Genomic DNA, 55,675 nt, shown 5'->3' with positions numbered 1-55,675 from the left:
GCCACCCCGACCGCACTGCGGGCATGGATGCCGGCGTCGCCGAAGGCCGTGCCCAGCAGCTCGCTCGCGCCGTTGACCACGCCCGGCTGGCCGGTGAAGTCGGGGGCGCTGGCCACGAAGCCGACCACCTTGACGATCCGCTTGACGGCGGACAGGTCGCCGGCGACCGAGGCCACGGCGGCCAGTGCGTTCAGCGCACACTGCCGGGCGAGCTCCTGGGCCTGCCCGGCCGAGACCTCGGCGCCGACCTTGCCGGTCAGCTTCAGGGCTCCGTCGACCATCGGGAGCTGCCCGGAGGTGTAGACGTGGTTCCCGCTGCGTACGGCGGGCACGTACACGGCGACGGGCTCGGGGGTCGGCGGCAGGGTGAAGCCGGCCGCGGCGAGCCGGTCCTCGGGGGTGGTGGTCATGACCTCTTCCTCTCAGTCGGGTCCGCCGGGCGGCCGGCTTCAGGGGCGGGTGATGCGCACCCGGTAGCTGCCGTCGGGCAGCTCGCCGACCACCGAGACGCTGATGCCCGCATCCTCGTCGGTGAAGGTCTCGCCGGGGCCGAACGGCGCGTCCGAGAGTTCCGCGTGCACGTTGGCGCGCCGGGTGCAGCCGCCGCTGGTCCGTGCGCTGTCCGAGACGGTGACCGGGCCCTGCCCGGTGTCCACGGCGGAGTCCACCTTGTAGACGAGTACGCCCGGTTTGCAGACGGCCTCGTCGTTCCCCGCCCGGGTGCGGACCTCGACGGCGTAGCCGGAGTTCTCCGAGAGCGGTACGAAGGCCAGCTTGGTGCCGCCCTCCAGGGCGAGCGGGGACAGGACGTGGTTGCTGGTTCCGGACCGGGAGGCGCAGCTGATCTGTGTGCTGTCCAGCCAGCCGAGCTTCCACTTGTGCCAGCCGAGGAGGTCGTTGTTGGCGCCCCAGTCCTCGCTCATGATGTCCCAGTGGCCGACGGCGCCGCCCCCGTCGGCGGTGTAGAGGTCGGGCAGCCCGAAGACGTGGCCGTTCTCGTGCGGCAGCACCCGGTAGCCGGTCTCCGGGTAGGAGCCGGAGCCGTCGTCCTGGCGGCTGTAGACGAACGAGGTGTTCGCCAGCGGCACGCCGTCGGCGACCGGGGCCTCACCGTTGCCGGAGAAGGTCACCGACAGCACGGTGTCCAGTGCGGAGGGGCCGGCGTTCGGGGTGACCAGGATGTTGACCAGGTCGTACCGGCTGAAGTCGACCTCCTGGTCGGCGGCCTTGGCGATGTGCTCGACGAGCTGCCGGTAGCCCGGCTCGTAGGCCGAGCCGCGTTCGATGCCGTACGCCGCGAACGGCATCGGCATCCGCAGCCAGGTCCGGACCGGGGCCTCCGGCTTGTAGCTGAGCCGCCCGTAGGAGCTGGTGCGGAACCAGTCGGAGGTCTGCGGGAAGAACTCCGCGAGCCGGTCGGCCGCGGTGCCCTCGCCCTTGGCGTCCGGGAAGTCGATCATCAGGTTCAGGGCCCGGACCTCGCCGGTGCTGCGCGAGTACCCGGGCGGGGTGGGGAGCCCTTCGGACATCTGGACGCCCATCGCCCCCGCGATCCTGCAGGGGGCGAGGGCGCTCTCGCCGGCGGCCGCCACCGGGCCCGCCGCGGCGGGCGTCCGGCTGGATATTCCGGTGCTCGCGGTGGCCGTGATGCCGATGGCCAGCGCGGTGATGCCGATGCATGCGCTGGTGCGGCGGGGTCTGCGTATCCGCTGGCGGGTCTGCGGCATGAGAGACGCCTTCGGGTCCGCGGCAGCCGGCCGGGCCCGGTCTGCGCTCTGTGCGATTCACCCTCCGCCGGGCGTGGCGCGCCCGCCCGCCGGGAGCGTCCGAACGTGGAAGGGGCTGTGACCCGGCTCACACTCAAGGGTGAAATAAGCGGGGATCGAGTCCCCGTTTAACCCGATGTCCTCGAAAGCGGGGACCGAGTCCCCGTTTGGGGGCGCGGGGTGCAGTCGCGGGACGCGGCGGAGCGAGCGAGGGAGCGGTCGTGCAGGGTGTGCGGGAAAGCCGGGCGGGAGCCGGGACCTCCAAGGTCCCGCGGCCGCGCGCGGACGCGCTGCGCAACCGGGAGCGGATCCTCGCCGCCGCCCGGGAGACCTTCGTCGAGCACGGCGCGGACACGCCCTTCGACGAGATCGCCCGCCGGGCCGGAGTCGGCAACGCCACCCTCTACCGGCACTTCCCGGACCGCGCCACCCTCGTGCACCACGTCGTCCTGTACGTCATGGGCCGGGTGGCCGTCCACGCCGAGCAGGCCCTCGCCGAGGAACCCGACGCCTTCGCCGCACTCGTACGGTTCACGCACGCCGCGGCCGACGAGCGCATCGGCGCCCTGTGCCCCATGCTCTCCGGCGACTTCGACCGCGAACACCCCGAACTCCTCGCCGCCCGCACCGCCCTGGAGGAGGCCGTCGAGGTGCTGGTGACCGCCGGCCAGGAGGCCGGACTGCTGCGCACCGACGTGGCCGTCGGCGACCTGATGGTCGCCCTGGCCCAGCTCAGCCGCCCCCTCCCCGGCACCGACTGCTTCGACGCCGACCGCTTCGTCCACCGCCATCTCCAGGTGTTCCTCGACGGGCTGCGCGCACCGGCCCGTTCCGAACTGCCGGGTGCCGCGGCCACCCTCGACGATCTGAGGCGAAGAGCCATGTGACGCTCCCGGGCCGCGCCCTTCGGCGTCGAGCAGCCCTCAAGCTCTCAATCCCTTTTGCACCCTTTTGTTTTCATCCGCACCGTGAAGTGGGTACCCCCATGTCCAAAACAGCCGCGCCCGCCCTCGCGCAGCAGGCTGACCCCAGCCGCTGGAAAGCGCTGGTCTTCATAGCCCTGGCCCAGCTGATGGTCGTCCTCGACGCGACCATCGTGAACATCGCCCTGCCGTCCGCCCAGCTGGACCTCGGCATCTCCGACGGCAACCGCCAATGGGTCATCACCGCCTACGCCCTCGCCTTCGGCGGCCTGCTCCTCTTCGGCGGCCGCATCGCCGACAAATGGGGCCGCAAGCGCGCCTTCGTGATCGGCCTGGCCGGTTTCGCCGTGGCCTCCGCGCTCGGCGGCGCCGCCACCGGCGAGGCCGCCATGCTCGGCGCCCGCGCCCTGCAGGGCGCCTTCGGAGCCCTGCTCGCCCCCGCCGCCCTGTCCCTCCTCGCGGTGATGTTCACCGACGCCAAGGAGCGGGCCAAGGCCTTCGGCATCTACGGCGCCATCGCCGGCGGCGGCGGCGCGGTCGGCCTGATCCTCGGCGGATTCCTCACCGAGTACCTCGACTGGCGCTGGACCTTCTTCGTCAACATCCCGTTCGCGGTGGTCGCCGCCGTCGGCGCGTACTTCGTCATCCACGAGCCGTCCGGCACCCGCAACCGCGCCCCGCTGGACATCCCCGGCGTGGTCCTCTCCACCCTCGGCCTGGTCGCCCTGGTGTACGGCTTCACCCGCGCCGAGTCCGAGGGCTGGTCGGACCTGCTGACCGTGAGCCTGTTCATCGGCTCGGCGGTCCTGCTGGCGGCCTTCGTCCTCACCGAGGCCCTGGTCCGCTCCCCGCTCCTCCCGCTCCGCGTCCTGCTGGACCGCAACCGCGGCGGGGTCTACCTCTCCCTCGGCCTGGCCGTCATCGCCATGTTCGGCCTGTTCCTCTTCCTCACCTACTACCTGCAGGTCGTGAAGGGCTACTCGCCGGTCAAGACCGGCTTCGCCTTCCTCCCGATGATCGCGGGCATGATCACGGGCTCCACCCAGATCGGCGCCCGCCTGATGACCCGGGTCCCGCCGCGCCTGCTGATGGGCCCCGGCTTCCTGATCGCGGCGACCGGCATGCTGCTGCTCACCCAGCTGGAGGTCGGCTCCTCCTACCCGGCCCTGATCCTGCCCGCCCAGCTCCTCCTGGGCCTCGGCATGGGCACCGCCTTCATGCCGGCCATGTCCCTGTCCACCCACGGGGTGAACCCGGCCGACGCCGGAGTCGCGTCCGCCATGGTCAACACCTCGCAGCAGGTCGGCGGCGCCATCGGCACCGCCCTGCTGAACACGATCGCCGCATCGGCGACCACCGCGTACCTGGCCTCGCACGCCGCCGACGCCGCGGCGGGCGGCCCGGCCGCGCAGCTGGTCCAGGCGCAGGCCATGGTGCACGGCTACGCCTCGGCGATCTGGTGGGCGGTCGGCATCCTGACGGCCAGCGCGCTCATCGCCTTCACCCTGATCAACACCGGCCGCCCGGGCGGCCCGGCGGCCGCCTCCGGCCCGGCCTCCGGCGCCGGCTCCGACGAGGTCAAACCGAAGATCCCGGTGGTCGCCCACTGACCCGGCCCCCAGGACCCGCTTCACACGCCGGACGGGCCGGCCCCCTCACCGGGGGCCGGCCCGTCCGGCGTTCGTCCGGCGTTCGTCCGACGTTTCCGCCCGGCCGCCGAGGCAACCAGAATCCGGTGCGGGCCGTCTTCAGAGGTGAAGAACGGCTGTGCCGCATGTGAGGGCCGTCTCACGGACGCCGCGGTCTGCGGGGTCCGCGAGAGCCTCCGGACCGGCCTCCGCGCCCGGCCTGACCTGCAGGTCCACGGGATCCGACGGCATCCTGCCACCTTCGGTGGCGGGGCAGGATACTGCAAGATCTCGGAACTTGCGGAGACGTGTGGGAATTCTGTCCCGATTCCAGTCGTTGTTTCCTTCGGATGCGGGCACTCGGGAGAGTGTTCCGGCACCCACAACGCCACACCGCGACCGAACTCATCGCAAGGGAGCACGCATGGCAACCCGCGCCGTCGCCCGTCGTCAGTCCGCCGGCAGCACACGCGCCGTCGGTGGCGAGATCGCCGACCGCGACCTGGTCGGGATGTACCTGGACGAGATCGCGCGCACCCCGCTGCTCGATGCCGCCAGGGAAGTGGAGCTGTCCCAGATCATCGAGGCGGGGGTGTACGCCCGGCAGATCCTCGACGGCGAGGTCGAGGCAGAGGGGGGCACCGCCACGCGCGAGGAGCTGGAGGCGCTCGCCGCCGAAGGCGAGCGCGCCAAGGAGATCTTCATCCGCTCCAACCTCCGCCTGGTCGTCGCCGTCGCCCGCCGCTACCCGCGCAGCGGCCTGCCCCTGCTGGACCTGATCCAGGAGGGCAACGCCGGCCTGGTGCGCGCGGTCGAGAAGTTCGACTACGCCAAGGGCTTCAAGTTCTCCACGTACGCGACCTGGTGGATCCGCCAGGCCGTCACCCGCTCCATCGCCGACCAGTCCCGCACCATCCGTCTCCCCGTCCACCTGGTCGAGGAGCTCGGCCGGATCCGCCGGGTGCAGCGCGAGTTCAACCGGGAGAACGGCCGCGACCCGGAGCACGCCGAGATCGCCGCGGAGCTCGGCTCCACCGAGCAGCGCGTGGGCGACGTCCTGGACTGGGCCCGCGACCCGGTCAGCCTCAACATGCACGTGGACGACGAGGGCGAGACCCAGTTCGGCGACCTGCTGGAGGACACCTCGGCGGTCTCCCCCGAGCAGTCGGTGCTCTCGCTGCTCCGCAGCGAGGAGCTCGAAGACCTCATCGGCAAGCTCGACCAGCGCACGGCCTCGATCATCAAGATGCGGTACGGCATCGAGGACGGCCGCGAGCGGACCCTGACGGAGGTCGGCAAGCAGCACGGCCTGACCCGCGAGCGGATCCGGCAGATCGAGAAGCACGCGCTGCTGGAACTGAAGCGGATGGCCCGCGACACTGGGTTCGACGCAGTCGCCTAGAGCGGCGCGCCGCCTGTCCCGTCCGCCGGGACCCGGCGGCCCCCAGACCGCCCCGGTACCTACCCCCCCAGGTGCCGGGGCTCTCCGCTACCCCGACGCCGCGCCCGCGCCCGCGGCAGCGGCAGCGCCTGCACCCGCGGCCGCGGTCAGCCGAGCGCCCAGAGCGGCCGCGCAGGCGGCAAGCTCCGGCGGGGACACCACGGTGAACGGCAGGCCCGTCAGGGCGAGCCGGGCCGCCAGCCACTCCGGCGCGTCCGTCGACTCGAACCGCGCCCGGCACCCCCCGGACGCATCCGCCTCCAGCGCCCCCAGCCAGTCCGGCAGCGCCTCGGCCGGCGCCGAGAACACCACCTCCGCCGCGTACTCGCCACCACCCCGCAGCCCCCGCGCCACGAACTCCACCGCATCCATCGGCAGCTCCCGGCGCGCGTACCGGGCCCCCGTCGGGAACGGCTCCGTCACCCGGTCCACCCGGAAGATCCGCCAGTCCTCGCGCTCCAGGTCGTACGCCACCAGGTACCAGCGCCGCCCGGTGCTCACCAGCCGGTACGGCTCCACCAGCCGCCGGCTCCGCGTCCCGTCGCCCGCCCGGTACGCGAACCGCAGCCGTTCCTGGCCGGCCACCGCCCCGGCCATCGCGGTCAGCGTGCGCGGGTCGATGCTCGCCCCGTCCCCCCGGGTCAGCGCGACGGTCGCCGACTGAAGTGCGCCCACCCGGTGCCGCAGCCGGGCCGGCAGGACCTGCTCCAGCTTGGCCAGGGCCCGTACGGACGCCTCCTCGACCCCTTCGATGGCGTGCCCGGCGCCCGCCCGCAGCCCCACCGCGATGGCGACCGCCTCCTCGTCGTCGAGCAGCAGCGGCGGCATCGCCGCGCCCGCGACCAGCCGGTATCCGCCCTCCGCGCCGTGCGAGGCCTCCACGGGGTAGCCGAGCTCCCGCAGCCGGTCGATGTCGCGCCGGATGGTGCGGGCGCTGACCCCCAGCCGTTCCGCGAGTTCACTGCCCGGCCACTCGCGCGGGGTCTGGAGCAGGGACAGCAGAGTCAAGAGCCGCGCCGGGGTGTCGTTCATGACACCAGGCTGCCAGTTAAATAGGACACCAACTGACCTACATGCCGTCTAGGTTTCTCTTCATGAGCACCGAGACGTCCAAGACATCGCCCGAGAACGAGACCGGGCCCGCACCAGAAGAAGGGCCGACCACCCCCGCCGACCGCCGCCGCTGGCTGGCCCTCGCCATCGTGATGACCGCCGCCTTCATGGACCTGGTCGACGTCACGATCGTCAACATAGCCATCCCCAGCATGAAGAGCGATCTCGGCGCCTCCACCAGCGCCATCCAGTGGATCTCCGCCGGATATGCCCTCGCCTTCGCCGCAGGCCTGATCACGGGCGGCCGCCTCGGTGACATCTACGGCCGCAAGCGCCTCTTCCTGATCGGCATGACCGGCTTCACCGCCGCCTCCCTGCTCTGCGGCATCGCCGCGGACCCGGGCATGCTCGTCGCCTCCCGCCTGCTCCAGGGGTCGATGGCGGCGTTGATGGTGCCGCAGGTGCTGGCGATCATCCACGTCACCTTCCCGCCGCAGGAGCGCGGCAAGGTCTTCGGCCTCTTCGGTGCCATCATCGGCCTCGGTGCCGTGATGGGCCCGCTGCTCGGCGCCCTGCTGACCGAGTGGAACCTGTTCGGTCTCGAATGGCGCCCGATCTTCCTGATCAACCTGCCCGTCGGCATCGCCGGTGTGATCCTGGGCCGCAAGTTCATCGCCGAGTCCAAGGCGCCGAAGGCCCTCCGCCTCGACCTGGCCGGCGTGGTCCTGGCCACCCTCGCCATGGTGATGCTGATCTACCCGCTCACCCAGGGCCGGGAGAACGACTGGCCGCTGTGGGGCTTCCTCTGCATGGGCGCGGTGCCGTTCGTGATCGCCGGGTTCATCGCCTTCGAGAAGTACAAGACACGGAAGGACGGCTCCCCTCTGGTCGAGCTGTCCCTGTTCAAGATCAAGAGCTTCGCCGGCGGAATCGCCGTCCAGGTCACCTTCGGCATCGCCAGCGGCATCTTCTTCATGGTCTGGACGCTGATGATGCAGATGGGCCTCGGCTGGGGCGCGCTGAAGTCCGGCCTCACCGGTATCCCGTTCTCCCTGGCGGTCTCCGTCTCCGCCGGCATGTCCGTGCAGAAGCTGGTGCCCCGGTTCGGCCGCAAGGTGCTCCAGGCGGGCGCGTTGATCATGGCCGCGGGCCTGCTGTTCTACATCTGGGAGTCGCAGCACTACGGCATGGCGATCACCCCCTGGCAGATGATCGCCCCGCTGGTCCTGCTCGGTATCGGCATGGGCCTGATCGTGGCTCCGCTGACGGATGCCGTCCTTTCCGAGGTGCCCCGCGAGGACGCCGGCTCCGCCTCCGGCCTGATCAACACCACCCAGCAGATGGGCAACGCGCTCGGGCTCGGTCTGACCTCGGTGGTCTACTTCGGCGTGATCGACGACGAGATGGTCCTCGGTGAGCAGTACGTCGAGGCCTTCCGCTTCGCGATGTGGTGGGTGATCGCGGTCATGGTGGTCATCTTCGCCGTGATGTACGCGCTGCCCCGCCGGCAGATCGTCACCGGCGTCGGCCACGAGGCGGAGGCCGGCGCGGCCGCCGAACCCGGTGCCGCCGGTCCGGCCCTGGAGAAGACTCCGGTGGCCTGACCCCGCCCCACGCCTACGGGCATGTCCGCCTCCGTCGGCGGGCATGCCCGTTTTGTTTGTTTTGCGGCGCAATCGGGCGTACTCTCGAAGCGAACCCACAGAACCGGGCATCCAACGGAAGCAAACCCACATGTACGCACCGGAGCGCCAGCAGGAGATCCTCCGCCTCGCCCGCGAGGCCGGCCGGGTCGACGTGCTCTCCCTCGCCGGACAGTTCCAGGTCACCGCGGAGACCGTCCGGCGCGACCTCAAGGCCCTGGACCGGGCCGGCCTGGTCCGCCGGGTGCACGGCGGAGCCATACCGGCCGGCCGCCTCGACTTCGAGCCCGACCTCACGGAGCGCGAGGCCACCGCCGCCGACGAGAAGGACCGCATCGCCCGCGCCGCCCTCGCCGAACTCCCCGACGGCGGCACCGCCATCCTCGACGCCGGAACCACCGTCGCCCGGCTGGCCGCCGACCTCCCCCTCGATGCGGCCCTCACCGTGGTCACCCATGCCCTGCCCGTCGCCGCCCGGCTCGCCGGCCACACCGGCATCGAACTGCACCTGGTCGGCGGCCGGGTCCGGCACCGCACCCGGGCCGCCGTGGACGCCTGGGCGCTCCGCGCGTACGCGGAGATCCGCGCGGACGTCGCCTTCATCGCCACCAACGGCTTCTCCGCCGACGGCGGGCTCACCACCCCCGACCTCGCCGAGGGGGCCGTCAAACGGGCCGTGGTCGCGGCCGCCCGCCGGGTGGTGCTGCTCGCCGACTCCGCGAAGGCGGGCGAGGAGCACTTCGCCCGGTTCGCCTCCTTCGCCGACGTCGACCTCCTCATCACCGACACCGGCCTCGCCGGCCACCACAAGGCGGCGATCGAGGCCGCCGGTACGGAAGTTGTGCTCGTATGATCCTCACCGTCACCCCCAACCCCTCCCTCGACCGCACCTACGAGGTCCCCTCCCTGGACCGCGGCGAGGTGCTCCGGGCCACCGGCGACCGGGTCGACCCCGGGGGCAAGGGCGTCAACGTCTCGCGAGCCGTCGCCGCGGCCGGCGTCCGCACCACCGCCGTCCTCCCGCTGGGCGGCGCCCCGGGCATCCTGATCGCCGAACTCCTCACCGCCCAGGGCGTGGACGTGACCGCGGTGTCCATCTCCGGCCAGACCCGCTCCAACATCTCCCTGGCCGAACCGGACGGTACCCTCACGAAGATCAATGCGCCCGGCCCGGAGCTCACCCCGGAGGAGTCCCTGCTCCTCCTCGACACCGTCCGCACCCACTCCGGCGCGGCCGACTGGATCGCCTGCTGCGGCAGCCTGCCGCGCGGACTGCCGCCCGAGTGGTACGCGGACCTGGTCGCCCGCGCCCACGACGCGGGCGCCCGGATCGCGCTGGACACCTCCGGCCCCGCCCTGCTGTCCGCCCTGCCGGCCCGCCCCGACGTGATCAAGCCCAACGCGGAGGAACTCGCCGAGGCGGTCGGGCGGCCGCTTGCCACCCTGGGCGACGTGGTCAAGGCCGCCGAGGAACTCCGGGCGCTGGGCGCCGGAGCGGTGCTGGCCAGCCTGGGCGCGGACGGCCAGCTGCTGGTCGAGGAGTCCGGCACCTACTACGGCACGGCCGAGGCGGGCGCGGTCCGCAGCAACGTGGGTGCGGGCGACGCCTCGCTGGCCGGCTTCCTGATCGCGGGCGGTGCCGGCCCGGCCGCCCTGGCATCGGCCCTGGCGCACGGCGCGGCAGCGGTCCGGCTGCCGGGCAGCGCCATGCCCACCCCCGCCGACCTGAACCCCTCCGCTGTCACGGTGACCCAGGACGTCCCCCTGGACCTCCCGCTCTCCGAACCGGCGCAAAGGAGCAACCGGCAGCGGCAGGCCCGGCGGGCCTGATCCTCCTGCCCCGGAGGGTGCGGTCTCAGCGGACCCGCGCGCGGAGCTCCATCGCTTCGCGTGCGGCCGCCTCGCTCTCGTACACCTCGCACATGTGCCGCCCGTCGGGGGTCGCCGTGTGCTCGACCTCCCACAGGCTGAGCTCGGCCCCGTCCAGCAGCACGAACGCGTGCTCGTAGAGGCTGAATCCGGCGTCCCGGCCGTCCGCCAGGGACTGCCGGGTGCCGAACGCCTGGGTGATCCGGTGCGCGTACGCCGACCTCAGCAGCCGGGCCGTCTCCTCGCCCGGCCGGTCCGTGTTCTCCGCCCGGCGCAGCACCCGGCGGGCGTGGTCGGGGGAGTCGTCCACCGCGTACTCCCGGTGCCGCTGCAACGGCGTGGAGGCGGCGGCCGCGAACAGCGCGGTCAGCACCGCCACATCGTCCACCATGCCGTCCGGGTCGTCCGGCAGCAGCGTGAACTCCGCGTGTGCGGCCGGTTCCGCATCGCCGAACAGCCGGTTCACGGCCAGCGCGAGCTCCGACCGGCTCGCGAACACCTCGTGCCGGACGGCCCGGTCCGCACCCTTCCGGTAGGTCAGCTCCCACACCGCGGCCGAGGTGCCGTCGGCCAGCAGGTAGGTGTGCCGGTGGGTCTCCCGCCACAGGCCGGAGGCCGGGCTGTGGTGCGTGGTGTGCAGCGAAGAGCTGTGGGCGAGCGCCGTGCCGATGCGCTCGACCAGACGGTCCGGCAGGTCGAAGGAGTTGAGGGCGCGGCCCAGGAGTCGTTCGAGGTGGGCCTCGGTTGTCTCGTACGGATCGCTCAAGGTGGGTCTCCAGGCCGTCGCAGCTTGTCACTTCGCGGGAGCTCAACGTAGCCCCTGGGCCTGACATCACGTCCGGGGTTCGGTAAAACGTCCGGGAAGCATCAGGGGTTCCCGCCACCCCTTCAGGTCAACTTGCCTATGAATAAGCATGGTTCACCGCGGTCTGGGATGGATCGGTGGAGTATGGGCCGTATGGCAACGAATGCAGCGAACACCGTGGGCGTCCCCCGCCAGCAGGGGGCGGCCCAGAGCCGGCGGGACGGTGAACCGCCCGCCCCGCCCAGGGCATTGGCCTGGCTCCTGGTCCTCACCGGAGCCGCCGGACTGCTGGCCTCCTGGGTGATCACCCTGGACAAGTTCCACCTGCTGGAGGACCCGTCCTTCAAGCCGGCCTGCAGCCTGAACCCGGTCGTCTCCTGCGGCAGCGTGATGAAGAGCGAGCAGGCGGCCGCGTTCGGCTTCCCCAACCCGATGCTGGGACTGGCCGCCTACGCGGTGGTCGTCTGCGTCGGCGCGGGTCTGCTGGCCGGCGCCCGCTACCGGGGCTGGTTCTGGCTGGGACTGAACGCCGGCACCCTCTTCGGAACCGGCTTCTGCGGCTGGCTGATGGTCCAGTCGCTCTACGAGATCAACGCGCTCTGCCTGTGGTGCTGCCTGGCCTGGGTGGCGACGCTGCTCATGTTCTGGGCCGTGACCGCGCACACCGTACGGACCGGGATCCTGCCCGCGCCCGCACCGCTCAAGGCCTTCTTCGCGGACTTCGGCTGGGCGCCGCCGGCCCTGCACCTCGGGGTGATCGGGATGCTGGTCCTCACCCGGTGGTGGGAGTTCTGGACGGGCTAGACGGCGGCGGACGCCGCGCGAGGGCCCCGGCAGCTGGTGGCTGCCGGGGCCCTCGTCAGGTCACCGCATCGCTCCACGGGCGTCAGGGGCCCGGACCGGAAGGGGGAGCGGGATTCAGCTGCCGATCGAGCCGTTGCCCGAGAGCACCGGGATGTTGCTGAGGATGTGCGACAGCGGCTCGTCACCCTTGGCCTGGGTGGAGTTCTCCGTGCACTGCTGGTTCTGCGGGTTGGACAGGACGTTGATGTCCTGGACACCGACGTTCACAAAGGCGAGCAGCGACTGGACGTTGAGCTTGGCGGGCAGGCCGATGCAGGGCTTGTTGAGCGTGCCCTGGACCAGGCTGAGCTGCGGGCTCTGCTCGCCTTCGGTCTTCTGGTTGCCGTAGATCTGCTGGGCACCGTTGCCGTTGACGGTGTTGACGCCGTTGTCGTTGCCGATGGCCATCGCGGGGGCGGCCACAGCGGCGCCCGCGCCGACCACAGCAGCGGTGACTGCGGCGGTGGCCATAATCTTCTTGAGCATTTTGGTCCTTTTGTCGCACGAGTGCCCGCTAATGGAGCGCCCTGATCAACTGCCCGGTCCGCGGGTTGGTTCCGCTGCTTCACTCAAACGGCGCGTTCGGGCGGGCCATTTCGTCAGGCCGGGTGAGGCGGCCCCGGACGGCTGCGCGAAGCCCGTACGCACCCCGCAAGGCATCAAGATCCTGTTGCGCTCCGTGAAAGGTGTTCGCACGGTGGGTGAGGAAGCGGACTGCTGTGGTCCGCCCCCGCACGTCCACGAGAAGGAACGCCCATGGACCCCAAGAAGGCGACTCGCGCACTCGTCCCCTCGGCCCTTGCCGCCGTCATACTCTTCGGCGCGGCCGCCCCCGCGAGCGCCATCGACGGAGAGCGCGCCGCGACCAGCCGGGCAGCGGCCGCGGGTCCGATCGACGACCTGGTGAACGGCATCCTCGAGTCGATCAGGAGGCTCCTGCCGCCCGGTGTCACACTGCCCACGATCACCATCCCGGAGATCAAGCTCCCCGAGATCAAGCTGCCGGAGATCCCGGGCGTGCAGCTGCCGCAGATCCCCGGGGTGCAGATCCCGGAGATCCCCGGGCTGACCCCGCCGCAGCTGCCCGCCCCGGGCACGCCGGTGGAGATCGTGCCCGAGCTTCCGGAGATCGTGCCGGAAGTCCCGGAGACCGTGCCGGACGCGGCGACCCCGTTCAGGGGCCGGTCGTAACGGCTCCGGCCGGTCGTGGTTACGACTATTGGGCTGAACAGGTCGTATTGCGGCGTGGGCCGTGTCGTCATCGGGAGTGGGACGTTTCGCTCGGTGTGAGCCCCGGACCGGGGCAGAACATCGAACAGAAGGTGCACTTCCCATGAACACTGCCAAGAAGGCCGCCGTAGCCCTGGCCGGTGCCGGTCTCGCCGTCGCGGGTGCCGCGGGTGCTTCGGTCGCCGACTCCAAGGCCGAGGGCGTTGCCGCCGGCTCCCCCGGCGTCATCTCGGGCAACCTGGTCCAGGTCCCGGTGCACATTCCGATCAACATCTGCGGCAACTCGGTGAGCGTCATCGGCGCCCTGAACCCGGCGTTCGGCAACGTCTGCTTCAACGACTGATCTTCGGATCCGTCGACTCGGAACAATGTGGGCGCCACCGGCATCGCCGGTGGCGCCCACAGTCGTACGGGGTCTCGGGCGGGGGTCAGCCCTGGCCGCCGTTCACGTGCAGACCGCCGAGCATGGGCGCGACCTGGCCGGCCAGGTTGGCGGTCTCCAGCACCTGGCCGGGGGCGTTGTTGCGGGCCTTGTTCACGTCCTGCACGGTGCCGACCACGTGGTTGACGGTGTCGCCCTGCTCGGCCAGGCCGTTGCCGACGTGCTGGGGGAGGTCCTGGGCCAGCGGAGCGGCGGCGTTCAGGGTCTCGGTCACCCCTCCGGTCAGGCTCATGGGGGGCATCGCGGGCGCCTCGGCCGCGAGGGCGGGCGCGGCGGCGGATGCCGCGAGCGCGGCGACGGAACCAGCGACGACGGCGGCGGCCTTCGAATACTTCATTTTCGGAATCCTTTTCCAGTGACGACCTTCGCGTCACTATCGCCCTGGCTAACGATCCCGTGCCGCTGCGGAAACTCATGCGGCCGGAGAATCCCGACGGGGGATTATCCGGCCGCATGTTTTTTCCCATGTTTTCCGATGAATCAGTTGATACGGGACCTCCGGTACAGGATGGACCCGCCGAGCAGCAGCGCGGTGGCGAGGGCGGCCAGCGCCTCCGGCGAACCGGCACCGGTTTCCGCGAGCACCGGAGCAACGACGGGTGCCGGGGCGGGGGCCGGTGCGGGGGCGATCTCCGGGGCTGCCCCGGGAGCGGGCGCAGGCGCGGGCTCCAGGTCGACCGGCCGGTCACCGGCCGGTGCGGCCGGCGGCTGATCGGCGGGCGGGGCGACCGGAGCCGCCGGGCGCTCGATGACCTGGCTGCCGCGCGGCGGGGCGGGCGCGGGGGCCTCCTCGGGCGCCGGCGGGTGATCGTCGCACTCTTCTTCTTCGCGGCCGGGGCCGTCGTGTCCGCCCTGGTGGGGCTCGTCCCGCGGCTCATGCCGGGGCTCGTGCCTCGGCTCGTCCCGGGGCTCGTGCCTCGGCTCGTCCCGGGGCTCGTGCCTCGGCTCGTCCCGAGGTTCGTGACGGGGTTCGTCGCGGGGCTCGTGCCTCGGCTCGTCGCGCGGTTCGTGCCTCGGCTCGTCGCGCGGCTCGTGACGCGATTCGTCGCGGGGTTCGTGCCTCGGCTCGTCCCGGGGTTCGGGCCGGGGCTGGGGCCGAGGCGGCTCGTACGCGGGCTCGTGTGCCTGCTCGTCGAGGTACCGCTCGACGGCCGCGGCGTGCTCCGGGCTCAGGTAGCGGGAGTGGTCGTGGTCTGCGTCCCCGCCGGTCGTGTTCGCGCACTCGTTGCCGAACGCCGGGTTCAGTGCGCCGCCCGGGTTCACGGTGTTGCCGCACACGTTCGGGGCGAAGGTGATCGGTACCGCGACACTGTTGCCCGCCAGCACGCCCGGTGAATGCGAGGCCTCGGCTGTCGTCCCGGCGTGCGCGAACGCGGCGCCGCCCGCGATCGACAGCAGACCGGAGGCGGCCGCGGCCGTGAGCACCCCCTTGCTCAGTACCTGTCGGCTCAGTACCTGTCGCATGGGTCCTTCCCTGTTTCTACCGGCGCTGCGCCGGTGCGGAATCGAAGGTGGCCTCGGAGTGCACCGCCGTGCACTCCGAGGCCACCCCGAGGAGGTCTGCCCTTGCGGGCAACAGGCGCTGGACGCGCCCGGGTCAGTTGTTGACGCAGGTGTTGCCGAACGCGGGGTTCAGCAGGCCGACCACGCTGATGGTGTTGCCGCAGACGTTGATCGGGATGTGCACCGGGACCTGGACCAGGTTGCCCGAGAGGACGCCGGGGGAGTGGGCGGCGTAGCCTTCGGCGCGGGCGTCGGCCATCGCGGGGGCGGCGGCACCGGTGGCCATCAGAACACCGGCGGCGAGCACGACTGCCTTCTTGTACGTCATTTGATTTTCGATCCTTTCCCGCAGCGACCTTTTGTCGCTGCATAAATAACAACGAGCCGCGCCGGGAAAAGAAACCGAGCATTTCTCGGAGCTCGGGAGCAATTCACTCTGTTGCCGTCCGGGCTGTTCGGAAGCCGTGCGGAACTCAATGGTGCGGCGGTATTCGGATATGCGGGCCCGCACGCGGCGAGGCCGCCGCGCCCGAAGACGCGGCGGCCTCGCCGGTGGGGGTGCGATCAGCTGCCGGAGGAGATGTTGCCGGAGAGGATCGGGATGTTGCTGAGGATGTGCGAGAGAGCCTCGTCGCCCTTGGCCTGGGTGGAGTTCTCGGTGCACTGCTGGGTCTGCGGGCTCGACAGGACCGGGATGTCCTGGACGCCGACGTTGACGAGCGCCAGGATGGACTGCACGTTGCCCTTGACGGGCAGGGCGACACAGGGCTTGTTGAGCGAGCCCTGGATCAGCGCCATCTGGGGGCTCATGTTCCCGTACGTGGCCTGGTTGCCGTAGATCTGCGACGCGCCGTTGCCGTTCACGGTGTTGATGCCGTTGTCGTTGCCGATAGCCATCGCCTGGGCCGAGCCCATGCCCACGACGCCGGCTGCGACCGCCGCGGTGGCCATCATCTTCTTGATCACTGTCGTCCCTTTTCTGCAGGATGCCCGGTACAGGAGCACCCGGATCAACTGCCCGGCGGTGGTTTGGGTTGCGTGCCTTCACCCGGATGCCGCTACCCGGGGTCCGCGTTGACGGCCGGGTGTTCCCGGGCTTCGAACGGCGGCGCACCCTCGTAACGACCTGCCCTCCGCGAGGGTGCGCGCGATCGCCCAAAAGGCCGTACAAGCGAGTCCGACGTGATTTCGAGCGCGATTTCTGACAAAGTGCGGAACCAGTTTCGTCCCAATGATCGAAAATGGTGACAGGGTCATGGGTTCCTCCCGCAGAATCCTCGGCGCACTCGGTCTTGTGTCCTCCTTCGCTCTTTCGCTCAACGCGCCCGTGACGGGCGCCGCGGCCGCTCCGGCACCTAAAGAATTGCCCAAGATTCCGTTCACCCAGCGTTATCAGGCCGTGCAGCACGGCGGCCTGGTCCGGGCCTCCAACTCGGGGATCAGCTGCCGCAAGGAGGAGGCCGAGGGGGCCGCTCCGTGTGCCGAGGTGAAGCGCGGTGCGGCGGGGATCAACAGCGAGTTCGAGATGTTCTACAGCGAGGTCGACAAGGACCCGGACACCTACAACTCCACCCGGGCCGAGCTGAAGGTCCCGGCCGGCGCCAAGGTCTCGTACGCGCGGCTCTACTGGGGTGGCAACCTCCGGGTCGGCGAGCAGAAGCCGCCCGAGGACAACGGCCGGGTGCTGGTCGCCGAGCCGGGCGGCTCGTACAAGGACGTGCTGGCGGACACCGTGATCGGGCACCGGACCGACGCGGGCAGCGACGCCTACCAGGCCTCCGCCGACGTCACCCCGCTGGTCCGCAAGGGCGGTGCCGGGATGTGGACGGTGGCCCAGCTCAACATCGCCATGGGCCACTCGCAGGTGGGCGCCTGGGGTGGCTGGACGCTGGTGGTCGCCTACGAGCACCCGGAGGAGCCACTGCGCCGGATCTCGCTCTGGGACGGCTTCGAGGCGCCGACCGCCCCCGCACCGGGCAAGGCGGAGGCCGTGCCGACCGTGGAGCTCGACGGGCTCGACGTGCCCGCGCGGGGGACCGGGAAGGCCGGGGTGGTCGGCTACGACGGGGATCGCGGCACCCTCGGGGACTCACTCACCGTGACCGCCGACAGCGGGCGGAGGGTGGGTCTCAGTGATCCGGAAAACCCGTTCAATGATGTGATGAATTCTACTATCACAGAATTCGGACATCCCTCGTTCAGGCGACAACCCGAACATGTGAATAACTTGGGATATGACGCGGACGTGTTCGATTTGAGCCCCGCACTGACCAGTGGCGCCCGCAGCCTCAGGTTCGCGTTCGCGGGCGAAAGCCAGGGTCATTTCCTCGGCGTGCTCTTCGTGCAGACAGACGCGCGCAGCTGAAACGTACGAAGAGCACGGAAGGCCATTCGACGTGTCGTCAGATCCTGTGCCCGGCCAGCTCACCGTCCTCCACCTCGTCCAGCCCGTGGAGGGCGGCGTCGCCCGGGTCGTCACCGACCTCGTCCGCGCCCAGACCGCCGCAGGCCTGCGCACCGTCGTGGCCTGCCCGAGCCACGGCAGGCTCGCCGAGGACGCCCGGGCCGCCGGAGCCGAAGTGCTCCGCTGGCGGGCCGGCCGCGCACCCGGGCCGGGCCTGGCCGTCGAGGCACTCACCGCCGCCCGGGTGATCCGCCGGATCGGCCCCGACGTCCTGCACGCCCACAGCGCCAAGGCCGGACTGGCCGGGCGGCTCGCCGTCCGCGGCGCCCTGCCCACCCTCTTCCAGCCGCACGCCTGGTCCTTCGACGCGGTCGGCGGAACCACCGCCGCACTCGCCCTCAGATGGGAGCGGTTCGGGGCCCGTTGGGCCGACCGGGTGCTCTGCGTCAGCGAGGCCGAACGGCGGGCCGGCGAGTCCGCCGGGATCACCGCGCACTGGGCCGTCGTACGCAACGGTGTGGACCTGGACCACTTCCGCCCCGGCGGCCCCGACCCCGCCCAGGACAAGGCCGCCGCCCGCGCCGCACTCCCGCTGCCCGAGGCCTTCCGGGGCGACGGGCCGCTCGCCGTCTGCGTGGGCCGGCTCTGCCAGCAGAAGGGCCAGGACGTGCTGCTGCGTGCCTGGCCCGAGGTCCTCGACACGGTTCCCGGCGCCCGCCTCGTCCTCGTCGGCGACGGCCCCGACACCGAACGGCTCCGCCGAACGGCCCCGCCCGGTGTGCTCTTCGCGGGTGCCGCCGCCGACATCCGACCGTGGCTTCGAGCCGCCGATCTCGTTGTACTGCCGTCGCGCTGGGAAGGCATGGCGCTCGCCCCACTCGAAGCCATGGCCTGTGGCCGGCCGGTCCTGGTCTCCGACGTCAGCGGGGCCCGGGAGAGCCTGCCGCCCGGCCAGGGACGGCTCTGCCTGGTACCGCCGGAGCAGCCGACCGCCCTGGCCAAGGCCCTGGGCGGACTGCTCACCGATCCGCGCCTGCTCGACGAGCTGGGACGGCAGGCGCAGCAGCACGCCCGGACCGACCTCGACGTGCGGCGGACCACGGACGCGGTCACCGGCCTGTACCACGAACTGCTGGGCAGGCCCCGGCCCTTGAACCAGGAGCGCAACAGCCGATGACGATGGACAGCGCACACGCACCGCACTCGGGGCGTGGCGGCACACAGCCCGCCACCGCCGTCCGCCGGTCGGTGACCTCCATCCACCCGCCGCGGGGCCCCCAAGCCGACCAGGCCCGCCCGGCCGTGCGGTCGCAGCGGGTCCGCCGGCACGACGGGGTCGCCCCCCTGCTCACCGCCGACGCGCTGGCCACCGTACTCACCGCCGCCGTGGTCCCCGGACCGGTCCTGCCGGGCGAGGCCGCCGGCTCGCTCGCCCTCCTCGCGGCCCTGCCGGTCGTCGCCGCCCTGCACGCGCAGGCCGGGCTGTACCGGCCCCGGCTCGCGCCCTCCGCCCTGCTCGAACTGCCCGCGCTGGCCGGGCGGGCGGCCGTCCTCTGGTGCACCGCCGCAGCCGTAGTCGCCGCCCTCGAACCGGGTGCCGCCCTCGGCTGGAGCCTGCTCCTCACCGCCGTCGCCCTCCAGACCGTCCTGGCCTGTGCCGGGCGCGGGCTGGTCCACCAGCTGCGCCGCCGGACCGCCGTACGCCGCCCCTCCTCCGCCCTGGTCGTCGGGCCCGGAGCCGGGGCGGGCGCGGTGGCCGCCGCGCTGCACGGGCACCCGCAGTACGGCCTGCGCCCGGTCGGCCTCGCCGACACCGCGCCGGCGGCCGCCGACGGCGAAGGCGGCGCGGCCGGGGCGCTGCCCCGGCTCTCCGACCACGAGGACATCCGCCGCGCGGTCATCCAGAACTCCGTCCGGCACGCCGTGTTCACCCGCCCGCCCGAGGCCGACGAGCGCACCGCCTCCCTGGTCAGGCTCTTCCACGACCACGGCTGCCGGCTCTGGCTCGCCGACCCGGCCGGCACCGCCAAGGTCACCGGCATGCGGGTGGCCCAGCCCGCCGACCAGCTGTGGGGCTTCGCCGTGCAGCCGCTGCTGCCGCGCCCGGCGCGCCCGGTGGAGCGCTGGGTCAAGCGGGCCATCGACAGCACCCTGGCGGCCGTCGCACTGGTCGCGGCCGCGCCCGTACTGGGTGTCTGCGCGCTGGCCGTACGACTCTCCGACGGCCCCGGGGTGATCTTCCGTCAGGAGCGGGTCGGCCTCTACGGGCGCCCCTTCACCCTGCTGAAGTTCCGCACCCTGCGCGCCGACGAGCACGAGTCCGCCACCCGCTGGACGGTCGCGGGCGACAACCGGATGAGCCCGGTCGGCTCCTTCCTGCGCAAGTCCTCGCTGGACGAGCTGCCGCAGCTGTGGAACGTGGTCAGGGGTGACATGAGCCTGGTCGGTCCGCGTCCCGAACGGCCGTTCTTCGTCGCGAAGTTCTCCTCCGTGCACCCGGGGTACGAGGCCCGGCACCGGATGCCGGTCGGCATCACCGGGCTGGCCCAGATCAACGGTCTGCGCGGGGACACCTCCATCGAGGACCGGGCCCGGTTCGACAACCACTACATCGACACCTGGTCGCTCTGGCAGGACCTGTGGATCCTGGCCCGCACCGCGGCCTCGTTCTTCCGTTTCCGGCTGGGGGGCAGTTGAGCATGAGTCTTGCCGTACACACGGGCCCGGGCCGGGCCCTGCTGCCCGGTTCGCCCGCTCCACGCGGTTCGCACGGTCCACGCCGTCCGCGCGATCTGCGGGGCCTGCTGCGCCGCCACTGGCCGCTGCTGCCGCTGGCCGCGACGGTCCTCCTGCTGGTCGCGCCGCTGCCGGCCGGTGACGCCACAGCCTCCGGCAAGGTCACCCCGGCCGATGCCGCCTCGCTGCTGCTCGTAGCGGTCTGCGCGGTACGGGCGCTGCGCGGCGAGGTCAACCGGCTGAGCCCCCTGGGTGCGCTGGTGCTGGCGCTGCCCGCGGTCGGGCTGGCGGTGGCCACGGTCACCGCCGGCGACCCGTACGCCGCCCTGCCCGGCTTCGTCCGCTACCTGCAGGTCTTCGTGCTGGTGCCGGCGGCGGTGGTGCTGCTGGTGCGGGACGCGCGGGAGTTCCGGCTGGCCGCCGGCTGCTTCGTGGTGCTGGCGCTGGTGCAGGGCGCGGTGGGCGTGGTGCAGTACGCGACCCACACCGGGGCCTCGTACCAGGGTGAGGACATCCGGGCCGTGGGGACCTTCGGGCCCGGCGACGTGATGGGCATGGCCACCGTGGTGGCCTACGGGCTGGTCATCGCCACCGCCCTCGCCCTCGCCCCGGGCGCCCGGCAGCGGACCCGCCGGCTCGCCGGCGCGGCCGCCCTGCTGCTGATCGTCCCGCTGGTGCTGTCCTTCAGCCGGGGCGCCTGGATCGCGACCTTCGGCGCCGCCCTGCTGGTGATGGTGCTCGCCGGGATCCGGCGGGCGCTGAAGCTGCTGCTCGCCCTGACGGCCGCCGGTGTGGTGCTGGTCGGCGGATTCGGGGTCGGCTCGGACATGATGGCCGAGCGGCTCACCTCCATCACCCAGGTGTCCAGCGCCCCCGACCAGTCGGTCACCGACCGGTACACGATGTGGGCGGCCGCCTCCTCGATGTGGCAGGAGCGGCCCGCCGCCGGGGTCGGCCTGAAGGGCTTCCCGGCCCACCGGGACGGACACTCCTCGCTGGGCCTGTCCTCCGGAAGCGACACCGCGGGCGCCGGCCAGGCGTACGTCCGGCAGCCGCTGCTCTCCCCGCACAACATGTACCTGCTGATCCTCAGCGAGCAGGGCCTGATCGGGCTGACCGCGCTGGCGGGCGGCTGGGCGGTCCTGCTGGTGGCCGGTATCCGCCGGATCGCCGCCCCCGATCCGGCGGCCCGTCCCATCCGGGACTGCGGTCTGGTCGCCATCGGCCTGTTCTTCTGGCAGGTCACCGACTTCCTGTACGCCGACATCGGAGGCCCGTCCACGGTGCTGACCGGAGTGATCATCGGCCTGGCCGCGTGGTGGGCCCTGGGCACGGCCGGTGGAGCCGCCCGTGAGGGTGCGGCCGGCCGGTGACGGATACCACGCCCTGGCGGCCCGCAGCCGCGGCGACCGAACTCGCCGCGGCTGCGGGCCGTCCGCCGCACCCCCCCGAACCGGGCGAGGTCCTGCGCGGGCCCGCCGCCGTCCCGCCGCTCCCGGAGCCCGGGGGCGAGCCGGGCCGCGCCGCCACGGCCCCCGACGCCGCCGGGCCCACGGCCCGGCTCCGGGCGCCCGTCTTCGCCGCACGGACCCGGGAGGACCTCCTGCGCCCCGACCCGTCCGGCTACGGCGACCACCGGCGGCGGGCGGCCGGCGGACCTCCCGGCTCCGGCCCGGGCAGGCCGGCCGGGCAGGGCGACGGCGAGGAGCAGCGGGCCGCGCCCCTGGGCCGGTTCCTCGCCAAGGCCGCCGCGATCACCGCCGGACTGACCGCCGCCGGGGCCGTGTTCGGGCTGGTCCGGGACCAGACCATCGCGCACCTCTTCGGCGCCGGGCCCGACAGCGACGCCTTCCTGATCGCCTGGACCGTGCCCGAGATGGCCTCGACGCTGCTCATCGAGGACGCCATGGCGCTGCTGATGGTGCCCGCCTTCAGCCACGCTCTGGCCCGGCGGTCCGCCAGCCGGGCCGGGCTCACCCGCAGGGAAGCCCGCGCCCAGGACCCGGTACGGCTGCTCGTCGGGGCCACCCTGCCCCGGCTCGTCGTGTTCCTCGCCGCCGTCGCCTCCGTGATGATCGTCGCCGCCCCGCTGGTGGTGGCGATGCTCGCCCCCGGCCTGCCGGACCCCGGGCTGGCCGTGCAGTGCACCCGGCTGACCGCCCTGACCGTCCTCACCTTCGGCATCGCCGGGTACTTCAGCGCCGCCCTGCGCGCCCACCGCTCCTTCCTGCCACCGGCCGCGATCTACGTCTCGTACAACGTCGGGATCATCGGGACGATGGTCGCCCTGCACCAGCTGTGGGGAGTGCGGGCCGCCGCCCTCGGGGTGGCCTGCGGCGGCCTGCTGATGGTCCTCATCCAACTCCCCGCCTTCATCCGGAACGTGGGCTTCGGCCCCTCCCGCACCAAAGGCGCCAGCCGCGCCCAGCGGGACCGGGACCGGCCCACCCTGATCGCCTTCGGGATGATCGCCCCGGTCATCTTCTTCGCCGTCTTCCGGCAGTCGCAGGTCCTCGTCGAACGGTTCCTCGCCGCCTCCCTGCCGCCCGGAGCGATCTCGCACCTGAACTACGCGCAGAAGGTCGCGCAGATGCCGATGGTGCTGTCCCTGATGATCTGCACCGTCACCTTCCCCGTCGTCGCCCAGGCCATGGCCGGCGGGGAACGGGAGAAGGCCCGCCGGCGCGTCGAACAGGACCTCGCACTGGCCTCCCTCGCCGTGCTCATGGGCACCGCCCTCGTCATCGGCTACGCCCCGCAGATCATCCAAGTCCTCTTCGAACGCGGCGCCTTCACCCGCGAGGACACCCTCGCCACCGCCTCCGTCATGCGCGTCTACGGCATCGGACTGCTCGGCCACTGCCTGGTCGGCGCCCTGTCCCGACCCTTCTTCTCCACCACCCGGCCCACCTGGTTCCCGGCCCTCGCCATGGGCGCCGGACTCCTCGTCAACATCCTCGCCGGCGCCTTCACCGCACGCTGGTGGGGCACCTACGGCATCGCCGCCGCCAACGCCGCCGGCATCTCCACCACCGCCGCGCTGCTCCTCACCGGACTCGGCTCCCGGATCATCTCGATCCAGGTCCGCCGGGTCGCCATCAGCCTCGGCCGGCTCTCCGTCGCCGCCGCGGCGGCCTGCGGCACCGGCTGGCTGGCCGGGCCGATGATCCCCGACCCGCTGGTCAGCGCCGCGCTCGGCTGCCTGCTGATCCCCGCCATGTTCGCCGCCACCGGCATGGCCATACGGGCGCTCGAAGTGACCGCCCTGCCCGCCCAGATCGCCCAGCTCACCCAGAGGTTCCGTCATGTCCGCTGACACCGACGCCGCCGCCCTCGCCGCGCCGGACCGGCCCGGCCGCCGCACGGTGGCGCCCTGGGTCCTCATGTACCACTCGGTCGCCGAGTTCACCGACCCGGCCGAAGACCCGTACGGCATCACCGTCACCCCGGCCGCCCTGGAGTCCCAACTGCTGTGGCTGCGCGCCCGCGGCCTGCGCGGGGTGTCGGTCGGCGAACTCCGCCGCGCCCGCGCCGCCGGCCGCGGCGCCGGACTGGTCGGGCTCACCTTCGACGACGGCTACACCGACTTCCTCACCCACGCCCTGCCGCTGCTCCAGCGGCACGACTGCACCGCCACCCTGTTCGTGCTGCCCGGCCGGCTCGGCGTGGACAACGTGTGGGACCCGCTGGGCCCCCGCAAGTCCCTGCTGACCGCCGAAGGCATCCGCGCCGTCGCCGAAGCCGGCCAGGAGATCGGCTCGCACGGGCTCCTGCACCAGCACCTGGGCGCCTGCTCCGACAACGTCCTCCAGCAGGAGCTCCGCGGCAGCCGCGAACTGCTCCGCGAACTCACCGGCAGGCTCCCCGAAGGCTTCTGCTACCCGTACGGCACCATCGACCGCCGGGTCGTCGCCGCCACCCGGGCGGCCGGCTACGCCTACGCCTGCGCCATCGCCCCCGGCCGGCTGGCCGGCCCGCACGCCATGCCGCGCACCCACATCAGCCAGGCCGACGGCCCGTCCCGGCTGCGCGTCAAGCGGCTCCGGCACCAGCTGCGGGAACTGCGCCGGGTGGTGTTCCGGTGAAGGCCCTGCACATCATCACCGGGCTCGGCATCGGCGGCGCCGAGCAGCAACTGCGGCTGCTGCTCCGCCACCTGCCGATGCACTGCGACGTCCTCACCCTCACCAACCCCGGCCCGGTCGCCGAAGGACTGCGCGCCGACGGAGTCCGGGTCGTCCACCTGGGCATGCGCGGCAACCGGGACCTGAAGGCGCTGCCCAGGCTGGTGCGGTTCATCCGGCGCGGCGAGTACGACCTGGTGCACACCCACCTCTACCGGGCCTGCGTGTACGGCCGCCTCGCCGCCCGCCTCGCCGGCGTCGGTGCCACCGTGGCCACCGAGCACTCCCTCGGCGACGGCGAGATCGAGGGCCGCCCGCTGTCCGGCGGGGTCCGCGCCCTGTACCTGGCCAGCGAGCGGCTCGGCGCCGCCACCGTCGCCGTCTCCGACACGGTGGCCGCCCGGCTGCAGGGCTGGGGGGTGCCGGCCGCCCGGGTCCACGTCGTGCCCAACGGCATCGAGGCCGTCCGCTTCCGCTTCGATCCCGCCGTACGCCGGGCCACCCGGGCCCGCACCGGCCTGCCCGAACGGGCCTTCGTTGTCGGCGGGGTGGGCCGGCTGGTGCCCGGCAAACGCTTCGACGCCCTGATCCGGGCGGTGGCCGCACTCCCGGGCGCCCACCTGCTGCTGGTCGGCGACGGACCCGAACGCTCCGCGCTGCGCCGGCTGGCCGCCGAGCTCGGCGCGCAGAGCCGCATCCACCTCCTGGGGGAGCGCGACCCGCTGGGCGACAGCGCCGACGGCCGCACCCCTGGCATCCCGGCCCTGCTCGCGGCCATGGACGTGTTCGTCTCCCCGTCGCGGGAGGAGGCCTTCGGACTGGCGGTCGTCGAGGCGCTCGCCGCCGGGCTGCCCGTCCTGCACGTCACCTGCCCGGCGATCGACGACCTGCCCGCCTCCCAGGCCCCCGGGGCCCGCCGGATCGGCACCGGAACCGAGGAACTCGTCGCCGCCCTCCGCGGCCACATGGAGGCCGGCGCCACCCGGCTGCCGCCGCCCCCGGTGGTCCGCCGCTACGACATCGCGCGCAGCGCCGAGCAACTCCTCGGCGTCTACGCCCAGGCCCTGGGCCCCGGCCGGCTCCCCGCCCACCGCCCGGCCCCGCCGGCCCCGCCGGCCACCGCGGCCGGCACCGGCCCGGCAGGCGGCCCGGCAGGCGGGCCGGCCGAGCGGACCTGACCCGAACACGACCCGACCCGACCGGTCGGACCCGCCCGGACGACCTGACCGCGCGGGCCCGCCCCGAACCACCTACGCCCGAACCCTCCATGAGGAAGTGAGCACGCAGATGGCCAGCACCTCCGACAACAAGAAGGCCGAGCCGCACGCCGAGGCCGGGCCCGGGACCCGGGCGGAACGGCGCGCCGCACGCGGCGACGGAAAGCCCAAGGCCGCCCCGCGCAGACTGCGCGGCCGGCTGCTCCCGCCGCCCGCCTGGTGGCCGCTGCCCGTCTGCGCCCTGCTCGGGCTCGCGGCCGGCGGCGCGTACGGGGTCCTCAAGGCACCCGAGTACGCCGCCACCAGCTATGTGGTGGCAGTCCCCGACGAGACCACCGAACCGGCCACCGCCCTCGGCTTCGCCCAGGCCTACGCGCGCATCGCCACCAGCAGCGCCACCCTCGCCTACGCCCAGCCGCGGGCCGGTCTCACCGCGCAGGAGCTGCGCACCCAGGTGCTGGCCGAGACCTCCCCCGAGTCGCCGATGATCGCCATCACCGGCACCTCGAAGAGCCCCGCCCAGGCCGCCGACATCGCCAACGCGGTCGCCGACGCCCTCTCCCTCAGCAGCAACCAGGCCGCCAAGAACACCGGCGTGCAGCTGCTGCTGTTCAACCAGGCCGTCGCCCCCACCGACCCCGCCTCCCCGTCCGCCCCGATCAGCGGCGCCGTCGGGCTCTGCGCGGGCGGGCTGGCCGGCGGGCTGTGGCTGCTGGCCCGGCCCGCCCGGCGCCGCACCGACGAAACGGGGACCGCCGAAACCCGGACCGGTGAATCCCGGACGGGCGACGAGGCCGGCGAGGTGTACGTGACCTCGCTGCCCGCCCAGGGCGATGGCGCCGACGCCGCCACCGGCCCGGTGAAGGAGAAGGAGCCCGCGCGATGAGCGGGGGCTCCACCGAGGCCCTGACGGTGACGCTCTGCCGCGACCCCCGCCAGTTCGCGGCACTGGAGCAGCCCTGGAACCGGCTCGTGCGCAGCTGCCCCACCGCCACCCCCTTCCAGAGCCACGCCTGGCTGCACTCCTGGTGGCTGTCGTACGGGCGGGACGGGCGGCTGCGCACCGTACTGGTCCGGCGCGACGGCGAGCTGGTGGGCGCGGCCGCGCTGATGCTCGTACACCGGCCGCTGCCGCTGCTGGTCCCGCTCGGCGGGGGCATCACCGACTACTTCGACGTCCTGGTGGACTCCGCGCACGCCGAGGAGGTGCTGCCGGCCCTGGCCCGCGGACTGCACCGGGCGGCCCGGGGCGCGGTGGTGGACCTGAGGGAGGTCCGGCCGGGCGCCGCCGCCGAGGGCCTGTACGACATGTGGCCGGGCGGCGCCCGCAGCAGGCTGACGGACTCCGCCTGCATGGAGCTGCCCGTGCTGCCCTTCGACGACCTCGTCAAGCGGATGCCGACGGCCGGCGCCCAGCGGGTCCGGGCCAAGCTGCGCAAGGTGGACGCGGCCGGGATCGAGGAGCACGAGGTCACCGAGCAGGAAGTGCCGCGCGCCGTCCGGTCCTTGCTGCGGCTGCACGAGAAGCAGTGGCGCGGGCGCGGGGTGACCCCGGAGCACCTCAAGCCGCGGTTCGCCGAGCACCTGACCCGGGCCACCCGGCGGATGGTGCGCAGCGGCCACGGCCGGCTCACCGAGTTCCGGCTGGACGGGAAGGTGGTCGCCGCCAACGTGACCCTGCTGTCCTCCGGGCTGAGCGGCGGGTACCTGTACGGGGCCGATCCCGAACTGCGGGAGAAGAAGGTGGACGTGGCGACGCTGCTGCTGCGCCACGAGGCCCGGCGGGCGCTGGCGGACGGGCGGGAGGTGGTGAGCTTCCTGCGCGGGACCGAGCCGTACAAGAACCACTGGCGGCCGGAGGTGGTGGTCAACCAGCGGCTGCTACTGGCCACGGCCCCGCTCGCGCCCCTGCTGCGGCTGCACGAGTCGCAGGTGGCGGGACGCGAGCGGGCGGTGGACGCGCTGCGGGAGGCCCTGCCGGCCGCCCGGGACTGGCGGGCGCGGCTGAACGAGCTGCGGGTCCGGTGACGGGGCTAGAAGGGCCACCGCCAGTCGAGCTTGACGCAGAAGGTCTGGTTGCCGACGAGCTTGCTGAGCCATTCGCCGAAGTTGAGCGGGACGCACCACTCGTTGTTGTTGAGCGGCGGCTGCGGGGGCGTCGTCGGGGCGGGCGGTGCGGTCGGCGTGGGCACCAGGGGGGTGGGCGTGGGCGGAACCGGCGTCGGGACGGCCGGCGAGGGTGTGGGCACGTCCGGGCTCGGTGCGTCCGGGCTCGGCTCGGGCGGGCTCGGCTCGGCCGGCGACGGGGTCGGTACGTCCGGGGTGGGGAACACGACGGGCGGCTCCGGCGTGGGCTCGAGCGGCGACGGGGTCGGGACGACCGGCGTCGGGAGCGGCCGCGGGACGTCCGGGGGCGGGATGTCGGGCGTCGGAACCTGGGGTGTGGGGACGACCGGCGTCGGGACGACCGGCGTCGGGACGACCGGCGTCGGGACGACCGGCGTCGGGATGACCGGCGTCGGTACGACGGGCGTGGGTACGACCGGTGTGGGCACGACCGGGGTCGGGAGCGGCCGCGGGCGCTCCCTCAGCAGCTCGCGGAACACCCGGCTGGACCGCGGGTTCACCTTGCACTGCCACACTCCGTGCGGGCAGTAGTCCGTGATGGTGTGGTAGATCGGCTTCTCCTGCTCGATCCACTTCAGCATGCGCCGCATGTACTCCGGGTTGTCCCCGTTCCGGAACAGCCCCCACTCGGGGAACGAGATCCGCTTCCCGTGTGCCTTCGCGAAGTCGGCGTGGTGCTGGAGCCCGTACGGCTGGGTGATGTGCTCGTCGAAGGAGCGGCCGGGGCCCTGGTCGTACGAGTCCATCCCGATGATGTCGACGACGTCGTCACCGGGGTAGCAGCGGGTCCAGGCGATCGCGTCCGTCCCCCGGTTCGGGGTGAAGTCGAACCGGAACTCCTGCCCCGGCACCGAGCGCATCGCCTTGACGATCCGCCTCCAGTACACCTTCCAGTTCTCCGGGTCCGGAGCGCACCGGTGGGTGTAGGTGACGCCGTTCATCTCCCAGCCCAGCACGATCACCGTGTCCGGCACGCCCAGGTCCACCAGCCGCTCGGCCAGCTTCTTGAAGTGCGCGTCGTAGTACCCCGCGGCGCCCGCCCTGATCAGCTGGGCCACCTGCCAGTCCGACACCCGGCCCTCGTTGCGCTCCTGCATGGGCACGTTGAGGACGAACATGCGCTCCGGGTCGGCCCGGCGCCATTCGGCCCAGTCCTCCAGGAAGTTCGGGGCGCCCTCGATGTTCGACCAGCGGTCGCCGGGCAGATAGGTGTGTCCGACCCGGATCTCCTTGCCGCCCAGCCAGTAGGACAGCGCCTGGATCCGGGCCACTCCGGCCGGCCCGTAGTCCAGATACGCGCCCATCGCGGTCTCGGAGTCCGCGGACTCCTCCTCCGGTGCCGCGAGCGCGGCGCCGGTGGCGAGCAGCCCGGCCGTCGCCGTGCCGATGCAGGCAGTCGCCAGTCTGCGGCGTGGTCCGGGCATGACGCCTCCAGGGCTTCCTGAATAGGTGTGCTTACCAAAGACGTTAGGCATCAGATGCGATGAACGGCTTGTCCGATGACTGGCTGGTAGGCCATTCGCAGCTGCGCACACCTCCCGCTTGGTCCGACTAGGTGAAAGACACCGTTCCCATGCACGCGTTCGCCACAGATGCGCCGGCTGTCCTGCTCAGGCTCGACCGGAATCCCTTCCATCACGGCACCCTCGGAGCGGCCCGCTCCCTCGGCCGCCGGGGCGTGGAGGTCCATGCGGTCGTGGAGGCCGGCGGCGGCCCGCTGGCCCGCTCCCGGTACCTGCGCACGGCTCATGCCGGACCGTCAGGTCCCGACGCGCTGCTGGAGTGCCTGACCGGGGTGTCGGAGCGGATCGGGCGGCCGGCGGTGCTGATCGCCATGGACGACATGAGCGCCATCACGGTCTCCCGCCTCGCGCCCCGGCTCGACGGCCGGTTCCGGATCCCGCACCAGCCGGACGGGCTGCCGGAACGGGTCGCGGACAAGGCCGAACTCGCCGCGCTGTGCGCACGCTGGGACATTCCGCATCCGGAGACGGTGGTCCCGGAGAGCGGCCCGGAGGCCGCGGAGGCGGCCTGGCGGCTCGGGCTGCCGGTGGTGGCGAAGTGGAGCCGGCCCTGGCTGCTGCCGGCCGGCGGCGCGCTGCGCAGCACCACCCTGGTGCACACCGCCGCCGAGGCCCGGCGGCTGTACGAGCGTTCGGCCGAGGCGGGCAGCCGGCTGCTGCTCCAGCGGTTCCTGCCGGCCGGCCCGGACACCGACTGGTTCTTCCACGGCTGCTTCAGCCGGGACGGCCGGCCGCTCCTCGCCGGGTCCGGCCGCAAGGAGCTGTCCTGGCCGGTGCGGACCGGGCTCACGGCGGTGGGCCGCTGGCTGCCGGATCCGTCCGTGGAGGAGGCGGGGCTGCGGCTCGCCGCGCGCCTGGGCTACCAGGGGATCCTGGACCTCGACTTCCGCCGCGACGAGCGCGGCTGCTTCCGGCTGGTGGACTTCAACCCCCGGCCGGGCGCCCAGTTCCGGCTGTTCACCGACCCGTCCGGGCTGGACGTGGTGCAGGCGATGTACCTCGACCTCACCGGTCAGCACACCCCGGAGCCGGCCGGTGTCCCCGGCCGGGTCTTCATCGCCGAGAACTACGCCCTGCTGGCGGCCCTGCGGGGGGCCGGGTTGCCGGGCCGTCCGCAGGGCGGGGGCGTCGAGGCCGCCTGGTTCGCGCTCGACGATCCGCTGCCGTTCCTGGCGATGATCGCCGCGTTCCTGGGGCGCGGCGTACGGAAGGCGGCGAGCCGGCTGTGGGACGCGCTCCGCGGGTTCCCCGCCCACGGCCGGCGAACGGCGCGCGCCGTGGTCCGTACGCCCCGCCAGCGCGGCCGCGAGCTCCCCGCGCAGGCCACCCCGGCCGAGCCGGACGAACTCGTGGTGCGCTGACCCCGGCTGACGGCGGGTGAGGGTCCGCGCGGTGCCGGGGCGTCGCGCGGAGTCACCCGCACGAGGGATACGGGGCCGGAGCGGAGTGAACGGCGGGTCCGCACGGAAGGGGAAGAGACGTGAAGCGCATGGACGATCTCGTGGTGGTCGGCGCGGGGCCGTACGGGCTGTCGATCGCGGCCCATGCCGCGGCGGCCGGGCTGCGCGTCCGGGTGCTGGGCCGCGCCATGGCCTCCTGGCGCGACCACATGCCCGAGGGCATGTTCCTGAAGTCCGAGCCCTGGTCCTCCAGTCTGTCGGCGCCGGGCGGCCGCCACACCCTCGCCGAGTACTGCGCCACCCGCGGGATCGCGGCCGAGCACGGCAGCCCGCTGCCGATCGGCACGTTCAGTGCGTACGGGCTGTGGTTCGCCCGGCAGGCCGGGCCCGAGGTGGAGGAGCGGACCGTCACCGCCGTGACCCCGCACGGGGCCGGGTTCCGGATCGGCACGGCCGAAGGGCCGCCGTTGTTCAGCCGGACCGTGGTCCTGGCCGTCGGGGTGATGCCCTTCGTCAACCTGCCCGCCACCCTCGGCGAGCTGCCGCCCGGGCACTGCTCGCACAGCAGCGCCCACCGGGACCTCGGCCGGTTCGCCGGGCAGGACGTGGCGGTGCTCGGCGCCGGCCAGGCCGCCCTGGAGACCGCCGCGCTGCTCGCCGAGGCCGGGGCCCGGCCGACACTGATCGCCCGGCGCCACCGGCTGAACTGGAACACCGTGCCGCAGCCGCTTCAGCGCCCGCTGCTGCGCTCCCTGCGCGACCCGCACAGCGGCCTCGGCACCGGCTGGCGCAGCTGGGTCTGGTCCGAGCTGCCCTGGGCGGTGCGCCGGCTGCCCGCCCCGACCCGGGAGCGGATCGCGGCCACCGCGCTCGGCCCGGCCGGGGCCTGGTGGCTGCGGGAGCGGTTCGAGCGGCAGGTGCCGGTGCTGCTGGGACACACCCTGCACCGGGCCGTCCCGGTGGGCGGGCGGACCCTGCTGGGCCTGACCACCGCCGCGGGCGAGTCGGTCGTACGGGAGGTCGGGCACGTCATCGCGGCGACCGGGTTCACCCCGGACCTCGGCCGGCTGGAGCTGCTGGACGCGGGGCTGCGCGCGGCCCTGCGGACGGTCGGGGAAGCCGGCCGGACCCCCGAGCTGAACCCGTGGTTCGAGTCCTCCTATCCGGGACTGTTCTTCGCCGGACTGCTGACGGCTCCCTCATTCGGCCCTTCCATGCGATTCGTGCACGGAGCGGGCTTCGCTGCGGGGAAACTGGTAGCAGGAGTCCGCAGGCGTCTCGGCGCCCGGGTCCCGCCGCCCGGCTCGGCCGGGCGGCGGGCGGCGGACGACCAGGACGACCTGTCCACGGTGCAGCGGTGAGAGGGGTCCGTGATGAGCCGGGAGCGAGCACAGGGGCGCGGCTGGGTACGCATTCCCGCGAGCCGTGCGGAACAGCCCGTCGGCCCGGCGCCCACGATCTACATGTCCCTCGTCAAACGCTGGCGGGAGGCCGGACGCACCCTTCCGGGTCATCCTGACGAGGAGTGGGAGCGGCTGATCTCCCAGCCGTCCTGGCCCGGCCCTTAGGTGGTGTGTCCCATGGCAGCGCAGGAAGGTCAGGGGCAGGAGACAGGGCAGGGCACGGGACGGGACCCAGGGCGGGAGAGCGGGCGGCAGACGGGGCCGGAGCGGGTCCGGGCGCACGGCACGGTGACCGGGCCGGGCGAGCGGCTCGCGCTGAACGGCATGGGCAGTTTCGAGTGGGACCTGCACGCGGGCACCCTCGATCTGGACCCGGCCGGAATGGTGGTCTTCGACCTGGGCCCGGGGGAGTTCGACGGCACCCCGGAATCGCTCGGGCGGCGGATCCCGCCGGAGGACTCGCTGCGGCTCTCCGAGGTGGTGCAGGCCGCGCTGGACGCGGGGGAGCACACGTACGGCTCGTACTTCACGGTGCGGCGGCGCAACGGCACCGAGCAGTGGACCCACACCCAGGGCCGGATCCTGAGGGACCGGGACGGCGGGCCGCAGCGGATCGTCGGGGTGGTGCGCGACGCGACGGCCGAGCTCGCCCACTCCGAACTGCTGCGCAAGCTGGAGGCGGCCCGGGCCAAGCAGACCACGATCGTGCAGCGGACCACGGAGGCGCTGTCCCGGGCGGTGACCGTGGACGATGTCACGGCGGTGCTGACCGGGGCGGGGGCGCTGGAGCGGCTGGGCGCGGACGGACTGGCGCTGGGCCTGGTGGAAAACGGCACCATCAAGATCATCGCGCTGAGCGGGGAGTCGCTGGAGATCCTCAACCAGCGCCGGTTCACCCGGCTGGACGGCGATCTGCCGCTGTCGAAGGCCGTGATCACGCGGACGGCCCGCTTCGTCACCTCGATGTCCGAGCTGGCCGCCGAGTTCCCGCACATCGAGCCCTACGTCCGGGCCATCGCCTTCGACGCGGCCGCCTACCTGCCGCTGATCGCGCAGGCCAAGGCGATCGGCGGGCTGGTGCTCTTCTACCGGCGGCGCAGCGAATTCAGCCCGGAGGAACGGAACCTGACGCTGGGCCTGGCCGGCATCGTCGCCCAGTCCCTCCAGCGGGCGCTCCTCTTCGACCAGGAACGCGAGTTCGCCACCGGCCTTCAGGCCGCCATGCTGCCGCGCCGGATTCCCGGCATCACCGGCGGGGAGATCGCGGTGCGGTACCACTCCGCGTGGAGCGGGCGGGAGGTCGGCGGCGACTGGTACGACGTGATCGCGCTGCCCCGGGACCGGGTAGGGATCGTGGTCGGCGACGTCCAGGGACACGACACCCACGCGGCGGCGATCATGGGCCAGCTGCGGATCGCGCTGCGCGCGTACGCGGGGGAGGGGCACCCGCCGTCCACCGTCCTCGCCCGCGCCTCCCGGTTCCTCGCGGAGCTCGACACGGAACGTTTCGCCACTTGTACGTACGCCCAGGTCGACCTGGAGACCGGCGGCGTACGGGCGGTCCGCGCGGGCCACCTCGGACCGCTGATCCGGCACACCGACGGCCGCACCGGCTGGCCCAACCTGCGCGGCGGCCTGCCGCTCGGCCTCGCCTCCGTCTTCGAGCAGGAGGAGTTCCCGGAGACCCGGCTCGACCTCGTGCCCGGCGAGACCCTGGTGCTGTGCACGGACGGCCTGGTCGAGGAGCCGGGCACGGCGATCACGGCGGGCATGGAAGCGCTGGCCCACGCGGTGCGGAGCGGCCCGCAGGAGGCCGGGGCGCTCGCCGACCACCTCCTGGACCGGCTGTGGGAGCGCTGGGGCTCGGGCGACGACGTGGCCCTGCTGGTGCTGCGCCGGGCCCCGGACCCGGGCACCCACCGGGCCCCGCGGATCCACCAGTACGTCCACCAGGCCGACCCGGAGGGCCTGTCCGAGGCCCGTTTCGCGCTGCGCCAGGCACTGCGCGACTGGGGCATGCCGGCGCTGGCCGACGACGTGGAACTCGCGGCCGGCGAGCTGCTGGTCAACGCCCTGCTGCACACCGACGGCGGCGCGGTCCTGACCATGGAGGTGCTGCCGGAACCGGTCCGCAAGGTCCGCCTGTGGGTCAAGGACCGCTCCAGTGTCTGGCCGCGCCGCCGCAGCCCCGGCGAGGCGGCCACCACGGGCCGCGGACTGCTCCTGGTGGACGCCCTGGCCTCGCACTGGGGGGTCGAGTCCCGGGGCGACGGCAAGGCGGTCTGGTGCGAGTTCGACGCACCGGTGGACGGCGGTGGGTGACCGAACGGACGCGTCGGGTTGTGGCGGGAGCCGCCCGGGGTGACCATGCGGGCATGAGACGGAACCGGCCATGAAGCGGGTGAGGGGCGGCACCGTGACCGCCCTGCTCGCCCTGGTGTTGCTGCTGGTGGTGGTCGCCGTGCCGACGGCCCTCGACCCGGCGACGGACCCGCAGGCGGGCCCGCCGTGCCAGGCGGTGGCCTTCATGTCGATGCTCGGCGCAGGGCCGGAGTGCCCGTAGCCCGGACTGCAGGTGGTGCCCGTAGCCCGGACTGCCGGTGGCCCGGACTGCCGGTAGCGGCGGCTACCGGCCCTCGGTGCCCGGGTCAGCCCTTGCGCTCGACCAGCTCGACGTCCCGGTGCTCCTCAGCCACGTACGAGACGTGCGGGATCAGGCCGCCGCTGGGGCGCACCGACTGGAGCCGGACCTCCGCTCCGGCACCGCCGGGGTGGATGTTCGGGGTCATCCGGAGCGAGCCGGTGGCCGACCACTTGCGCTGTTCGCCGTCGCAGACCGCCTCCTCCCCGCCGAAGCCCAGCCGGGTGCCGTCCTGCACGATCGTCGCCGAGATCTGAACCGCCCCAGAGGGTGACGGGGTCGTGCAGCGGTAGGTCCCGGAAAGAGTGACGGTGCCGTTCTCGGAGATATGTCCGTACGGCTGTACGGAAATCTCATTACCGAATGCGCCGGCACTCGCAGGGGCGGTGAATGCCGCTGCCGCCGCAACCGCGGAGACCGCTGCCAGAGCCAGTCGGGGGGTGGTAATTCGCATGAATCCTCCGGATGTCATGGGTTGTTGCAGGGGTTGTCCCCGGGCGGGTGGGAATCCGCCGGAACGAATTGTGCTGGCCCGGCACTGGCAACTCACCCGGCGCGCTCGTGTCGCTGTGTGCAATTGCCCGCTCGGCCGCGTGAGACTGGCCGTAATACGTCCCCCGAAGGGATCCTCATGCGCCACTTCGCCGCCCCCGCCTGCCTCGCCCTGCTCCCGGTCCTGCTGCTCGGTGCCACGGCCTGCTCCGGCAGCCCGCAGGGCGCCACCCTCGCCCCGGCCGCCGCCCCCGCCGTCCCGGTGGACGACAACGCGCCCGGTGCCGACGAGGAGCTCCCGGCCGACGCCCCCCGCTCCACCGCCAAGGACGCGCACGTCGGAGAGGCGGTGCGGGTGCGCGGCCGCCAGGTGGGCCGCCACCTTCAGGCCGTACTCAACGCCTACGTGGACCCGGCCGTCAGCGTGGACAAGGAGTACGCCCCGCCCGCCGGCAAGCGCTGGGTCGGCGCCGGCATGTCCTTCGTCAACGTCGGCGGAGCGACGTACGGGTCGCTCGGACGCATGTGGGCGCACGACAGCGCGGGACAGCGCTATCCGTCCATCGCCACCGGGGAGCTCACCACCGGCAAACCGCTCGTCTTCGATTCCCTCTCGGTCGGTGACCGGGCGGAGGGATGGGTGGTGTTCGAAATTCCGGAAAACGCGCGCATTGTGCGCCTCCAGTACCAGGACGCGAACACCCAGGCGAATTCCGGAGAAGGATTCTGGACGGTCTAGCCCGCGCGGGTGAATGGCCGTGAAAGGGCCCGGGGAAAGACCACTAGGGTGCGGCGCATGACTTCAACTCACGCCGAAATCGACCGGTCCCACCTCGGCACCCTTTCGGTGCTCGCGTGGATCGGCGACCCCGCGGACGGCCACGACATCCCGTACCTCCTCGCCTACACCCTCGGCGACGGCCCGGGTGGCCGGGAGAAGGGCGAGGAGGCGGCCCGCGCGCTGCTGGAGGAGATCGGCCTGCCGATCGGCGACGTCGTGCTCGACGGAACCCGCAACCCCTCCTCCTTCCCGGTCCGGGTGCTGCTCGCGGGCGACCAGGTCGCCCTCACCCTGCCCGGCCTCAACGCCCGGTGCACCGCCCCGCCGGAGTGGGTGGCCGCCGCCGACGAGAGCGGGCAGGTCTACTTCCTCTTCGGCACCCGGGCCTGGCCCGAGGCAGTCCCCGGCCAGCCGGTGACCGCCGAGATGCTCCAGGCGTACGCGGGCGACGAGGCGGTCCTGACCGGCAGCGCGCACTGCGTGCTGCGCGTGGAGCGGCTGCAGAACTAGCCCGGCGCCGGGCCGTCCCGCCCGCCCTGGTCCACCGGCCGCCGGGCTCCCAGCCTGCCCGGCGGCCGGTACTCCGTACGACCGGTGCTCCGGTGCTCCGTACGGCCGGTGCTCCGTACGCCCGGCCCGCGCGATCGGGGTCAGTGCTCGAACGCGAACTTCAGCGAGCGGACCCGGTTGTCGAAGTTCGAGCCCGCCAGATCCGGCAGCCCCACCGCCCGCAGCCCGCGCGGCCGGGTCAGCAACTCGCGGAACAGCGCCTTCATCTCCACCCGGGCCAGATGAGCACCCAGGCAGAAGTGCGGTCCGCCACCGCCGAACCCCAGGTGCGGGTTGGGGGAGCGGGTGATGTCGAAGGCGTCCGGGTCGGGGAACACCGACTCGTCCCGGTTGGCGGAGGCGTAGTACAGCACCACCTTGTCGCCCGGCCGGAACAGGTGCCCGCCCAGCCGGTGTTCGGCCGTCACCGTGCGACGGAACTGGATGATCGGCGTCGAGTGCCGGATCATCTCGTCGACCGCGCCGTCCGCGTACGCCTCGAAGTCGGAGAGCAGCAGATCCCGTTGGTCGGGATGGTCGGTCAGCAGGCTCAGCCCGTGCGTGATCGCGTTCCGGGTGGTCTCCACCCCCGCCACCATCAGCAGCGAGAAGAACGCGCCGAGCTGCCGGGCCCCGAGCGCCTGCCCGTCGACGTCCGCGCACACCAGGGCGGAGATCAGGTCGTCCGAGGGGTTGCGGCGCCGGTCCCGGCCGATGCCCGCCACCATCCGCTGCATCCGGGCCAGCGCCCGCAGCCCCCGGCCGGGAATCCGCAGCCGGTCGGCCAGGCCGCGCTCCACCCCGATGTTCTCGGAGGCGTGGTTGACCCGGTCGGCGATCTCCGGCCGGTAGTGCTCGGGAATCCCCATCATGTTGCAGATCACCTCCAGCGGCAGCCGGGAGGCGACGGCCTCGACGAACTCCTCGGGCCGGCCCGCCAGTACGTCGTCCACGATCCGCGCGGCCACGGCATGGATGTCGGCCTCGGCCGCGGCCAGCAGCCGGGGCGTGAACGCCCGCTGGACGATCTTCCGCAGACGGGCGTGGTCGGCACCGTCCAGATTGACCATCGAGTCCCCGAACAGCGCCCGCACCCAGCGGGCCGGCTCCGGCGTGGTCACCCCGGGCGCGCTCGCGAACACCTTCGGGTTCCGGCTGGCCTCCTGCACGTCCGCGTGCCGGACCAGTGCCCAGTGGCCGCGGCCGCGGCCCTCGGCGAAGTACCGGGGCCCGTCCAGCGCCCGCAGCCGGGCGAACGCGGCCAGCCGGGCGGCCGGGGGCTGCTGCCAGAACGCCGGGTCGGCGAGATCCTGTTGCTGCGCCGGAAACGCCGGGATTCCAGTCATGGGCACGCCTCTCTCTGTCGCCGGCCCCGTCACCGTCTGCGCCGGGCAGGGCCCGCGGTTCTCACGCTCCAGAACGCGCCCGCTGGGTCAGGGTTACGCCCACCGCGACGGTGGCGGCGGCGACCAGACCGGTCCACAGCACCGCGTACGCGCCCGTCCAGGCACAGGCCAGTACCACCACCGCGGCCACCGGCAGCACCAGCTGCTGGGCGGTGCCCCGCTTGAAGTGCCGGGCGTGCAACATCCACACGGTGAGCAGGAACAGGGCGGCGGGCACGGTCACCGACAGGTTGGCGGCCACCGTGGAAACATGGGCCTTGCCCACCGCCTGCTCGACGGCCACCTCGATGCCCGCCCCGATCGCGGCCGCCGAGGCCAGGATCACGAAGTGCCCGTACCCCCACGGGATGGCCTCCCGGTTGCTGCGCAGCCGGTCGTGGGCGGGCACCGCGAAGTAGATCCACCAGGCCGCGAACACCAGCAGCAGACCGCCCGCGGCGATGGGCAGCAGCAGGTCCAGCGCCTCGTGCTCGTCCAGCGCCGACTGCACCGCGACGGTGGCCGCCGCGATCGTCTCGCCCAGCACGATGATGGTGAACAGCCCGTACCGCTCGGCGATGTGGCGCGGATGCCACGGCGTCTGGTGGTCGCGCTCGGCGACCACCGGCACCATCAGCTCCGCCGCCACCAGCACCAGGAACAGCCACCGGCGGCTGTCCTCCGGGGCCGCGAGCATCGCCGTCCAGCCGGCCTGGCAGATGACCAGCCCGATCGCGTAGGTGAGGGCGCAGCGCCGGGCGGGCCCCTCCTCGCCGTGCGCGGCGCGCAGCCACTGCGCGGTCAGCGCGATGCGCATCACCAGGTAGCCGATGACCGCGACGGTCCAGTCGTTGTCGTTGAAGGCGCGCGGGATGCCCGCCGAATAGACCAGCACTCCGGCGATCTGCACCAGGGTGGCGATCCGGTACGGCACGTCGTCGATGTCGTAGGCCGAGGCGAACCAGGTGAAGTTCATCCAGGCCCACCACACCCCGAAGAACACGAACAGATAGCCCGTGATCCCGGCCCCGACGTGGTGCTCGGCGAGTGCGTGCACCAGCTGTTTGCCGGCCTGCGCCACCGCGACCACGAAGCACAGGTCGAAGAACAGCTCCAGCGGGGTCGCCGCCCGATGGGCTTCTTCACGGCTCCGGGCGGTCATCGGTACGTACGCCATACCGCCCAGCACACCAGCCGTACGGGGCCGACGAGGCGAGGCGCGCGGCCCGCAGGGCTCCGGTACCCCGGGCTGACCAATGGCGTGGGGGCGAAGGACTTTGTCCCGTCGCCCCGACGACGTTCTCCCCTGACGCGGCCGGGGACGCGAGGCGGAACCCGGACGCCGGCCTGCCGCTGCTCATCAAGAGCAACTTCGAGGCCCAGGGCTACCACGCCACCACCTATGCCTGGCTCGGCCCCTTCGTCGGCGCGCTGATGCGCTGGGCGGGCGGCTGGCTCTCCGACAAGATCGGCGGCGCCAGGGTCACCATGCTGTCCTTCGTCGGCATGGCCGCCTCGCTGGTCGTGGTGATCTTCGCGCTGCCGCATGCGGGTGACCCGGGAAGTTTCTGGACCCTCTTCCTCGGCTTCCTCGCCGCCTTCTTCTTCTCCGGCCTGGGCAACGGCTCCACCTTCCGCCAGATCCCGGTGATCTTCCGGGACCAGCATGCGAAGGCGGCCGCCGGCCAGGGCCCCCAAGTACAGGCCGCGGCCCTGAAACAGTCCGAGATGGAGGCGGGCGCGGTGACCGGCTTCTCCTCCGCCATCGCCGCCCACGGCTTCTTCTTCATCCCCGCGATGTTCGCCAACCTGGCGGTGACCACGGCGTTGTGGATGTTCATCGGCTTCTACGCCACCTGCCTGGCCGTCTGCTGGTGGTTCTACGCCCGCAAGGGCGCCGAGGCTCCCAGCTGAGCCCGGGCGGCGGGGCGGCCGTACTCTGGATGCATGAGCACCGCCCCCGCACCCGGCTCCGAGCCGGAGTCCCCGTCCGCGAAGCCGGCCCAGCCGGTCGCCCCGTCCTCCAGGCCCAAGCCGGCCCTGATCTTCGACGACCCGCTGGACCGGCAGTCCTCGGACGACACGGACCGCGGCTGGGGTGAGCGGCCGGCCTCCGCCGGCAGTGCCGCCGATCTGGCGCGCTTCCTCGACGAGAAGCCGCCGCACCACCTCTGACCCGGCGCCGACGGCGCCGACACCGCCGTCAGGCCGAGCTGCCGCCCCGGTGCTGCCCGGTGCCCGTGCCCGTGCTCGCGCCGGCCCCGTCGCTGCCGTTGCGCTGCGCGACGAGGTTGTCCCGGATCTCCTTGAGCACCTCGAGCTCGGTGATCTCCATGGTCTCCTTCACGCCCTCCCTGGCCTTCCGGCGGGCCTCCTGGCGGGCGAGGTACTTGGCCATCGGCAGGACCATCATGAAGTAGACGACGGCCGCGGTGATCACGAACGTGAGCGTCGCGTTCAGCACCGAACCCCAGAGGATGTTCACGCCGACGGCGTTGCCGGTGGCCGGGTCGACCGAGCAGGGCCCCTTCAGGCACGAGGTGTAGCCGTCCAGGCTCTTCGTGCCGATCGCGCCCACCAAGGGGCCGATGATCCCCTTCACCACGGAGTTCACGATGTTCGTGAACGCGGCACCGATGACCACGGCCACCGCCAGGTCGATCACATTGCCGCGCATCAGGAAGGCCTTGAAGCCCGCCAGGACGCTCTCCTTCTTCTCGCTCACCACTGAGCCTTTCTTCGCTCGAACAGGACGCGGAGCCAACGGTTCCGAAAGCTACGGCAGTCCGGGCATGGCGTGTCCAATCGGCGCACATCTTCGGGCGACTTGACCGTTCGTGCATGCGAATCAGCACAACGTCACCGCCAGTCGGGCCGTCGTGCCCGCCCCCACGAGCTCCCGGGCGGTGTCCCGCGGCACGGACAGGACCACCAGCGCCCCACCGTCCCCCACACCCTTCTCCGGCTCCGGCACTTCGGCAACCCTGGCTCCGGCGGCCAGCACCCTGGGCGGGCCGTCCCGCTCGGCCGCCACCACATCGACCCGGTCCCCGGGCCGCAACAACCGCACCGTCGCCGCATCCGCGATCCGCACCGGCGCGGACACCAGCCGCACCGGCGCCGCCGCCCGCGGTCCGGGCGGGGCCGGCGGCGGCTCGCTGCGCGTGGGCCGCGCCTGCGCCCCGCCGGCCGCCAGCGCGGCCGCCGCGGCCACCGCGAGCCCCACCCCCGCCACCCGCCGCCTGCGCCGCACCGCCCGCCGCAGCCGGCCGGCACCCCGGCGCACCCGCAGCGGGGCGAACGCCGGAACCCCGCGCGGCGGAGGACACGTAGAAGGCGGGGGACACGTAGAAGCAGAAACCTGACCGTCGAAAGAGCCGGACAACCCGACCACCGCCCATCGAGAGGGAGTTCACCCCGGGCACCCCGCCCGGACACCCCTCACGATCCGCCACCCCCCGAGATCCCGCCGGACCCTGTGGACGATCCCCAGCCTGTGGACAACTCCCTCACCCCCAGGAGTTACCCAGCGACCCGGCCACAGCACCTGACGGCCATGACCGGGAGCGACCGCCGCCCGCGACAGGATGTCCGGTACACGGGACAAGGGGACGGCGGCGGGCCGCCGCTACGGCAGTTCGATGCCCAGGTCCCAGCCGTCGTGCGCGTGGGTGCACAGGCAGCTGCGGGACTCCGTCGGCGGAAGGGCGGCCACCGCGTCGAAGAGCACCTCGCGGAGCCGCCCGACGTTCTCGCCGAACACCTTCAGGACCTCCGTGTGGGAGACGCCCTCGCCGGTCTCCGCGCCCGCGTCCAGGTCCGTCACCAGGGCCATCGACGTGTAGCAGAGGCCCAGCTCGCGGGCGAGCACCGCCTCCGGGTGCCCCGTCATGCCGACCACCGACCAGCCCATCGCCGCATGCCACCGGGACTCGGCGCGGGTGGAGAACCGCGGTCCCTCGATGACCACCATGGTGCCGCCGTCCACCGGCTCCCAGGCCCGGCCGCGGGCCGCCGCCAGCGCCGCGTCGCGGCCGACCGGGCAGTACGGGTCGGCGAAGGTCGTGTGCACCACGTTCGGGATGGAGCCGTCCGGCAGCGGGTGGCCGTCGAAATACGTCTGGGCGCGGGACTTCGTACGGTCGACCAGCTGGTCGGGGACCAGCAGCGTGCCCGGGCCGTACTCGGCGCGGAGGCCGCCCACCGCGCAGGGGCCCAGCACCTGCCGCACACCCACCGAGCGCAGCGCCCACAGGTTGGCCCGGTAGTTGATCCGGTGCGGCGGGAGGTGGTGTCCGCGGCCGTGGCGGGGCAGGAAGGCGACCTGCCGGCCGGCCAGCTCGCCGAGGTAGAGGGAGTCGCTGGGGGCTCCGTACGGGGTCTCCACCTGGATCTCGGAGACGTCCTCCAGGAAGGAGTAGAAGCCGGACCCGCCGATTACGCCGATCTCTGCGTTCACCATGCCGCACAGCGTAGGCGGTGAGATCGCCCGCACGTGCGAAAGCCCCCTCGCCCGGTGGGCGAGGGGGCTGAAGCGCTGGGGCCGTCAGGCCGCCGGAGAGCTCGGAGCGGAGGCCGGGGCCGCCGCCGGCGCGGACGCCGGGGCCGAGGCGGGCTTCGACGTGCTGGACGCCGGGGTGCTGCTCGACGAGGCGCCTCGGCTGTCGTTCCGGTAGAAACCGGAACCCTTGAAGACGATGCCGACCGCCGAGAACACCTTCTTCAGGCGTCCCTTGCAGCTCGGGCATTCGGTCAGAGCGTCATCCGTGAACTTCTGCACGGCCTCGAGGCCCTCACCGCACTCGGTGCACTGGTACTGGTAGGTCGGCACGAAATCTTCCTCCTGGCACTCTGACTCTATGAGTGCTAACGACACTCCATGGTGACCTATTCCGGCGGATCAGTCCACCGTCACCGGGACGCGGTGACCCAGACCACGCTCGTTCACCCGCGTCGCCACGGGCTGCACGGAGGTGGTGACGATCCGGGTCGGGGCCTTCGGAGCCAGCTTCGAGCGCAGCGCGAGCAGGGTCGCCAGCGCCAGCGCGGTGGCGCCCAGCGGCACCAGGAAGCCGAAGCTCGATCCGTGTGCGTCGGTCAGCCGGCCCGCCAGGGTCACGGCGCCGGCCTGCCCGAAGGCGACCGCGCCGGTCAGCCAGGTGAAGGCCTCGGTCCGGGAGGCGGCCGGGATCAGGCTCTCGATCATCGTGTAGCCGGTGATCAGGGCCGGGGCGATGCAGAGGCCGACCACCAGGCCGAGCGCGCCCAGCAGCACCGCGGAGTGCGCGGCCCACAGGACGGACGCGGCGGCGGTGAGGCCGATGTAGCCCAGGATCAGGCGGCGGCGCGGGCCGATCTTCCAGGCCACGGCGCCCATGGCGATGCCCGCGATCATGTTGCCGGCCGCGAAGACGCCGTAGAGCAGACCGTTGGCGCCCGGGTTGCCGATCTCGTTGGAGAAGGCCGCCAGGGAGACCTGCATGCCGCCGAAGACGGCGCCGATGCCGATGAAGGCGACGATCAGGACCCGCAGGCCCGGGAAGGAAAGCGCCGAGGCGTGCTTCTCACCGGAGGCGGCAGGGGCGTGCACCGCGGGCTGGGTGGAGCGCTGCGCCGCGAAGAACAGGCCGCCGAGGAGCGTCAGGGCCGCCTCGGTGACCAGACCGGCCGCCGGGTGCACACCGGTGCACAGCGCGGTCGCCAGGACCGGGCCCACCACGAAGGTGAACTCGTCGGTGACGGACTCGAACGCGGCGGCCGTCGGCAGCAGCGGCGAGCCTTCCAGCCGGGCGGCCCAGCGGGCCCGCACCATCGGGCCGACCTGCGGAACGCTCGCACCGGCCGGGACGGCGGCCAGCGCGAGCGCCCACAGCGGGGCGCCGAGCAGCGCGAGCGCGGTGAGCGCGCTCACGGCGGTGGCGTGCGCGAGGACGACCGGGACCAGGACGGCGCCCTGGCCGAGGCGGTCGGTGAACTTGCCCATCACCGGGGCGGACAGCGCCATCGAGACACCGGTGACGGCGGCGACGATGCCGGCGTTGGCGTAGGACCCGGTGGTGTGCTGCACGAGCAGCAGGATGCTGATGGTCAGCATTCCGAACGGCAGGCGGGCGGCGAAGCCGGGGAGCAGGAAGCTCAGGGCGCCGGGCGTGCGGAGCAGCCGGCCGTAGCCGGGGCGGGAGGTAGTCGAGGAAGTCTCGGACTTGTCGGTCGCGACCGCGGATGCCACGGTGCAGGGCCTTTCTACCACCTGGTAGAGCATCCCCGTCTGCGGTCGGTGCGCGTGGCCTTGTGGGCCGCACCCGTACGTGTGGGAGCTCCGAGAGCTGTCCTCTTGCGCAGGACCGAGTGATACCAGGGGCGCCCACTGCGGGGGGAGCCACGGCCGCCGAGCGGTCGCGCCAGCTCTGCGTCAGGCAGAGTTGGTTTCGTTTGTGTTCCTTAATCGTACAGGGAAACCTGTCTGCACGCCCTGTGATTACGCTGACAAGCCGTGTCTTCACCTGCGATTAACCGGACTGTCGCATTCCTTCAGGCATGAAAATGTCCTGAAACGGTCCGTTTGCCTAGGGAAACAAGACGCGATCGACCCGAACACGCAGGGTCAGTGCAGCGAACCGCCGCCCGTACCGAGCCAGCCGGCCAGCTTGCCGCCCCGCGCCACCGCCCGCAGCCGCGCCTCCGCCGCGTCCCGGACCGGATCGGTCGCCACCACCAGCAGCTCGTCCCCGCGCCGCAGCACCGTGGACGGCAGCGGTACGAAGCTCTTGCCCTCCCGGACGACCAGGGTGACCGCTGCGCCGGCGGGCAGTCGCAGCTCGCTGACCTCCACGCCGTGCATCCGCGAGCCGGCCGGCACGGCGAAGGACAGCAGGTGGCCGCGCAGCCGCTCCAGCGGCGCCGACTCGATGCCGAGGTCCGACGCGGCCTCCTCGGAGTCCCGGAGGTTCAGCTTCCGGGCCAGCCACGGCAGGGTCGGGCCCTGCACCAGCGTGTAGACGACCACCAGCACGAAGACGATGTTGAAGACCCGCTCGCTGCCCTCGATCCCGGACACCATCGGGATGGTCGCGAGGATGATCGGCACCGCGCCGCGCAGGCCGGCCCAGGACATCAGGGCCTTCTCCTGCCAGGGCATCCGGAACGGCAGCAGGCTGACGACGACCTCCAGCGGCCGGGCCACCAGCGTCAGCACCAGCCCGATGATCACGGCCGGCCAGATGTCGTCGCCCAGCTCGTGCGGGGTCACCAGCAGGCCGAGCAGCACGAACATGCCGATCTGGGCTATCCAGCCGAGGCCGTCGGCGAAACCGCGGGTGGCGGGCCAGTGCGGCAGCTTGGCGTTCCCCAGCACCATCGCCGCCAGGTACACGGCGAGGAAGCCGGAGCCGTGCGCCATCGCGCCCGCCGCGTACGCCGTCACGGCGATGGCCATCACGGCGATCGGGTACAGGCCGGAGGCGGGCAGGGCCACGTGCCGCAGGCCGTACGAGCCGAGGAACCCCACCGCCAGGCCGATGGCCGCGCCGATGGCCAGCTCCAGCGCGATCTTGCCGAGGAGGACGTACCACTCGTCGACCGGGCCGACCGTGGCGAAGGACACCACCAGGATCACCACGGGGGCGTCGTTGAAGCCGGATTCGGCCTCCAGCACACCGGTGACCCGGGAGGGCAGCGGCACCTTGCGCAGGACCGAGAAGACCGCCGCCGCGTCGGTCGAGGAGACGACCGCGCCGATCAGCAGCGACTGCCGCCAGTCCAGCCCGACCAGGTAGTGGGCGCCCGCCGCCGTCACGCCCACGCTGATGGCGACACCGACCAGGGACAGCGAGATCGCGGCGGGCAGGGCCGGCCTGATCTCTTTCCACTTCGTGCCCAGACCACCCTCGGCGAGGATCACGACCAGCGCCGCGTAGCCGATGACCTGCGTCAGCTCCGCATTGTCGAAGACGACGTTGCCGATGCCGTCCTGGCCTATCGCGATGCCTATGCCGAGGTAGATGAGCAGGCTGGGAAGGCCGCTTCGCGAGGAGACGCGCACCGCCGCGACGGCGATGAGCAGCACGAGCGAGCAGACCAGCAGAAGCTCATTGAGCTGGTGGACAGTCAGCGGGCGGCCCTTTCTCGCGCGTGCCTGCCGGATCGTTCCTCCGACGGCAAGTAGTTCGTTACCTTACCTAATCTTTGACGCTTTCTTGACGCGATAGCCACATTGTGAAACGCCAGTTCGACCCAGTGCCTGACACCGCGTCCGAACGGGCGCGGTGCTGCGCCTATGGTTGCTCCCAGCACTCAGGACCACCCTGCCCCTCGAAGGACAGCGATGCCCGCCAACGAATCCGCCCCCTCCGTCAAGAAGAAGGGGCGACGCGCCCGTCTGATCGTGCTCACCCTGGTGCTGGCGCTCGTCGCGGGCCTCGGTTACGGGGCGTACTGGAGCGTGGACAGCGTGCGCGCCTCCTTCCCGCAGACGACCGGCTCCCTGGAGCTCCCCGGCCTGACGGGGACCGTCGAGGTGAAGCGCGACAGCCACGGCATCCCGCAGCTCTACGCCGACAACGACAAGGACCTCTTCCGCGCGCAGGGCTTCGTGCACGCGCAGGACCGGTTCTGGGAGATGGACGTCCGCCGCCACATGACCTCCGGCCGGCTCTCCGAGATGTTCGGCAGCGGCCAGGTCGAGACCGATGCCTTCCTGCGCACCCTCGGCTGGCGCCGGGTCGCGGAGGTCGAGTACAAGTCCAAGCTCTCACCTGAGACGAAGGAGAACCTCCAGGCCTACGCCGACGGTGTCAACGCGTACCTGAAGGGGAAGTCCGGCAAGGACCTGTCGGTCGAGCACGCGGCGCTCAAGCTGAGCGACGGCTACGCCCCCGAGCAGTGGGACCCGGTGGACTCGGTGGCCTGGCTCAAGGCCATGGCGTGGGACCTGCGCGGCAACATGCAGGACGAGATCGACCGTGCGCTGATGGCGGGCAAGTTCACCAAGGAGCAGATGGACGAGCTGTACCCGGCGTACCCGTTCGGCCGGAACAAGCCGATCGTCGAGGGCGGCAAGGTCGAGTCCGGTGCGTACGTCCCCCAGGGCGCCGCCGGCTCCGCCGGTTCCGGCTCCCGCCCGGGCAAGGGCACGGGCACCGGCACCGGTACGGGCTCCGGCACCGGCACCGGCACCGGCACCGGTACGGGCACCACCTCCCCGGCCGGCGCCACCGAAGGCCTGCGCAGCCAGCTGACCTCCCTCTCCGAGAGCCTGGACCGGATCCCCGCCCTGCTCGGCCCCAACGGCAGCGGCATCGGCTCGAACTCCTGGGTCGTCTCCGGCAGGTACACGACCACCGGCAAGCCCCTGCTCGCCAACGATCCGCACCTGTCCCCGCAGCTGCCCTCGGTCTGGTACCAGATGGGCCTGCACTGCCGTAAGGGCTCGCCCGACTGCAAGTACCAGGTCGCCGGCTACACCTTCTCCGGCGTGCCCGGCGTCATAATCGGCCACAACCAGGACATCTCCTGGGGCATGACCAACCTGGGCGCCGACGTCACCGACCTGTACCTGGAGCAGGTGCGTCCCGAGGGCTACGTCTACGACAACAGGGTCCTCCCCTTCGCCACCCGCGAAGAGGTCATCAAGGTCGCGGGCGGCCAGGAGAAGCGGATCACCGTCCGCACCACCAACAACGGCCCGCTGGTCTCCGACCGCAGCGACGAGCTCGGCACCGTCGGCGCCCGCGCCCCCGTCGCCAGCTCCGCGCCCGACCGGGGCACCGGCTACGCGGTCGCCCTGCGCTGGACCGCCCTGGACCCCGGCAAGTCCATGGACGCGATCTTCAAACTGAACCAGGCCAAGGACTTCCAGTCCTTCCGGCAGGCGGCCCGCGACTTCGAGGTGCCCTCGCAGAACCTGATCTACGCCGACGGCAAGGGCGAGCAGGGCAACATCGGCTACCAGGCCCCGGGCCGGATCCCGATCCGCACCCAGGGCGACGGCAAGCTGCCCGCCCCCGGCTGGGACTCCAAGTACGCCTGGAAGGGCACCCCCGACGGCACCGCCGGCTGGGTCCCGCAGGACGAGATGCCCTGGGACCTCAACCCCAAGCGCGGCTACATCGTCACCGCCAACCAGGCGGTCGTCGAGGCCGGGCCGGGCAAGTACCCGTACACGCTGACCACCGACTGGGGCTACGGCGCCCGCAGCCAGCGGATCAACGACCTCATCGAGGCGAAGATCAAGGACAGCGGCAAGATCTCGACCGACGACATGCGCACCATGCAGATGGACAACAGCAGCGAGATCGCCACGCTGCTCACGCCCATCCTGGCCAAGATCCACGTGTCCGACCCGGACGTCCGCGAGGCGCAGAAGCTGCTGGAGGGCTGGAACTACACCCAGGAGCCCGACTCGGCCGCCGCCGCCTACTTCAACGCGGTCTGGCGCAACATCCTCAAGCTGTCCTTCGGCGACAAGCTGCCCAAGGAACTGCGGGTCGAGGGCAGCTGCCTGAGCGTGCGGGACGAGACCTCCGGCCCCAACGACGACCTCTCCGAGACCGTCCGCGAATGCGGCCAGCGCGAGCCCGAGTCGGCGCAGCCCGACGGCGGCGACCGCTGGTTCGAGGTGGTCCGCCGGCTGATCAAGGACGAGAAGTCGGCCTGGTGGAAGTCGCCCGGCAGCCTGAACGAGAAGGCGACCACCACCCGCGACGAGCTCTTCGCCCGGGCCATGAAGGACGCCCAGTGGGAGCTGACGGCCAAGCTGGGCAAGGACCGGACGACCTGGAGCTGGGGCCGGCTGCACCAGCTGATGCTGCGCAACCAGACCATCGGCACCGAGGGCCCGGGCTTCCTGCAGTGGGTGCTCAACCGCGGTCCCTGGAACCTGGGCGGCGGCGAGGCCACCGTCAACGCCACCGGCTGGAACGCGGCCGGCGGGTACGCGGTCACCTGGGTGCCGTCCATGCGGATGGTCGTGAACCTCAACGACCTCGACAAGTCCCGCTGGATCAACCTGACCGGCGCCTCCGGGCACGCCTACCACGGCAACTACACCGACCAGACCGATCTGTGGGCCAAGGGCGAGCTGCTGGAGTGGCCGTTCAGCCCGGAGGCGGTCGACCGGGCGGCGGAGAACACGCTGACGCTCAAGCCCTCGGGCTCGTGACCGCCCGGCTCACCGGCCGAACCGGCTCCTGACCGGCCGGCTCACGGGCCGAACCGGCGCACCCCGGACGGGGTCGCCACAGCCTGCACGGGGTGGTCGTGCGGTTCCTCCGGGACCCGCGCGACCACCTCGTCGTCGTAGAGGAGCACCACCAGGGCCGGATGGGCCCCGGCCCGCTCCAGCCGCGCCAGCACCCGGTCGTAGCTGCCCCCGCCACGGCCCAGCCGCATCCCCCGGACGTCCACCGCGAGACCGGGCAGCAGGACCGCGTCGGCGCCGGTCACCGCCTCCGGCCCGAGCCGCGGACCGGCCGGTTCCAGCAGCCGCATCTTCCCCGGATGCGCAGCCTCGGCCAGGCTGCCCGGACCCTCGTACTCCGCCCAGTCGAGATCGTTGTCGGGCAGCAGGACGGGCAGCAGCACCCGCTTGCCGGCCCGGCGCAGCGCGTCGAGCAGCTCACGGGTACCGGGCTCGGTGCCCACCGAGACGTACGCCGCGACCGTGCGCGCTTCGGCCAGCTCGGGCAGGCCCAGCGCCCGGACGGCGAGCGCACCGGCCGCCGTACCGGCCGCGTCGGGGGACAACGCGCGGCGGGCGGCGAGGAGTTCGCGGCGGAGTTCGGACTTGGCGGTTGCGCTGTGTGTCACGGTTTGTGCACAGTCCTTTCCGGAAAGGCGTAAAAGCGGGCGGATCAACCAGACCGAACAGTCGGGTCTCCAGGCACCCACTATCGTTCTGCCCATGACTCAGTTGCACCCCGTGATCAAAAAGGCCGTCATTCCGGCTGCGGGCCTCGGCACTCGCTTCCTCCCGGCGACCAAGGCCACTCCCAAGGAAATGCTTCCTGTCGTGGACAAGCCGGCCATCCAGTACGTGGTCGAAGAGGCTGTCTCCGCCGGACTGGACGACGTCCTCATGGTCACGGGACGTAACAAGCGGCCGCTCGAGGACCACTTCGACCGCAACTACGAGCTGGAGTCGGCCCTCCTCGCCAAGGGCGACGAGGACCGCCTCAAGAGGGTCCAGGAGTCCAGCGACCTGGCCACCATGCACTACGTCCGCCAGGGCGACCCGCGCGGACTCGGCCACGCCGTGCTGTGCGCCGCCCCGCACGTCGGCGACGAGCCCTTCGCCGTCCTGCTCGGCGACGACCTCATCGACCCGCGCGACCCGCTCCTGGCGCAGATGGTCGCCGTCCAGCAGCGCACCGGCGGCTCCGTCATCGCCCTGATGGAGGTGCCCGCCGAGAACATCCACCTCTACGGCTGCGCCGCCGTCGCGGCCACCGACGAGACCGACGTCGTCCGGATCACCGACCTCGTCGAGAAGCCGGACGCGGCCGACGCGCCCAGCAATTACGCGATCATCGGACGGTACGTCCTCAACCCCGCGATCTTCGACATACTGCGGGAGACCGAGCCGGGCCGCGGTGGGGAGATCCAGCTCACCGACGCCCTGCAGAAGCTGGCCGCCGACGAGACCGTCGGGGGTCCGGTGCACGGTGTGGTCTTCCGCGGCCGTCGCTACGACACCGGAGACCGTGCCGACTACCTGCGGGCCATCGTCCGTCTCGCGTGCGAGCGTGAGGACCTGGGCCCGGAGTTCCGCACCTGGCTTCACCGTTACGTCACGGAGGAGATGTAGGGCTTTGAGCAGCACCGCACCGCAGGACACCGGCCGGCAGCAGCAGCGTCTGTGGTCGGTGGACGAGCACCTGGCGGACATCCTGGCCGCGGTCCGGCCACTGGAGCCGATCGAGCTGCAGCTGCTCGACGCCCAGGGCTGTGTCCTGGTCGAGGACGTCACCGTGCCCGTGGCCCTGCCGCCCTTCGACAACAGCTCCATGGACGGCTACGCCGTCCGGGTGGCCGACGTCCAGGGTGCGAGCGAGGAGTTCCCCGCGGTGCTGACGGTCGTCGGGGACATTGCGGCGGGCAGCGGTGAGCTGCCTTCCGTCGGCCCCGGCCAGGCCGCCCGCATCATGACCGGCGCCCCGCTGCCGCCGGGCGCCGAAGCCGTCGTACCGGTCGAGTGGACCGACGGCGGCACCGGCGGCGGCGCGGCCGCCGGGATGACCCCGGCCAGCGCGTCCCCCGAGGGCGCCCGGGGCGAGGTCCGGGTGCACCGGGCCGCCGAGGCCCGCGCCCACGTCCGGGCCCGCGGCAGCGACGTCCAGGCCGGCGACCTGGCGCTGGCCGCCGGGACGGTCCTCGGGCCGCCGCAGATCGCCCTGCTCGCCGCCATCGGCCGGGGCACCGTACGGGTCCGCCCGCGCCCCCGCGTGGTGGTCCTCTCGACCGGCAGCGAACTCGTCCAGCCCGGCGAGGCCCTGACCTCCGGCACGATCTACGACTCCAACAGCTTCGCGCTGGCCGCCGCGGCACGGGACGCCGGCGCCATCGCCTACCGGGTCGGCGCGGTCGCCGACGACGCGGACACCCTGCGCGCCACCATCGAGGACCAGCTGATCCGGGCCGACCTGCTGGTCACCACGGGCGGCGTCAGCGTCGGCGCGTACGACGTCGTCAAGGAGGCGCTGTCCACCATCGGCAAGGAGGACGCGGCGGACAGCGAGAGCCCGGACGGGGTGGTTCCGGCGGGCGGCGGGATCGACTTCCGCAAGCTCGCCATGCAGCCCGGCAAGCCGCAGGGCTTCGGCGCCATCGGCCCCGACCACACCCCGCTGCTGGCCCTCCCCGGCAACCCGGTCTCCTCGTACGTCTCCTTCGAGCTGTTCGTCCGGCCGGCCATCCGCGCCCTGATGGGTCTGCCCGACGTGTCGCGGCCGAGCGTCCGCGCGGTGCTCCGGGCGGACAAGGCGATCGGCTCCCCGGCCGCCCGCCGCCAGTTCCTGCGCAGCCGGTACGACGCGGAGTCCGGCACCGTGAGCCCGGTCGGCGGATCGGGCTCGCACCTGATCGCCGCGCTCGCGCACGCCGACTCGCTGATGGTCGTACCGGAGGACGTCACCTCGGTGGAGCCCGGGGCCGAGCTGGACGTGATCCTGCTCGGCTGAACCCCGGCAGGTGCGGGTAGCGTGTGTCGCACCACACAGGCCCCCCTGAAGGGGCCCAGAGCGGAGCGGCGCAGCAATGAGTACCCAGAGCAGGCTCACCCACATCGACGAGGCCGGGGCGGCGCGGATGGTCGACGTCTCCGAGAAGGACGTGACCACCCGGACGGCGCGGGCGAGCGGGCGGGTCCTGGTCTCGCCCCGGGTGATCGAACTGCTGCGGGGCGAGGGCGTCCCGAAGGGCGATGCCCTCGCCACCGCGCGGATCGCCGGGATCATGGGCGCGAAGAAGACCCCGGACCTGATCCCGCTGTGCCACCCCCTCGCCGTCTCCGGCGTCAAGGTCGACCTCACGGTCGCCGACGACGCCGTGGAGATCCTGGCCACCGTCAAGACCACGGACCGCACCGGCGTCGAGATGGAGGCGCTGACCGCGGTCGCCGTCGCCGGACTCACCGTGATCGACATGGTCAAGGCGGTCGACAAGGGCGCCGTCATCACCGACGTCCGGGTGGAGGAGAAGACCGGCGGCAAGTCCGGCGACTGGACCCGCTCGTGAACGCCCCCCGCGGCGGCGAGGTCCACAGCCACGCCCACCACCCCGCCCCCGGCCAGGCCTGGTCCGCCGCGCCGGACCGGACGGCGCACGTGCCCGCGCTGCGCGGGCTGGTCGTCACCGCCTCCAACCGGGCCTCGCAGGGCGTGTACGCAGACAAGGGCGGACCGCTGCTCGCCGAGGGCCTGAAGCAGCTCGGGTTCAGCGTCGACGGCCCGCGCGTCGTCCCCGACGGGGACCCGGTCGAGCAGGCGCTGCGCGAGGGCGTGGCCGCCGGCTACGACGTCATCCTCACCACCGGCGGCACCGGCATCTCGCCCACCGACCGGACCCCCGACGCCACCGCGCGGGTCCTCGACTACGAGATCCCCGGCATCCCGCAGGCCATCCGCGCCGAGAACCTGGCGAAGGTCCCGACCGCGGCGCTCTCGCGCGGCCTGGCCGGAGTCGCCGGCCACACCCTGATCGTGAACCTGCCCGGCTCCACCGGCGGCGTCCGGGACGGCCTCGCCGTCCTGTCCCGCATCCTGCTCCACGCGGTGGACCAGATCCGCGGCGGCGACCACCCCAGACCGACCGGGAGCCAGAGCTGAACGGACCCTCCTGGCCGGTGGTACTCGCCGACGGAGACGTGTCGCTCCGGCCGATAAAGCTGCGCGACCAGCGCGACTGGCGCGAGGTGAACCGGCGCAACCGCGAATGGCTGCGCCCGTGGGAGGCCACGATTCCGCCGCCCGCCCCCTGGGGTCCGGTGATCCAGCGGCCGACGTACCGCCAGATGGTCCGCCATCTGCGGGCCGAGGCGAACGCGGGCCGGATGCTGCCGTTCGTCATCGAGTACCAGGGCCGGCTGGCCGGGCAGCTGACGGTGGCCGGGATCACCTGGGGCTCGATGTGCGCCGGACACGTCGGCTACTGGGTGGACCGCGAGGTGGCCGGCCGGGGCGTCATGCCGACGGCGGTCGCGCTGGCGGTGGACCACTGCTTCCGGAATGTCGGGCTGCACCGGATCGAGGTGTGCATCCGGCCCGAGAACGGGCCGAGCCGCCGGGTCGTGGAGAAACTCGGATTCCGCGAGGAAGGGCTGCGACCGCGCTATCTCCACATCGACGGGGCGTGGCGGGACCACCTGGTCTACGCGCTCACCGCGGAGGAAGTGCCGGAAGGGCTGGTGGAGCGGTGGCACCGGGTGCGGAAGGATCCGCCCGGAAGCCGGTCAGAATAAACGAATATCCGTTCGAATTTGATCGGGTTGCCCATAACCTGATCCGAAGAATCACAAAAAAAGTCCGTGATATCAGCCAGATCGTGCGACACACCGGCCCAATTGGCCGATGCCCTCGGCCATGCCCCTCTACGGTGTGGAGTGTGAGCAGCAGCGGCCTCATCTACGCAGTCATTGTCGGGGCCTGGGCCGCCTACTTGGTGCCCATGTGGCTCCGGAGGCAGGACGAGCTGAACGAAGCCCGTCCGACGGAACGCTTCTCCACCGCCATCCGGCTGCTTTCCGGCCGGGCGGGAATGGAGCGCCGTTACGCCAGGGAGCTGCGTGAACGCGCCGCCGAGGAAGCGGAGGCCCAAGCGGACCCGGACGTCGCGACGGAGTTGGTGAATTCCGTCGAAGCCGACGCCCGGGCCTCCGGCATGTCTCCGACCCGTGCGGAACCGAGGGCCCTCGCCGCGGAGCGGCTCGAGCGCACCCGGCGCGAACAGCGGCTGCAGGTCCTCGCCCGCCGCCGGCGCACCACCGCGCTCCTCTTCCTCGTCTTCACCCTCGGCGCGATCGTCGCGGCCGTCGGCGGACTGCGGTTCCTCTGGGCCCCGGCCGTCCCGGCCGTGCTGCTCAGCGCGTACATCGTGCACCTCCGCGTCCAGGAGCGGCGCCGCTTCGCCTTCACCATGGACCGCCGCCGGGCCGAGGCCGCGGCGCGTCGGCTCCGCGAGAACCGCCCGCGCCGCCGCGAGCCCGAGGCTGCCGCCGGGGCCGACCCGGACCCTGCGCCACCGGTCTCCCCGCAGGAGGCCGGCCGTCGGGCCCTGGTCGAGCAGACCGACCACGCCGAATGGGTCGACCAGCAGAAGGAACGCGAGCGCGGCCCGGCCCGCGGTGACAGCTGGGAACCCGTCCCGGTCCCGCTGCCGACGTACGTCACGGCCCCGGTCGCCCCGCGTGCCACCGGCTCTCCGGCCCCGGACGCCTGGAGCCCGGCTCGCTCCAGCACGGCCGAACCGACCGAACCCCGACTCCGCGCCCAGCGCCCGGCCCCGGACTCCACGGCCCCGCCGGCACAGGACCGTCCCCAGCCGTCCTCCCGCCGCACCCGCGAGCGAGGCCGCACGCCACTGTTCGACCAGTACGAGAGCGACGACCGGCCGCGCGCCGCCAACGAGTGATCATCGGTTTTGGAGCAGCGGCACCGGGGTGCTAATGTTTCTCACGTCGCAAGGGCCTGTGGCGCAGTCTGGTAGCGCACCTCGTTCGCATCGAGGGGGTCTGGGGTTCAAATCCCCACAGGTCCACAGACATGAGATCCCGTCCGGTCGTTCAGACCGGGCGGGATCTTTCTTTGCGTTTCCGGGCCGTCGGACAGGCGCTTCTGCCGTTCGGGTGACGGGAGTTGGCCGTGGGTGAGTACGGCAACCCGTTCGGTCACTCCTGCCTGGCGAGGGCAATGCACCCCGCTGAGGATGCAGCTGACGGCCGCGCTCGAGGCGGGCCGTGACCCCAACGCGACAGCTCACTCAGGAGATGCAATGCCCGTAACCCCAGACAGCCATGAGGCAGCGCCGGCCAGGTGCACGGAAAGGAGACCGACTAAGTCCTGGCCCGGGCGCCGAGCGTGGCTGGTGGGCATCCTGGCAGCACTGTGCACCGCGGTGCTGCCCGCCGTCACCCCGCAGGCGGCAACAGCCGAGCCCAAGCCGCCCAAGCCGCCCAAACCCCAACCCGTCAGCCGCGCCTACGTCACCAACTTCTCGGCCGACACCGTGTCCGTGATCAACACCAGCACCAACGTCGT

At 72.5% G+C, this 55,675-nt stretch carries 54 protein-coding genes, 1 tRNA gene and 1 pseudogene (2 of these 56 only partly in view); 36 read left to right on the top strand and 20 right to left on the bottom strand.

Annotation, left to right across the window (positions count from 1 at the left end):
• Window positions 1–410: the 5' portion of a RidA family protein gene (locus tag AB0447_RS13095; RefSeq protein ID WP_366476682.1), read on the bottom strand. It extends 70 nt beyond the left edge of the window; 410 of the gene's 480 nt are visible here — the first part of the coding sequence; its start codon is at window positions 408–410; the stop codon falls past the left edge of the window.
• A gap of 39 nt (window positions 411–449) precedes the next feature.
• The gene (locus AB0447_RS13090; protein WP_366476681.1) at window positions 450–1,727 is read right to left on the bottom strand and encodes a M6 family metalloprotease domain-containing protein; all 1,278 of its coding nucleotides are present in this window, start codon (window positions 1,725–1,727) and stop codon (window positions 450–452) included.
• Window positions 1,728–1,987: 260 nt separating this feature from the next.
• Here AB0447_RS13090 and AB0447_RS13085 point away from each other — a divergent pair, with 260 nt between their 5' ends.
• The 3 genes from AB0447_RS13085 to AB0447_RS13075 all read left to right on the top strand — a co-directional run bounded on the left by AB0447_RS13085 (window position 1,988) and on the right by AB0447_RS13075 (window position 5,719).
• Window positions 1,988–2,653: a TetR/AcrR family transcriptional regulator gene (locus tag AB0447_RS13085; RefSeq protein ID WP_366476680.1), complete on the top strand. Its 666-nt coding sequence runs from the start codon at window positions 1,988–1,990 to the stop codon at window positions 2,651–2,653.
• Between the two features lie 98 nt (window positions 2,654–2,751).
• Window positions 2,752–4,299: an MFS transporter gene (locus tag AB0447_RS13080; RefSeq protein ID WP_366476679.1), complete on the top strand. Its 1,548-nt coding sequence runs from the start codon at window positions 2,752–2,754 to the stop codon at window positions 4,297–4,299.
• A gap of 442 nt (window positions 4,300–4,741) precedes the next feature.
• Window positions 4,742–5,719 carry a sigma-70 family RNA polymerase sigma factor gene (locus tag AB0447_RS13075; protein ID WP_366476678.1) on the top strand — a complete coding sequence of 326 codons (978 nt, stop codon included), beginning with the start codon at window positions 4,742–4,744 and terminating at the stop codon, window positions 5,717–5,719.
• Window positions 5,720–5,806: 87 nt separating this feature from the next.
• Here the strand turns inward: AB0447_RS13075 and AB0447_RS13070 are convergent, their stop codons facing one another.
• Complete coding sequence (locus AB0447_RS13070) at window positions 5,807–6,790, bottom strand: YafY family protein (protein ID WP_366476677.1); 984 nt, start codon at window positions 6,788–6,790, stop codon at window positions 5,807–5,809.
• 62 nt (window positions 6,791–6,852) lie between these two features.
• Between AB0447_RS13070 and AB0447_RS13065 the strand changes: the two genes are divergently transcribed.
• From AB0447_RS13065 to pfkB, 3 genes are all read left to right on the top strand, one after another.
• Window positions 6,853–8,415 carry an MFS transporter gene (locus AB0447_RS13065; protein ID WP_366476676.1) on the top strand — a complete coding sequence of 521 codons (1,563 nt, stop codon included), beginning with the start codon at window positions 6,853–6,855 and terminating at the stop codon, window positions 8,413–8,415.
• A 130-nt stretch (window positions 8,416–8,545) separates the two neighbouring features.
• Window positions 8,546–9,307, top strand: coding sequence for a DeoR/GlpR family DNA-binding transcription regulator (locus AB0447_RS13060; RefSeq protein WP_366476675.1), 762 nt, complete (start codon window positions 8,546–8,548; stop codon window positions 9,305–9,307).
• Window positions 9,304–10,284 carry a 1-phosphofructokinase gene (pfkB, locus tag AB0447_RS13055; protein WP_366476674.1) on the top strand — a complete coding sequence of 327 codons (981 nt, stop codon included), beginning with the start codon at window positions 9,304–9,306 and terminating at the stop codon, window positions 10,282–10,284. The genes AB0447_RS13060 and pfkB overlap by 4 nt, the downstream gene beginning before the upstream one ends.
• Before the next feature lie 25 nt (window positions 10,285–10,309).
• Here the strand turns inward: pfkB and AB0447_RS13050 are convergent, their stop codons facing one another.
• Window positions 10,310–11,089: a DUF6227 family protein gene (locus tag AB0447_RS13050; RefSeq protein WP_366476673.1), complete on the bottom strand. Its 780-nt coding sequence runs from the start codon at window positions 11,087–11,089 to the stop codon at window positions 10,310–10,312.
• Window positions 11,090–11,272: 183 nt separating this feature from the next.
• On the opposite strand from AB0447_RS13050, the gene AB0447_RS13045 reads away from it, so the two are divergent.
• Window positions 11,273–11,932 carry a vitamin K epoxide reductase family protein gene (locus tag AB0447_RS13045; RefSeq protein ID WP_366476672.1) on the top strand — a complete coding sequence of 220 codons (660 nt, stop codon included), beginning with the start codon at window positions 11,273–11,275 and terminating at the stop codon, window positions 11,930–11,932.
• 114 nt (window positions 11,933–12,046) lie between these two features.
• On the opposite strand, the gene AB0447_RS13040 is transcribed toward AB0447_RS13045, so the two are convergent.
• Window positions 12,047–12,457: a rodlin gene (locus tag AB0447_RS13040; RefSeq protein ID WP_366476671.1), complete on the bottom strand. Its 411-nt coding sequence runs from the start codon at window positions 12,455–12,457 to the stop codon at window positions 12,047–12,049.
• A gap of 270 nt (window positions 12,458–12,727) precedes the next feature.
• On the opposite strand from AB0447_RS13040, the gene AB0447_RS13035 reads away from it, so the two are divergent.
• Window positions 12,728–13,162, top strand: coding sequence for a hypothetical protein (locus AB0447_RS13035; protein ID WP_366476670.1), 435 nt, complete (start codon window positions 12,728–12,730; stop codon window positions 13,160–13,162).
• 142 nt (window positions 13,163–13,304) lie between these two features.
• A complete protein-coding gene (locus AB0447_RS13030; RefSeq protein WP_366476669.1) occupies window positions 13,305–13,544 on the top strand; it encodes a chaplin in 240 nt (79 codons plus the stop codon).
• 85 nt (window positions 13,545–13,629) lie between these two features.
• On the opposite strand, the gene AB0447_RS13025 is transcribed toward AB0447_RS13030, so the two are convergent.
• The 4 genes from AB0447_RS13025 to AB0447_RS13010 form a co-directional block, all read right to left on the bottom strand.
• Window positions 13,630–13,980 (bottom strand): hypothetical protein, encoded by a 351-nt coding sequence (locus AB0447_RS13025; protein ID WP_366476668.1) that lies wholly within the window; start codon window positions 13,978–13,980, stop codon window positions 13,630–13,632.
• A gap of 143 nt (window positions 13,981–14,123) precedes the next feature.
• On the bottom strand, window positions 14,124–15,107 hold the full coding sequence (locus AB0447_RS13020; protein WP_366476667.1) for a chaplin family protein: 984 nt from the start codon (window positions 15,105–15,107) through the stop codon (window positions 14,124–14,126).
• Window positions 15,108–15,240: 133 nt separating this feature from the next.
• The gene (locus AB0447_RS13015) at window positions 15,241–15,474 is read right to left on the bottom strand and encodes a chaplin (RefSeq protein ID WP_366476666.1); all 234 of its coding nucleotides are present in this window, start codon (window positions 15,472–15,474) and stop codon (window positions 15,241–15,243) included.
• A gap of 236 nt (window positions 15,475–15,710) precedes the next feature.
• On the bottom strand, window positions 15,711–16,112 hold the full coding sequence (locus tag AB0447_RS13010) for a rodlin (protein ID WP_366476665.1): 402 nt from the start codon (window positions 16,110–16,112) through the stop codon (window positions 15,711–15,713).
• A 289-nt stretch (window positions 16,113–16,401) separates the two neighbouring features.
• Here AB0447_RS13010 and AB0447_RS13005 point away from each other — a divergent pair, with 289 nt between their 5' ends.
• From AB0447_RS13005 to AB0447_RS12965, 9 genes are all read left to right on the top strand, one after another.
• On the top strand, window positions 16,402–17,511 hold the full coding sequence (locus tag AB0447_RS13005) for a DUF3344 domain-containing protein (protein WP_366476664.1): 1,110 nt from the start codon (window positions 16,402–16,404) through the stop codon (window positions 17,509–17,511).
• 31 nt (window positions 17,512–17,542) lie between these two features.
• Window positions 17,543–18,727, top strand: coding sequence for a glycosyltransferase family 4 protein (locus AB0447_RS13000; RefSeq protein WP_366476663.1), 1,185 nt, complete (start codon window positions 17,543–17,545; stop codon window positions 18,725–18,727).
• Window positions 18,724–20,247, top strand: coding sequence for an exopolysaccharide biosynthesis polyprenyl glycosylphosphotransferase (locus AB0447_RS12995; protein WP_366476662.1), 1,524 nt, complete (start codon window positions 18,724–18,726; stop codon window positions 20,245–20,247). Before AB0447_RS13000 ends, AB0447_RS12995 begins: the two co-directional genes overlap by 4 nt.
• Window positions 20,248–20,354: 107 nt before the next feature.
• Window positions 20,355–21,659 (top strand): O-antigen ligase family protein, encoded by a 1,305-nt coding sequence (locus AB0447_RS12990; protein ID WP_366476768.1) that lies wholly within the window; start codon window positions 20,355–20,357, stop codon window positions 21,657–21,659.
• The gene (locus AB0447_RS12985; protein WP_366476661.1) at window positions 21,656–23,602 is read left to right on the top strand and encodes a lipid II flippase MurJ; all 1,947 of its coding nucleotides are present in this window, start codon (window positions 21,656–21,658) and stop codon (window positions 23,600–23,602) included. The genes AB0447_RS12990 and AB0447_RS12985 overlap by 4 nt, the downstream gene beginning before the upstream one ends.
• Window positions 23,592–24,371 (top strand): polysaccharide deacetylase family protein, encoded by a 780-nt coding sequence (locus AB0447_RS12980; RefSeq protein ID WP_366476660.1) that lies wholly within the window; start codon window positions 23,592–23,594, stop codon window positions 24,369–24,371. Before AB0447_RS12985 ends, AB0447_RS12980 begins: the two co-directional genes overlap by 11 nt.
• Window positions 24,368–25,588, top strand: a complete 1,221-nt coding sequence (locus AB0447_RS12975; protein ID WP_366476659.1) for a glycosyltransferase — start codon at window positions 24,368–24,370, stop codon at window positions 25,586–25,588. The genes AB0447_RS12980 and AB0447_RS12975 overlap by 4 nt, the downstream gene beginning before the upstream one ends.
• Before the next feature lie 97 nt (window positions 25,589–25,685).
• Window positions 25,686–26,513 (top strand): lipopolysaccharide biosynthesis protein, encoded by an 828-nt coding sequence (locus AB0447_RS12970; RefSeq protein WP_366476658.1) that lies wholly within the window; start codon window positions 25,686–25,688, stop codon window positions 26,511–26,513.
• Window positions 26,510–27,655 carry a GNAT family N-acetyltransferase gene (locus AB0447_RS12965; protein ID WP_366476657.1) on the top strand — a complete coding sequence of 382 codons (1,146 nt, stop codon included), beginning with the start codon at window positions 26,510–26,512 and terminating at the stop codon, window positions 27,653–27,655. Before AB0447_RS12970 ends, AB0447_RS12965 begins: the two co-directional genes overlap by 4 nt.
• A gap of 560 nt (window positions 27,656–28,215) precedes the next feature.
• Here the strand turns inward: AB0447_RS12965 and AB0447_RS12960 are convergent.
• Window positions 28,216–29,178, bottom strand: a pseudogene (locus tag AB0447_RS12960) (glycosyl hydrolase); the annotation flags it as partial.
• 149 nt (window positions 29,179–29,327) lie between these two features.
• Between AB0447_RS12960 and AB0447_RS12955 the strand changes: the two are divergent.
• The 5 genes from AB0447_RS12955 (at window position 29,328) to AB0447_RS12935 (ending at window position 34,643) form a co-directional block, all read left to right on the top strand.
• Window positions 29,328–30,638 carry an ATP-grasp domain-containing protein gene (locus tag AB0447_RS12955; RefSeq protein WP_366476656.1) on the top strand — a complete coding sequence of 437 codons (1,311 nt, stop codon included), beginning with the start codon at window positions 29,328–29,330 and terminating at the stop codon, window positions 30,636–30,638.
• Between the two features lie 128 nt (window positions 30,639–30,766).
• On the top strand, window positions 30,767–32,038 hold the full coding sequence (locus AB0447_RS12950; RefSeq protein WP_366476767.1) for an NAD(P)-binding domain-containing protein: 1,272 nt from the start codon (window positions 30,767–30,769) through the stop codon (window positions 32,036–32,038).
• 12 nt (window positions 32,039–32,050) lie between these two features.
• The gene (locus tag AB0447_RS12945; RefSeq protein WP_366476655.1) at window positions 32,051–32,245 is read left to right on the top strand and encodes a hypothetical protein; all 195 of its coding nucleotides are present in this window, start codon (window positions 32,051–32,053) and stop codon (window positions 32,243–32,245) included.
• Between the two features lie 12 nt (window positions 32,246–32,257).
• Window positions 32,258–34,402 (top strand): SpoIIE family protein phosphatase, encoded by a 2,145-nt coding sequence (locus tag AB0447_RS12940; RefSeq protein ID WP_366476654.1) that lies wholly within the window; start codon window positions 32,258–32,260, stop codon window positions 34,400–34,402.
• A gap of 70 nt (window positions 34,403–34,472) precedes the next feature.
• Window positions 34,473–34,643: a hypothetical protein gene (locus AB0447_RS12935; protein WP_366476653.1), complete on the top strand. Its 171-nt coding sequence runs from the start codon at window positions 34,473–34,475 to the stop codon at window positions 34,641–34,643.
• 85 nt (window positions 34,644–34,728) lie between these two features.
• On the opposite strand, the gene AB0447_RS12930 is transcribed toward AB0447_RS12935, so the two are convergent.
• A complete protein-coding gene (locus AB0447_RS12930; protein WP_366476652.1) occupies window positions 34,729–35,175 on the bottom strand; it encodes a DUF6299 family protein in 447 nt (148 codons plus the stop codon).
• Between the two features lie 177 nt (window positions 35,176–35,352).
• On the opposite strand from AB0447_RS12930, the gene AB0447_RS12925 reads away from it, so the two are divergent.
• Window positions 35,353–35,952, top strand: a complete 600-nt coding sequence (locus AB0447_RS12925; protein ID WP_366476651.1) for a hypothetical protein — start codon at window positions 35,353–35,355, stop codon at window positions 35,950–35,952.
• A gap of 57 nt (window positions 35,953–36,009) precedes the next feature.
• Complete coding sequence (locus AB0447_RS12920) at window positions 36,010–36,504, top strand: DUF5949 family protein (protein WP_366476650.1); 495 nt, start codon at window positions 36,010–36,012, stop codon at window positions 36,502–36,504.
• Between the two features lie 140 nt (window positions 36,505–36,644).
• On the opposite strand, the gene AB0447_RS12915 is transcribed toward AB0447_RS12920, so the two are convergent.
• Together AB0447_RS12915 and AB0447_RS12910 are read right to left on the bottom strand one after the other, a co-directional pair.
• Window positions 36,645–37,889, bottom strand: coding sequence for a cytochrome P450 (locus AB0447_RS12915; RefSeq protein ID WP_366476649.1), 1,245 nt, complete (start codon window positions 37,887–37,889; stop codon window positions 36,645–36,647).
• A 61-nt stretch (window positions 37,890–37,950) separates the two neighbouring features.
• Window positions 37,951–39,105, bottom strand: a complete 1,155-nt coding sequence (locus AB0447_RS12910) for a low temperature requirement protein A (protein WP_366476648.1) — start codon at window positions 39,103–39,105, stop codon at window positions 37,951–37,953.
• A gap of 257 nt (window positions 39,106–39,362) precedes the next feature.
• On the opposite strand from AB0447_RS12910, the gene AB0447_RS12905 reads away from it, so the two are divergent.
• Both AB0447_RS12905 and AB0447_RS12900 read left to right on the top strand, forming a co-directional pair.
• Window positions 39,363–39,842: a hypothetical protein gene (locus AB0447_RS12905; protein ID WP_366476647.1), complete on the top strand. Its 480-nt coding sequence runs from the start codon at window positions 39,363–39,365 to the stop codon at window positions 39,840–39,842.
• Window positions 39,843–39,875: 33 nt separating this feature from the next.
• Window positions 39,876–40,103, top strand: a complete 228-nt coding sequence (locus AB0447_RS12900) for a hypothetical protein (protein WP_366476646.1) — start codon at window positions 39,876–39,878, stop codon at window positions 40,101–40,103.
• Between the two features lie 28 nt (window positions 40,104–40,131).
• Here the strand turns inward: AB0447_RS12900 and AB0447_RS12895 are convergent, their stop codons facing one another.
• The 6 genes from AB0447_RS12895 to AB0447_RS12870 all read right to left on the bottom strand — a co-directional run bounded on the left by AB0447_RS12895 (window position 40,132) and on the right by AB0447_RS12870 (window position 46,071).
• Window positions 40,132–40,653, bottom strand: a complete 522-nt coding sequence (locus AB0447_RS12895) for an MscL family protein (RefSeq protein WP_366476645.1) — start codon at window positions 40,651–40,653, stop codon at window positions 40,132–40,134.
• Window positions 40,654–40,776: 123 nt separating this feature from the next.
• Window positions 40,777–41,154, bottom strand: a complete 378-nt coding sequence (locus AB0447_RS12890) for a hypothetical protein (protein ID WP_366476644.1) — start codon at window positions 41,152–41,154, stop codon at window positions 40,777–40,779.
• 402 nt (window positions 41,155–41,556) lie between these two features.
• Entirely contained in the window at window positions 41,557–42,390 is an 834-nt protein-coding gene (locus AB0447_RS12885; protein WP_366476643.1) for an S-methyl-5'-thioadenosine phosphorylase, read from the bottom strand.
• An 84-nt stretch (window positions 42,391–42,474) separates the two neighbouring features.
• Window positions 42,475–42,759: an FmdB family zinc ribbon protein gene (locus AB0447_RS12880; RefSeq protein WP_366476642.1), complete on the bottom strand. Its 285-nt coding sequence runs from the start codon at window positions 42,757–42,759 to the stop codon at window positions 42,475–42,477.
• Between the two features lie 69 nt (window positions 42,760–42,828).
• Window positions 42,829–44,157 carry an MFS transporter gene (locus tag AB0447_RS12875; protein ID WP_366476641.1) on the bottom strand — a complete coding sequence of 443 codons (1,329 nt, stop codon included), beginning with the start codon at window positions 44,155–44,157 and terminating at the stop codon, window positions 42,829–42,831.
• 375 nt (window positions 44,158–44,532) lie between these two features.
• Window positions 44,533–46,071, bottom strand: a complete 1,539-nt coding sequence (locus AB0447_RS12870) for a potassium/proton antiporter (RefSeq protein ID WP_366476766.1) — start codon at window positions 46,069–46,071, stop codon at window positions 44,533–44,535.
• Window positions 46,072–46,251: 180 nt separating this feature from the next.
• Here AB0447_RS12870 and AB0447_RS12865 point away from each other — a divergent pair, with 180 nt between their 5' ends.
• Window positions 46,252–49,086: a penicillin acylase family protein gene (locus tag AB0447_RS12865; protein WP_366476640.1), complete on the top strand. Its 2,835-nt coding sequence runs from the start codon at window positions 46,252–46,254 to the stop codon at window positions 49,084–49,086.
• Between the two features lie 41 nt (window positions 49,087–49,127).
• On the opposite strand, the gene AB0447_RS12860 is transcribed toward AB0447_RS12865, so the two are convergent.
• Window positions 49,128–49,733, bottom strand: coding sequence for a 5-formyltetrahydrofolate cyclo-ligase (locus AB0447_RS12860; RefSeq protein ID WP_366476639.1), 606 nt, complete (start codon window positions 49,731–49,733; stop codon window positions 49,128–49,130).
• Window positions 49,734–49,827: 94 nt separating this feature from the next.
• Here AB0447_RS12860 and galU point away from each other — a divergent pair, with 94 nt between their 5' ends.
• From galU to AB0447_RS12820, 8 genes are all read left to right on the top strand, one after another.
• Complete coding sequence (gene galU, locus AB0447_RS12855) at window positions 49,828–50,730, top strand: UTP--glucose-1-phosphate uridylyltransferase GalU (RefSeq protein WP_366476638.1); 903 nt, start codon at window positions 49,828–49,830, stop codon at window positions 50,728–50,730.
• 4 nt (window positions 50,731–50,734) lie between these two features.
• Entirely contained in the window at window positions 50,735–52,102 is a 1,368-nt protein-coding gene (gene glp / locus AB0447_RS12850) for a gephyrin-like molybdotransferase Glp (protein WP_366476637.1), read from the top strand.
• Window positions 52,103–52,178: 76 nt separating this feature from the next.
• Window positions 52,179–52,658, top strand: a complete 480-nt coding sequence (moaC, locus tag AB0447_RS12845; RefSeq protein WP_366476636.1) for a cyclic pyranopterin monophosphate synthase MoaC — start codon at window positions 52,179–52,181, stop codon at window positions 52,656–52,658.
• Between the two features lie 89 nt (window positions 52,659–52,747).
• On the top strand, window positions 52,748–53,248 hold the full coding sequence (locus AB0447_RS12840) for a MogA/MoaB family molybdenum cofactor biosynthesis protein (RefSeq protein ID WP_366476765.1): 501 nt from the start codon (window positions 52,748–52,750) through the stop codon (window positions 53,246–53,248).
• 17 nt (window positions 53,249–53,265) lie between these two features.
• Window positions 53,266–53,880: a GNAT family protein gene (locus AB0447_RS12835; RefSeq protein ID WP_366476635.1), complete on the top strand. Its 615-nt coding sequence runs from the start codon at window positions 53,266–53,268 to the stop codon at window positions 53,878–53,880.
• A 143-nt stretch (window positions 53,881–54,023) separates the two neighbouring features.
• Entirely contained in the window at window positions 54,024–55,049 is a 1,026-nt protein-coding gene (locus AB0447_RS12830) for a hypothetical protein (protein ID WP_366476634.1), read from the top strand.
• 52 nt (window positions 55,050–55,101) lie between these two features.
• Window positions 55,102–55,175 (top strand) — tRNA-Ala (locus AB0447_RS12825).
• Window positions 55,176–55,502: 327 nt separating this feature from the next.
• Window positions 55,503–55,675, top strand: the start of a protein-coding gene (locus tag AB0447_RS12820) for a YncE family protein (RefSeq protein WP_366476633.1). The gene runs 829 nt beyond the window's last position; the window shows 173 of its 1,002 coding nt (coding positions 1–173); its start codon is at window positions 55,503–55,505; its stop codon lies off the right edge, out of view.

Origin of the sequence: Streptomyces sp. NPDC051211, from assembly GCF_040689505.1 — a bacterium.
Taxonomy (GTDB): Bacteria; Actinomycetota; Actinomycetes; order Streptomycetales; family Streptomycetaceae; genus Streptomyces.
The sequence above is the reverse complement of the archived record's forward strand: the minus strand, read 5'-3'. Positions and strand labels throughout refer to the sequence as shown.

What these genes read in the sequence shown, in the direction of transcription:
- AB0447_RS13090 (WP_366476681.1), bottom strand. Translation starts at nt 1,727, where the DNA reads ATGCCGCAGACCCGCCAGCGGATACGCAGACCCCGCCGCACCAGCGCA.
- AB0447_RS12980 (WP_366476660.1), top strand. Translation starts at nt 23,592, where the DNA reads ATGTCCGCTGACACCGACGCCGCCGCCCTCGCCGCGCCGGACCGGCCC.
- AB0447_RS12920 (WP_366476650.1), top strand. Translation starts at nt 36,010, where the DNA reads ATGACTTCAACTCACGCCGAAATCGACCGGTCCCACCTCGGCACCCTT.
- AB0447_RS12950 (WP_366476767.1), top strand. Translation starts at nt 30,767, where the DNA reads ATGGACGATCTCGTGGTGGTCGGCGCGGGGCCGTACGGGCTGTCGATC.
- AB0447_RS12930 (WP_366476652.1), bottom strand. Translation starts at nt 35,175, where the DNA reads ATGCGAATTACCACCCCCCGACTGGCTCTGGCAGCGGTCTCCGCGGTT.
- AB0447_RS12905 (WP_366476647.1), top strand. Translation starts at nt 39,363, where the DNA reads ATGCGCTGGGCGGGCGGCTGGCTCTCCGACAAGATCGGCGGCGCCAGG.
- AB0447_RS13040 (WP_366476671.1), bottom strand. Translation starts at nt 12,457, where the DNA reads ATGCTCAAGAAGATTATGGCCACCGCCGCAGTCACCGCTGCTGTGGTC.
- AB0447_RS13075 (WP_366476678.1), top strand. Translation starts at nt 4,742, where the DNA reads ATGGCAACCCGCGCCGTCGCCCGTCGTCAGTCCGCCGGCAGCACACGC.
- AB0447_RS13060 (WP_366476675.1), top strand. Translation starts at nt 8,546, where the DNA reads ATGTACGCACCGGAGCGCCAGCAGGAGATCCTCCGCCTCGCCCGCGAG.
- AB0447_RS12885 (WP_366476643.1), bottom strand. Translation starts at nt 42,390, where the DNA reads ATGGTGAACGCAGAGATCGGCGTAATCGGCGGGTCCGGCTTCTACTCC.
- AB0447_RS12900 (WP_366476646.1), top strand. Translation starts at nt 39,876, where the DNA reads ATGAGCACCGCCCCCGCACCCGGCTCCGAGCCGGAGTCCCCGTCCGCG.
- pfkB (WP_366476674.1), top strand. Translation starts at nt 9,304, where the DNA reads ATGATCCTCACCGTCACCCCCAACCCCTCCCTCGACCGCACCTACGAG.
- AB0447_RS12865 (WP_366476640.1), top strand. Translation starts at nt 46,252, where the DNA reads ATGCCCGCCAACGAATCCGCCCCCTCCGTCAAGAAGAAGGGGCGACGC.
- AB0447_RS12935 (WP_366476653.1), top strand. Translation starts at nt 34,473, where the DNA reads ATGAAGCGGGTGAGGGGCGGCACCGTGACCGCCCTGCTCGCCCTGGTG.
- AB0447_RS13070 (WP_366476677.1), bottom strand. Translation starts at nt 6,790, where the DNA reads ATGAACGACACCCCGGCGCGGCTCTTGACTCTGCTGTCCCTGCTCCAG.
- AB0447_RS13005 (WP_366476664.1), top strand. Translation starts at nt 16,402, where the DNA reads ATGGGTTCCTCCCGCAGAATCCTCGGCGCACTCGGTCTTGTGTCCTCC.
- AB0447_RS12965 (WP_366476657.1), top strand. Translation starts at nt 26,510, where the DNA reads ATGAGCGGGGGCTCCACCGAGGCCCTGACGGTGACGCTCTGCCGCGAC.
- AB0447_RS12945 (WP_366476655.1), top strand. Translation starts at nt 32,051, where the DNA reads ATGAGCCGGGAGCGAGCACAGGGGCGCGGCTGGGTACGCATTCCCGCG.
- AB0447_RS13065 (WP_366476676.1), top strand. Translation starts at nt 6,853, where the DNA reads ATGAGCACCGAGACGTCCAAGACATCGCCCGAGAACGAGACCGGGCCC.
- AB0447_RS13035 (WP_366476670.1), top strand. Translation starts at nt 12,728, where the DNA reads ATGGACCCCAAGAAGGCGACTCGCGCACTCGTCCCCTCGGCCCTTGCC.
- AB0447_RS12940 (WP_366476654.1), top strand. Translation starts at nt 32,258, where the DNA reads ATGGCAGCGCAGGAAGGTCAGGGGCAGGAGACAGGGCAGGGCACGGGA.
- AB0447_RS13080 (WP_366476679.1), top strand. Translation starts at nt 2,752, where the DNA reads ATGTCCAAAACAGCCGCGCCCGCCCTCGCGCAGCAGGCTGACCCCAGC.
- moaC (WP_366476636.1), top strand. Translation starts at nt 52,179, where the DNA reads ATGAGTACCCAGAGCAGGCTCACCCACATCGACGAGGCCGGGGCGGCG.
- AB0447_RS13030 (WP_366476669.1), top strand. Translation starts at nt 13,305, where the DNA reads ATGAACACTGCCAAGAAGGCCGCCGTAGCCCTGGCCGGTGCCGGTCTC.
- AB0447_RS12925 (WP_366476651.1), top strand. Translation starts at nt 35,353, where the DNA reads ATGCGCCACTTCGCCGCCCCCGCCTGCCTCGCCCTGCTCCCGGTCCTG.
- AB0447_RS12910 (WP_366476648.1), bottom strand. Translation starts at nt 39,105, where the DNA reads ATGGCGTACGTACCGATGACCGCCCGGAGCCGTGAAGAAGCCCATCGG.
- AB0447_RS12995 (WP_366476662.1), top strand. Translation starts at nt 18,724, where the DNA reads ATGACGATGGACAGCGCACACGCACCGCACTCGGGGCGTGGCGGCACA.
- AB0447_RS12955 (WP_366476656.1), top strand. Translation starts at nt 29,328, where the DNA reads ATGCACGCGTTCGCCACAGATGCGCCGGCTGTCCTGCTCAGGCTCGAC.
- AB0447_RS13015 (WP_366476666.1), bottom strand. Translation starts at nt 15,474, where the DNA reads ATGACGTACAAGAAGGCAGTCGTGCTCGCCGCCGGTGTTCTGATGGCC.
- AB0447_RS12915 (WP_366476649.1), bottom strand. Translation starts at nt 37,889, where the DNA reads ATGACTGGAATCCCGGCGTTTCCGGCGCAGCAACAGGATCTCGCCGAC.
- AB0447_RS13045 (WP_366476672.1), top strand. Translation starts at nt 11,273, where the DNA reads ATGGGCCGTATGGCAACGAATGCAGCGAACACCGTGGGCGTCCCCCGC.
- AB0447_RS13025 (WP_366476668.1), bottom strand. Translation starts at nt 13,980, where the DNA reads ATGAAGTATTCGAAGGCCGCCGCCGTCGTCGCTGGTTCCGTCGCCGCG.
- AB0447_RS13020 (WP_366476667.1), bottom strand. Translation starts at nt 15,107, where the DNA reads ATGCGACAGGTACTGAGCCGACAGGTACTGAGCAAGGGGGTGCTCACG.
- galU (WP_366476638.1), top strand. Translation starts at nt 49,828, where the DNA reads ATGACTCAGTTGCACCCCGTGATCAAAAAGGCCGTCATTCCGGCTGCG.